Source organism: Streptomyces sp. NBC_00647, assembly GCF_045207245.1.
GTDB lineage: Bacteria > Actinomycetota > Actinomycetes > Streptomycetales > Streptomycetaceae > Streptomyces.
This window is the reverse complement of sequence record NZ_CP109040.1, coordinates 6,073,165-6,130,835: the sequence shown is the minus strand read 5'-3', so window position 1 is coordinate 6,130,835 and position 57,671 is coordinate 6,073,165. Positions and strand designations below refer to the sequence as shown.

General features: G+C 68.8%; 50 protein-coding genes and 4 tRNA genes (2 of these 54 only partly in view). 17 read left to right on the top strand and 37 right to left on the bottom strand.

Annotation, left to right across the window (positions count from 1 at the left end):
• Positions 1–195, bottom strand: partial view of a hypothetical protein gene (locus OG788_RS26995; protein WP_356755675.1) — the 5' portion only. 105 nt of this gene lie to the left of the window's left edge; 195 of the gene's 300 nt are visible here — the first part of the coding sequence; it begins with the start codon at positions 193–195; the stop codon falls past the left edge of the window.
• Positions 188–4,822, bottom strand: coding sequence for a DUF6531 domain-containing protein (locus OG788_RS26990; RefSeq protein WP_406374027.1), 4,635 nt, complete (start codon positions 4,820–4,822; stop codon positions 188–190). Before OG788_RS26990 ends, OG788_RS26995 begins: the two co-directional genes overlap by 8 nt.
• Before the next feature lie 206 nt (positions 4,823–5,028).
• Between OG788_RS26990 and OG788_RS26985 the strand changes: the two genes are divergently transcribed.
• Entirely contained in the window at positions 5,029–6,048 is a 1,020-nt protein-coding gene (locus tag OG788_RS26985) for a hypothetical protein (protein ID WP_406374025.1), read from the top strand.
• A gap of 18 nt (positions 6,049–6,066) precedes the next feature.
• Here the strand turns inward: OG788_RS26985 and OG788_RS26980 are convergent, their stop codons facing one another.
• The 3 genes from OG788_RS26980 to OG788_RS26970 are packed head-to-tail and all read right to left on the bottom strand — an operon-like array spanning position 6,067 to position 7,831.
• A complete protein-coding gene (locus OG788_RS26980; RefSeq protein ID WP_406374023.1) occupies positions 6,067–6,672 on the bottom strand; it encodes a hypothetical protein in 606 nt (201 codons plus the stop codon).
• Positions 6,673–6,713: 41 nt separating this feature from the next.
• Positions 6,714–6,986, bottom strand: coding sequence for a DUF397 domain-containing protein (locus OG788_RS26975; protein ID WP_406374022.1), 273 nt, complete (start codon positions 6,984–6,986; stop codon positions 6,714–6,716).
• Complete coding sequence (locus OG788_RS26970; protein ID WP_406374021.1) at positions 6,983–7,831, bottom strand: helix-turn-helix domain-containing protein; 849 nt, start codon at positions 7,829–7,831, stop codon at positions 6,983–6,985. Before OG788_RS26970 ends, OG788_RS26975 begins: the two co-directional genes overlap by 4 nt.
• A gap of 139 nt (positions 7,832–7,970) precedes the next feature.
• Here OG788_RS26970 and OG788_RS26965 point away from each other — a divergent pair, with 139 nt between their 5' ends.
• The 3 genes from OG788_RS26965 to OG788_RS26955 all read left to right on the top strand — a co-directional run bounded on the left by OG788_RS26965 (position 7,971) and on the right by OG788_RS26955 (position 10,062).
• Positions 7,971–8,447, top strand: a complete 477-nt coding sequence (locus OG788_RS26965; RefSeq protein WP_406374019.1) for an ATP-binding protein — start codon at positions 7,971–7,973, stop codon at positions 8,445–8,447.
• Positions 8,448–8,697: 250 nt separating this feature from the next.
• Positions 8,698–9,618, top strand: coding sequence for a helix-turn-helix domain-containing protein (locus tag OG788_RS26960; protein ID WP_406374017.1), 921 nt, complete (start codon positions 8,698–8,700; stop codon positions 9,616–9,618).
• A 60-nt stretch (positions 9,619–9,678) separates the two neighbouring features.
• Positions 9,679–10,062 (top strand): hypothetical protein, encoded by a 384-nt coding sequence (locus OG788_RS26955; RefSeq protein ID WP_406374016.1) that lies wholly within the window; start codon positions 9,679–9,681, stop codon positions 10,060–10,062.
• Positions 10,063–10,133: 71 nt separating this feature from the next.
• Here the strand turns inward: OG788_RS26955 and gdhA are convergent, their stop codons facing one another.
• The 5 genes from gdhA to rpsL form a co-directional block, all read right to left on the bottom strand.
• Positions 10,134–11,489: an NADP-specific glutamate dehydrogenase gene (gdhA, locus tag OG788_RS26950; protein ID WP_406374014.1), complete on the bottom strand. Its 1,356-nt coding sequence runs from the start codon at positions 11,487–11,489 to the stop codon at positions 10,134–10,136.
• Between the two features lie 350 nt (positions 11,490–11,839).
• Positions 11,840–13,033, bottom strand: a complete 1,194-nt coding sequence (gene tuf, locus OG788_RS26945) for an elongation factor Tu (RefSeq protein WP_351542678.1) — start codon at positions 13,031–13,033, stop codon at positions 11,840–11,842.
• Positions 13,034–13,176: 143 nt separating this feature from the next.
• Positions 13,177–15,306, bottom strand: a complete 2,130-nt coding sequence (gene fusA / locus OG788_RS26940; protein ID WP_406374012.1) for an elongation factor G — start codon at positions 15,304–15,306, stop codon at positions 13,177–13,179.
• A 39-nt stretch (positions 15,307–15,345) separates the two neighbouring features.
• Positions 15,346–15,816, bottom strand: coding sequence for a 30S ribosomal protein S7 (rpsG, locus tag OG788_RS26935; protein ID WP_003992340.1), 471 nt, complete (start codon positions 15,814–15,816; stop codon positions 15,346–15,348).
• 3 nt (positions 15,817–15,819) lie between these two features.
• Entirely contained in the window at positions 15,820–16,191 is a 372-nt protein-coding gene (rpsL, locus tag OG788_RS26930) for a 30S ribosomal protein S12 (RefSeq protein WP_003948652.1), read from the bottom strand.
• Between the two features lie 421 nt (positions 16,192–16,612).
• On the opposite strand from rpsL, the gene OG788_RS26925 reads away from it, so the two are divergent.
• The 6 genes from OG788_RS26925 (at position 16,613) to OG788_RS26900 (ending at position 24,323) form a co-directional block, all read left to right on the top strand.
• Complete coding sequence (locus tag OG788_RS26925; RefSeq protein ID WP_351542674.1) at positions 16,613–17,314, top strand: Crp/Fnr family transcriptional regulator; 702 nt, start codon at positions 16,613–16,615, stop codon at positions 17,312–17,314.
• A 188-nt stretch (positions 17,315–17,502) separates the two neighbouring features.
• Entirely contained in the window at positions 17,503–18,453 is a 951-nt protein-coding gene (locus OG788_RS26920) for a hypothetical protein (RefSeq protein ID WP_406374010.1), read from the top strand.
• Complete coding sequence (locus OG788_RS26915) at positions 18,450–20,633, top strand: hypothetical protein (RefSeq protein WP_406374008.1); 2,184 nt, start codon at positions 18,450–18,452, stop codon at positions 20,631–20,633. The genes OG788_RS26920 and OG788_RS26915 overlap by 4 nt, the downstream gene beginning before the upstream one ends.
• 3 nt (positions 20,634–20,636) lie before the next feature.
• Positions 20,637–22,130 carry a PE-PGRS family protein gene (locus OG788_RS26910; RefSeq protein WP_406374006.1) on the top strand — a complete coding sequence of 498 codons (1,494 nt, stop codon included), beginning with the start codon at positions 20,637–20,639 and terminating at the stop codon, positions 22,128–22,130.
• On the top strand, positions 22,127–22,765 hold the full coding sequence (locus tag OG788_RS26905; RefSeq protein ID WP_406374004.1) for a Pycsar system effector family protein: 639 nt from the start codon (positions 22,127–22,129) through the stop codon (positions 22,763–22,765). The genes OG788_RS26910 and OG788_RS26905 overlap by 4 nt, the downstream gene beginning before the upstream one ends.
• 508 nt (positions 22,766–23,273) lie before the next feature.
• Positions 23,274–24,323: a M48 family metalloprotease gene (locus OG788_RS26900; protein WP_406374002.1), complete on the top strand. Its 1,050-nt coding sequence runs from the start codon at positions 23,274–23,276 to the stop codon at positions 24,321–24,323.
• Between the two features lie 111 nt (positions 24,324–24,434).
• Here the strand turns inward: OG788_RS26900 and OG788_RS26895 are convergent, their stop codons facing one another.
• The 11 genes from OG788_RS26895 to OG788_RS26845 form a co-directional block, all read right to left on the bottom strand.
• Positions 24,435–28,334 carry a DNA-directed RNA polymerase subunit beta' gene (locus OG788_RS26895; RefSeq protein WP_351542664.1) on the bottom strand — a complete coding sequence of 1,300 codons (3,900 nt, stop codon included), beginning with the start codon at positions 28,332–28,334 and terminating at the stop codon, positions 24,435–24,437.
• Between the two features lie 114 nt (positions 28,335–28,448).
• A complete protein-coding gene (gene rpoB / locus OG788_RS26890; protein ID WP_351542662.1) occupies positions 28,449–31,934 on the bottom strand; it encodes a DNA-directed RNA polymerase subunit beta in 3,486 nt (1,161 codons plus the stop codon).
• A gap of 639 nt (positions 31,935–32,573) precedes the next feature.
• Positions 32,574–32,957 carry a 50S ribosomal protein L7/L12 gene (gene rplL, locus OG788_RS26885; protein WP_351542660.1) on the bottom strand — a complete coding sequence of 128 codons (384 nt, stop codon included), beginning with the start codon at positions 32,955–32,957 and terminating at the stop codon, positions 32,574–32,576.
• Between the two features lie 110 nt (positions 32,958–33,067).
• Complete coding sequence (rplJ, locus tag OG788_RS26880; RefSeq protein WP_081218869.1) at positions 33,068–33,598, bottom strand: 50S ribosomal protein L10; 531 nt, start codon at positions 33,596–33,598, stop codon at positions 33,068–33,070.
• A 324-nt stretch (positions 33,599–33,922) separates the two neighbouring features.
• The gene (locus tag OG788_RS26875) at positions 33,923–34,783 is read right to left on the bottom strand and encodes an LppX_LprAFG lipoprotein (protein WP_351542658.1); all 861 of its coding nucleotides are present in this window, start codon (positions 34,781–34,783) and stop codon (positions 33,923–33,925) included.
• Positions 34,784–34,966: 183 nt separating this feature from the next.
• Positions 34,967–35,872, bottom strand: coding sequence for a hypothetical protein (locus OG788_RS26870; RefSeq protein WP_406373998.1), 906 nt, complete (start codon positions 35,870–35,872; stop codon positions 34,967–34,969).
• A gap of 190 nt (positions 35,873–36,062) precedes the next feature.
• Positions 36,063–36,788 (bottom strand): 50S ribosomal protein L1, encoded by a 726-nt coding sequence (gene rplA / locus OG788_RS26865; protein WP_266761709.1) that lies wholly within the window; start codon positions 36,786–36,788, stop codon positions 36,063–36,065.
• Between the two features lie 94 nt (positions 36,789–36,882).
• On the bottom strand, positions 36,883–37,317 hold the full coding sequence (rplK, locus tag OG788_RS26860) for a 50S ribosomal protein L11 (protein ID WP_266761707.1): 435 nt from the start codon (positions 37,315–37,317) through the stop codon (positions 36,883–36,885).
• Between the two features lie 193 nt (positions 37,318–37,510).
• Positions 37,511–38,386: a transcription termination/antitermination protein NusG gene (gene nusG, locus OG788_RS26855; RefSeq protein ID WP_266848364.1), complete on the bottom strand. Its 876-nt coding sequence runs from the start codon at positions 38,384–38,386 to the stop codon at positions 37,511–37,513.
• A 77-nt stretch (positions 38,387–38,463) separates the two neighbouring features.
• Positions 38,464–38,745 carry a preprotein translocase subunit SecE gene (gene secE, locus OG788_RS26850; protein WP_103549158.1) on the bottom strand — a complete coding sequence of 94 codons (282 nt, stop codon included), beginning with the start codon at positions 38,743–38,745 and terminating at the stop codon, positions 38,464–38,466.
• A gap of 110 nt (positions 38,746–38,855) precedes the next feature.
• Positions 38,856–38,928 (bottom strand) — tRNA-Trp (locus OG788_RS26845).
• Positions 38,929–39,176: 248 nt separating this feature from the next.
• Here OG788_RS26845 and OG788_RS26840 point away from each other — a divergent pair.
• A complete protein-coding gene (locus tag OG788_RS26840; protein ID WP_266761701.1) occupies positions 39,177–40,403 on the top strand; it encodes a pyridoxal phosphate-dependent aminotransferase in 1,227 nt (408 codons plus the stop codon).
• 171 nt (positions 40,404–40,574) lie between these two features.
• Complete coding sequence (locus OG788_RS26835; RefSeq protein WP_351542651.1) at positions 40,575–41,594, top strand: adenosine deaminase; 1,020 nt, start codon at positions 40,575–40,577, stop codon at positions 41,592–41,594.
• Between the two features lie 10 nt (positions 41,595–41,604).
• Here the strand turns inward: OG788_RS26835 and OG788_RS26830 are convergent, their stop codons facing one another.
• Positions 41,605–42,237, bottom strand: a complete 633-nt coding sequence (locus OG788_RS26830; protein ID WP_406373996.1) for a TetR/AcrR family transcriptional regulator — start codon at positions 42,235–42,237, stop codon at positions 41,605–41,607.
• A 124-nt stretch (positions 42,238–42,361) separates the two neighbouring features.
• On the opposite strand from OG788_RS26830, the gene OG788_RS26825 reads away from it, so the two are divergent.
• The gene (locus tag OG788_RS26825; protein ID WP_406373994.1) at positions 42,362–42,994 is read left to right on the top strand and encodes an NAD(P)-dependent oxidoreductase; all 633 of its coding nucleotides are present in this window, start codon (positions 42,362–42,364) and stop codon (positions 42,992–42,994) included.
• 48 nt (positions 42,995–43,042) lie between these two features.
• Here the strand turns inward: OG788_RS26825 and OG788_RS26820 are convergent, their stop codons facing one another.
• From OG788_RS26820 to OG788_RS26785, 8 genes are all read right to left on the bottom strand, one after another.
• A complete protein-coding gene (locus tag OG788_RS26820) occupies positions 43,043–44,098 on the bottom strand; it encodes a UDP-N-acetylmuramate dehydrogenase (protein WP_356753322.1) in 1,056 nt (351 codons plus the stop codon).
• Positions 44,099–44,253: 155 nt separating this feature from the next.
• Complete coding sequence (locus tag OG788_RS26815; protein ID WP_406376854.1) at positions 44,254–45,696, bottom strand: DHA2 family efflux MFS transporter permease subunit; 1,443 nt, start codon at positions 45,694–45,696, stop codon at positions 44,254–44,256.
• Positions 45,697–45,962: 266 nt separating this feature from the next.
• Complete coding sequence (locus tag OG788_RS26810) at positions 45,963–46,532, bottom strand: helix-turn-helix domain-containing protein (protein ID WP_351542641.1); 570 nt, start codon at positions 46,530–46,532, stop codon at positions 45,963–45,965.
• A 319-nt stretch (positions 46,533–46,851) separates the two neighbouring features.
• Positions 46,852–47,280, bottom strand: a complete 429-nt coding sequence (locus OG788_RS26805; protein ID WP_406373991.1) for a MaoC family dehydratase — start codon at positions 47,278–47,280, stop codon at positions 46,852–46,854.
• A 1-nt stretch (position 47,281) separates the two neighbouring features.
• Positions 47,282–47,734 (bottom strand): MaoC family dehydratase N-terminal domain-containing protein, encoded by a 453-nt coding sequence (locus OG788_RS26800; protein WP_351542637.1) that lies wholly within the window; start codon positions 47,732–47,734, stop codon positions 47,282–47,284.
• A 188-nt stretch (positions 47,735–47,922) separates the two neighbouring features.
• The gene (gene rpmG, locus OG788_RS26795; RefSeq protein ID WP_003948671.1) at positions 47,923–48,087 is read right to left on the bottom strand and encodes a 50S ribosomal protein L33; all 165 of its coding nucleotides are present in this window, start codon (positions 48,085–48,087) and stop codon (positions 47,923–47,925) included.
• Between the two features lie 87 nt (positions 48,088–48,174).
• Positions 48,175–48,247: transfer RNA gene (locus OG788_RS26790), tRNA-Met, on the bottom strand.
• A gap of 46 nt (positions 48,248–48,293) precedes the next feature.
• Positions 48,294–48,366 (bottom strand) — tRNA-Thr (locus OG788_RS26785).
• A 469-nt stretch (positions 48,367–48,835) separates the two neighbouring features.
• Here OG788_RS26785 and OG788_RS26780 point away from each other — a divergent pair.
• Positions 48,836–50,086: an amidohydrolase family protein gene (locus OG788_RS26780; protein WP_406373989.1), complete on the top strand. Its 1,251-nt coding sequence runs from the start codon at positions 48,836–48,838 to the stop codon at positions 50,084–50,086.
• 283 nt (positions 50,087–50,369) lie between these two features.
• Here the strand turns inward: OG788_RS26780 and OG788_RS26775 are convergent, their stop codons facing one another.
• Complete coding sequence (locus tag OG788_RS26775; protein ID WP_406373987.1) at positions 50,370–51,302, bottom strand: hypothetical protein; 933 nt, start codon at positions 51,300–51,302, stop codon at positions 50,370–50,372.
• Positions 51,303–51,577: 275 nt separating this feature from the next.
• Between OG788_RS26775 and OG788_RS26770 the strand changes: the two genes are divergently transcribed.
• Positions 51,578–52,231, top strand: a complete 654-nt coding sequence (locus OG788_RS26770; protein ID WP_406373985.1) for an SDR family oxidoreductase — start codon at positions 51,578–51,580, stop codon at positions 52,229–52,231.
• A gap of 142 nt (positions 52,232–52,373) precedes the next feature.
• On the opposite strand, the gene OG788_RS26765 is transcribed toward OG788_RS26770, so the two are convergent.
• The 4 genes from OG788_RS26765 to OG788_RS26750 form a co-directional block, all read right to left on the bottom strand.
• The gene (locus OG788_RS26765; RefSeq protein WP_266761684.1) at positions 52,374–52,586 is read right to left on the bottom strand and encodes a hypothetical protein; all 213 of its coding nucleotides are present in this window, start codon (positions 52,584–52,586) and stop codon (positions 52,374–52,376) included.
• Positions 52,587–52,992: 406 nt separating this feature from the next.
• The gene (locus OG788_RS26760; protein ID WP_406373983.1) at positions 52,993–53,223 is read right to left on the bottom strand and encodes a hypothetical protein; all 231 of its coding nucleotides are present in this window, start codon (positions 53,221–53,223) and stop codon (positions 52,993–52,995) included.
• Positions 53,224–53,665: 442 nt separating this feature from the next.
• Positions 53,666–54,493, bottom strand: a complete 828-nt coding sequence (locus OG788_RS26755) for a hypothetical protein (RefSeq protein ID WP_406373981.1) — start codon at positions 54,491–54,493, stop codon at positions 53,666–53,668.
• 230 nt (positions 54,494–54,723) lie between these two features.
• A tRNA-Tyr gene (locus OG788_RS26750) sits at positions 54,724–54,805 on the bottom strand.
• Between the two features lie 201 nt (positions 54,806–55,006).
• Here OG788_RS26750 and OG788_RS26745 point away from each other — a divergent pair.
• Positions 55,007–55,495, top strand: a complete 489-nt coding sequence (locus tag OG788_RS26745) for a YajQ family cyclic di-GMP-binding protein (protein WP_351542576.1) — start codon at positions 55,007–55,009, stop codon at positions 55,493–55,495.
• A 325-nt stretch (positions 55,496–55,820) separates the two neighbouring features.
• Here OG788_RS26745 and OG788_RS26740 read toward each other — a convergent pair whose 3' ends face one another.
• Entirely contained in the window at positions 55,821–56,087 is a 267-nt protein-coding gene (locus OG788_RS26740; RefSeq protein WP_351542575.1) for a GlsB/YeaQ/YmgE family stress response membrane protein, read from the bottom strand.
• A 179-nt stretch (positions 56,088–56,266) separates the two neighbouring features.
• On the opposite strand from OG788_RS26740, the gene OG788_RS26735 reads away from it, so the two are divergent.
• Positions 56,267–57,511, top strand: coding sequence for an APC family permease (locus tag OG788_RS26735; protein WP_406373978.1), 1,245 nt, complete (start codon positions 56,267–56,269; stop codon positions 57,509–57,511).
• 4 nt (positions 57,512–57,515) lie between these two features.
• Here the strand turns inward: OG788_RS26735 and OG788_RS26730 are convergent, their stop codons facing one another.
• On the bottom strand, positions 57,516–57,671 hold the 3' portion of the coding sequence (locus OG788_RS26730) for an SMI1/KNR4 family protein (protein WP_406373976.1). The gene runs 411 nt beyond the window's last position; the window shows 156 of its 567 coding nt (coding positions 412–567); its start codon lies off the right edge, out of view — the gene reads right to left on this strand; it ends in the stop codon at positions 57,516–57,518.

Here is a 57,671-nt window from a genome sequence, read left to right as displayed (position 1 = left end):
TCGCCCGTATCGGTCGATCCAGTCGAGAGTGACCACTCCGTGACTCTCGCCCGCTGGAATCACGTCGCGGCCGACATCAAATCGCTGCCCCGTTCGCACGATCCCGCCCACACATCGGACAACACATGTGGCAGCAGCGGACTCCCTTTCTTCGATCGCAAAAATCTGCAGCTTTCCCGCATTCTTCTCATCCATATTTGTGCGCCTCCGATACAAATTGAGCTATCTGTTCTGGCGTGAGTTTCGGTATGTCCCACTGAAGTGCGTCGCTGATGCCTTCGTACGTGTTCACTTTTGGAACATGGATTCCCATGTCGCCAAGGATGTTCCGGGCGACGCTCACCGGAATCTCAGCGCTGACTCTGCCGGCGAGCTCAGAAGCGGGAAGCCCCACCGCGACCTCTGCCTCTGCGGCTATGTAGCCCCTGGCGGTTTCCACCCCGTCAAGCGCACTCCGTGGAATCACCTGGACCACCGCTTCACCGTACTGCTCCGAATGCCGGGCGAAAGCTGTGGCTACACCAGGGTCGGTCGACGTCGGGGTAAAGCCGACACCCTGCGCACCGCTACTCGCATCGAATCCTCTGGTGGTTCCCCGGAAAAGGTATTCCTCCTCCGCACATCCGGCCGCCGCCAACCCCAACGGGTCGGTCCACGTATGCGGATTGTGAACGTAGGTGGCCGGGTTCCACGAAGGCGCCAGCCCCAGGGGATCGGTGGTCAGATAGCGCGCGGTTTCGGGATCATAATGGCGGAAGTAGTTGTAGTGGAGGCCGGTTTCCGGGTCGTAGTACTGGCCGGGGAACCGGAGAGGGGTGTACGCCGTACTGTCGGCAGCCCACGCCGTGGCACCCCACAGGGTGCTGCGTGTGCGCCACGCGATCTCGCCTTCCTCGTCCACCAACTCGCTGGGAGCTCCGACCAGGTTCGTGACGATGGCGAAGAACCGGGCATCGATCTCCTGCTGCGGAGCCCCCTCGGCGGTGATCCGTTCCGTCTGGGTGATCGGACGGCCGCCCCTGTGGCACCAGGTCAACGTGACCGGATCGCGTATCTCCTGGCCCGTCGTGGTCTGTTCGCAGAGAGTGGTGCCGTCCCAGACGAAGTCGACCCGCTCGATGACGGTCTCGGCGTCATCCGCCAGCCGGATTTTCGCTGTCCTACGTCCCAGTGGGTCGTACAGATAACGCCAGCGGACACCGTCCGGCGTGATCACCGAGGTGAGACGGTCCTCCACGTCCCACTCGTAGCGCCAGGTGTCCGGCTTGCGGGACAGTCTGGTCTTCTGGCGGAGAACGATGCGACCGAGAGCGTCATGCTCATAGCGGATGTTGCCGGCGCGGCTGATACGGGTCCCTGCGTACGTGCGAGCCCCGGTCGCCTCCTGACCGGGGTGCTCAGCAGGCCAGGAGGCCGATGTCTGGTTACCCGCGTCGTCGTAGGTGTACCTCTCTGCCCAGTTCGCCGCGTGCACCGCCGTCACGAAGCCGGTCGGGTCCACGTCGAAGGATCTGGAGCCGGACAAACTGTCGTCCATGCCGATCAGGTTGCCGTCGGCACGGTAGGTGTAAGCGCGCTGCTGGACCGAGCGGCCGTCCGCTGCGGTCACCGCCTGAGAGATCACGCGCCCTCGAACGTCGAAGGTCTGGTCCAGCGCGACCATCTCGGGTATCTGGCGGGTGAGTTCACGTCCCATCAAGTCGTACGTGAAGTCGATGGTCCGGCCGTCCACAGCTACCCCGGTGCGGCGCCCAGCGGCGTCGTACGTCCACGTCGCCGTGGAGCCAGTCGGGGTCGTACGACCGGTCCGTCGGCCCAAGTCGTCATAGGTGTAGCGGAGTTCACGACCGTCGACGGACTCGGACCTGAGGCGCCCGAAACGGTCTCGCCCGACGGTCAGCGTGATGTCGGGGCCCGTTCCCTGGGCGAGCTGGTCGGTGAGGTCGTACGCGTACGTCGTGACCCGGCCCGCAGCGTCCTTGCGCACCACCTGGCCCAGTTCGTTGCGCTCGTAGGCGATGGTCTCGCCGAGGCCATTGGTACGCGACGTCAGACGCCCCGCATCGTCGTACGTATAGGCGAGGGCGCGCTCGTCGAAATCCGTCTCCGCGATCAGGCGCCCCGCAAGGTCGTACTCGTAATCCCACGTCAAACCCTGCGGGTTGGTCACCTGCCTGAGGCGCAGCTGGTTGTCGTGCGTGAACTCGTACCGCACGCCGTTCGGGCCGGTACGGGCCGTCATCAGGTCGAAGTGCGTGTACTCGAAGCGGGACACGACACCCATGGCGTCGGTATGGCTGACGCAGTTGCCCTCGCCGTCGTATGTCCACGACTCCGTCGTGCCGTCGGCAGCCGTCCTGCGAGCCAGATGCCCCTCGACTGTCCACTCGAGCCGCGATGAGGCCCCCGTCGCGTCCGTGATCGCGACGGTTCTGCCGAACGCATCACGCTCATAGCGCGTGACCGCGCCAATTGGGTTCGTTGTCCGGACAGGCAACCCGGCCTCGTTGCAGTGGACCGTCGTCACGTGGCCGAGGGGATCGGTGACGACGCTGAGACGTCCTGAGTCGTCGTAGGTGAGATGCGTGGTACAGCCCGTCGGACCGGTCACCGAGGTCCTGTTGCCTCGATCGTCGTAGGTCTGGCGGTGCACCCCGCCGTCGGGACCGGCGAACTTCGTGATGAGCCGGAGTTCGTTGTACTCCGCCCAGGTCTCGCGCCCGTCCGGTCGGATGATCCGGGTGGGCTGGCCGTTGGCGTCATGGACGACGCGGGTCGTATGTCCGACCGCGTCGGACCAGGACAGCAGACGATGGTGCTCGTCGTGTTCCGATCGTTGGATGCCGCCGAGGGGATCTACCTGAGCAACGACCTGACAGCGGTTGTTGATGACGAAGCGGGACACCGCGCCGTCGGATGCGACGTGCATGGTGATGCGGCAGTCCGGCCAGGCGGGGTCGATGCCGTAGGAGAAGGTGCCGCTGACGTGTCCGGCGTCGCCGCCCTGACCGGTGCACCGGTCGTGGTCGTCATACGCGTAGCCGTAGCGACGGTGGTTGGTGTCGGTCCAGGAAGTGATCCGCAACCGCTCGTCGTACACGAACCGGAAGGATTTGCCCGAGGAGTTGACGACTTCGGTGAGATTGCCGTCCGTGTAGCCGTAGCGTTTGACGACGGCATCGGAGCCGTCCTCGTTCCCGCCCTCCAGGCTGAGACCGGTGACGCGGCCGTCCTCCACGGCCAGGGCCAGGCGGTAGCCACCGGAGTGCCGGATGGCCAGAGGAGTGCCGTACTCGTCGTAGTCGAAGGTGATGGTGTTGCCGTTACGATCGACGATGCGATCGAGAGGCGCGATGCCCGCGGCCGGGAGAGCGAAATGGCGAGCGTGGCCGGTCAGCGGGTCATCGACGCGGTAGCCACCGTCGTCATGGCGGGTCAACGGCCAGCGAGGTCCCGTCTCGGGCAGGACCGGTGTCCCCGAACCAGCGGGGTGAGGGTAGGCGAGGAGCATTCCGTCTTCGGTGACGAAGACGATGCCGTCGTGATCGACTTCGAGACGCTGGTCGATGGTGGAGGCCCAGCTTGGACCGAACCACCAACCGGTGCGGTAGCCGGAGGCAACCCGGCGGGTGAAGGCCAGCGGCAAGGCGGCGGGCAGAGCGACATCTGTCTCGGCCAGGAACATCTGACCAGTCGCGACGTCCACCGGGTCGCCGCATCCCTTGATCTTGCTCTTGAGCCGGCTGTACGCGCCCTTCGCACCGTCCGCGATGGCGCCGCGCGCGCTCTTGCCCAGGCCACGCGCAGCAAGCCCCATGCCTTTGAGACCACCCTTGAGGCCCTTCATCGCGGCCATGCCGCCCTTGAGCCCCTTGGCGAGCCCCCCGAGGGTCGTGAGGCCCTTCATGCCGGGTATGCAGTCCAGCGCCGCGAAGGCCACATCCCAAAGAGACGCCTGCCCCTTCGCATACTTATTGAGCGTGTCGGCTAGGACGACGAGGGCGGCGATCAGCACGATCGCGCCGAGGATCGGCCCTCCGATGATCATCGCGATGATGCCCAGCACCGCCACGACGACCTTGCAGACCGCGACGATGGTGTCCCAGTTGTCGGAGAACCAGTCCCCGACCTCCTCCCACCACTTCCGATTGCGAATCCCCGCATCAGAAGCCTCATCGATCTTCGACTTCGCGTCCCGCGCCGCCTCCTCCCGCATCTTGCGGGCATCAGCAGCCATCTTCTTCGCCGCGTCCAGCGCACTGTTCGCGTTCGTCACATCCGACTGAGCCGAGGTCTGCGCCGACTTGGCGTGCTGCGCGTCCCGTGTCGCGGCCCGCACCTTCGCCTCGTCCGGCTTCTCCGCATCCTTGCTGCCCGTCGGATCGTCCTTGTACTTGTCCGCCTCCTTGCCGGCCTTCGTCACCCACGAATCAGCCGACGACAGACGGGACTTGGCCGAGGAAAGATCGGCCTGCGCCTCCCGCCCCTTCGCCAGCGCCTTGTCCGCCAAGGCCTGCGCACGCTCCAGCTTCGGCCAGTAATCGGCGAGCGCGTCCCCCGCCATCTCGTACGACTTCTTCAGCTTCTTCAGCTGCTTCGGCACACCCGAGAACTCGTCCTGGAACGCCTTCGCCGACTTCCCCGCCCACCGCAGAACCGCGTCCTCGTCCGCCATCCCCTTGATGAGGCGGAGCGCGTCCGACACGTCATCCGCGAAGTCGTGCAGATTCTTGGACAGGTGCCGCACCCGGTCCGGGTCCCCGGGAGTGGGGTCCTTGTCCAGGTCCAGGACATGCCAATCCGTCGGCCGATTCCCCGCCATGCCGCAACCCCCGTCACGCCCGCCTCAACAACACCCGTACGCACAAGCGAACTTACAGGGAACGTCGATTCGACACGGCGGCCACCTCACGGCAGGGCACCGTGCGCGACCCCGCTTCCTCGGGAAGTACGCCATCGGCCCCGCTCGACCGGGACGCGCCCCATGCCCCTTGATCACAGGTCCCATCGAGCCCGTAGCCTCACCCCATGTCTCGCACCACTCCCCCGCGGCCCCTGGACGTCACCACCCTGTTCCCCGAACTCGCGCCCTTGGCCCGCACCGCCGTACGGCTGCATCCACGGCCAAGTACCCCTACGGCCAAGGACAGTTCGATCGGTGGCCCCCTGCTGTGGCCGGCCGACGAGCCGTGGCCCACCTGCCCGGATCATGACGCTCCCACGCACAGCGGTCTGGCCCCCGGCGACGTACGGCAGCGGCGGCGCATCCTCGCCGACGCCTGGACCCGGCCTCGCGCCGAGGGCGCCGACCTCCTCACCCCCGAGGAGCACGTGATCGTCGACCGTGCCGTCGCGAAGACGCGGATACCGCAGGACGGCCCGGTCCCGCTCATCCCCGTGGTCCAGCTCTACGCCGCCGACATCCCCACGCTGCCCCGTCCGGCCGGCACCGACCTGCTGCAAGTCCTCTGGTGCCCCTTCGACCACGACGAGGACTACCTCCCGGCCGCCGAGCTGTATTGGCGGGCCTCCGCCGACGTCACCGACCCGCTCCCCGCGCCCCCAGAACCTTCGGTGATCGGCAACGACGACTACCTGCCCGAACCGTGCCTCCTCCACCCCGAGACGGTCACCGAGTACCCGGCCCCGCACGAGCTGCCCGAGGAACTGGCGGACCGGATCGAGGCATGGGAGGACGAACAGAACCCGGACGACGAGGACGACATCGAGGTCGTCGACTACCAGTACGACCTCAGCGTCGCCCCCGGCTGCAAGCTCGGCGGCCACGCGCCCTGGAGCTTCAGCGATCCGTTCCCGATGTCCTGCCCCGAGTGCGGCGCGGACGTCCGCCCGCTGCTCACCGTCGACGGCTCCGAATGGGACGGCGGCAGCGGCAGCTGGCGCCCCCTGGAGGACGCCGGGTACGACGGCCTGCACTTCCTCGGCCCTGCCTGCGCCACCCAGCTCACGATCGGCCGCGGGTACACCATGCAGATCTACGTGTGCATGTCCTCGTACGACCATCCGCACGTCCAGAACATGCAGTGACTGTTCTCCTGGCGGGCCTCAGAACGGCGCGAGCAACCGCTCCAGCTCCACGTCGTACGCCCTGTACCCCGCCTTGCCGTACTCCGGCGCACCGGAGTCCGGGCGCAGGGCGTCCGGCAGCTCGGCCACCCGCCACATCCGGAAGACGCCTTCCGGAGCGTCGCGCCCGGTGTCGCCCACGAGCTCACAGGCGATGCGGATGATCCCGGCGACCAGGCTCCCGCCCTCCTCGGCGTCCACTCCGGCCGCGATGCCGACGGTCACCAAAGCGTCCAGCAAGCGGGTCAGTTGGAGGTCCGCGCCCATACGGCACATCCGGCGCACCACGTGCGGCTCCTCCAGATACGCGACGTTCTCCGCCGACTCCGGAACCCAGGTGACGCCCGCCGACCAGAGGAGCAGGAACGGCGCCTCGACCGGGTGCTCGCGCAGATATCCCATCTCGTCCGAGATGGCCATGACGGGCGCGTCGAACCGGCCGATCGTCCGGACCGCCGCCATGATCCGTGCGATGTCCTCGCCCCTGGGCGCCAGGAAGTCCCCCACCGAGACATCGGCCAGGTCCCATGTGCCGGTGTGGTTCACCGCGCCGATCTCGACGACTCCGCCCAGGGCGGCGAACACGGTACGGGCGTAGCTCTGCGGGTGGATCGCCGCTCTCCCGGTCAGCCCTGGGCGACGAAGCCGATGAACGCCGACCATGCGACGGGGGCCATCGCCAGGCGTGCGCCGCCCGGCTTCTTGGAGTCACGGATGTGGATCGCGGTGGGGGTGGGGGCTATCTCGACGCAATCGTTTCCGTTGCTGCTGTCGCTGTAGCTGCTCTTGAACCATTCCAGCGCGACTTCGACACAGTCACCGGCTTCGCTGCTGCTGCTGTAGCTGCTCTTGAACCACTTCAGCCCGGAAGCTTCCTCGGCCGAGGTCCCGTGGGTCATGTCTCTCCCAAAATTTGCTCGATGAAGGCCAGCGACTCCCTCGGGGTGAGAGCTTGGGCCCGGATCATGCCATACCGCAGTTCGAGGATCCGCAGGTCTTTCGGGTCCGAGACAGGGCGGCCGTTGAACGCGCCGTCGGAACGCCCGACTGCCGTCCCGTCGCCGAACTTCAGTACCTCGATCAACCCCTGCATCCCGGCGTGATCCTCTCGATCGGTCGGCATGACTTGAAGAGAGACGCTCCTCAACTCGCCTACTTCCAGAAGGTGTTCGAGCTGACGGCGCAGCTTCATCTTCCCTCCGATCGGGCGCCGAAGCGTCACCTCTTCCTGAATGAAACTGAGCGCTGGGGCAGGCGACCTCTCGTAGATCACCTTCCGGCTCATGCGCGCGACGGTCTCGCGCTCCACCACTTCCGGCGGGTACGTGGGCTGGCGCGTCTCGAACAGCGCTTGCGCATACTCCGCCGTCTGCAACAACCCATGGATGTTGTGGTTGCTGTACAGCAGCAGCTCGACCGCCCGCTCCTCCAGCATCTTCAGCTCGCGGACCTTCTTCGGGTATCGGGCCTTCTCCATGTCCTCCTTGAAGGCCCGGAGATGCCCGCCGGCATTCAGGACGTCGTCCGCGCGGTCCAGGAAGTCCGCCCGCGGAATCCGCGCGCCCCGCTCCACTTTCCGGACCAGGTCCTCCCCGTACCCGATCGCCCGCCCGAACTCGACCACCCGCATCCCGGCCGCCTCCCGCCAGAGCCTGACCTGGTGGCCGGTCGCCTCGACCACCGGGGCGATCTCGTCCTCGGGGCTCACGTCCCACCCCGGCTCGTCCGCACTCTCGCTGCTCACACCCACCCACCTCCAACGCCCACCGTTCCCGTACGACACCCAGGACAGCCGGGACAGATCGGGACAACGACCGGACAGTCCCTGTACGCACAGGCGTCATCGCAGCTCACCGTAGGCGGAGTCGGACACGCTGAGTGACGTGAATCAGGAAACCGCCGGGCCCGAGGCCCAACGCGTCGAACCCGTCCGCAACTTCAGTGTGCTGCTGTCCCCCACGCCACGCGGTGCCCGCCTGGGGAGACTGCTCGCGACCGAACAACTCCGCTCCTGGGGGCTGCCGTTGAGTCCGGCCGACCAGATCGTCGCCGAGCTCGCGACCAACGCGGCGACGCACGGACGCGTGCCGGGACGCGACTTCCGGCTCACGCTGTACGTCGTCGGCGACACCCTCCGCATCGAGGTGACGGACACCGTGGGTGACCGGCTTCCCCGACTCGGTGCGGCGGAGGCCCCCATCGACTCGGGCCGCGGCCTGCTCCTCGTGGACGCGTTCGCGGACCGCTGGGGCGTGACACCAGGACCCGCCCCGCGCAAGACCGTCTGGGCCGAACTGTCCCTCGCGTCCGGGGGATCCGTCCCGGCACCCACCGGATCGCGGAATGTCACGCCCCGGTGAGCCGCGACGCGGCCGCGCGCGACATCAAAAGGCTCTTCAAAACCCGAGGTGAGAACCACCTACCAACCCACCAGCCTCCCCGAGGCCGGCTCATCACTCGCAAGGGTGACAATCGCCAACCGGGCTGGATTTAGGGGCTATTGCCGGGCATATGCTCGCGGCGGCAACGCAACCGCAGACAGACAACGGCCCCCGGCCGGGACTGGCATCCCGATCGAGGGCCTCACCAACAAGGAAGAGCACCTTCCCGATGGGTACCCAGAACTTTAGCGCGCCCCCGTGCGCCCAGCCCCGGATTCCGCGGGGCGTCACCCACATCAACGTCCGCCACACCGCGCGGTTCACGACGGTCGGCAACCACCTCACCCAGCACCGCGCGCTCTCCCTGACCGCGATCGGACTCGCCGCCCACATCCAGTCGCTGCCCGAAGGGGCCCGCGTCGACATCAAGTCGCTCGCCGCGCGCTTCCGGGAGGGCGAGACGCGCATCGCGGCGAGTCTGCGGGAGCTGGAGGCCCACGGCTATCTGTCCCGCAGGCGGGAACGGCTGCCGAGCGGCCGGGTGGTCACGCACACGGTGTCGTACAACCAGCCGCAGGGGCTCGCCGCTCCCACCGCCCGGCCGACGGCACCCGAGCCGGGCCCGCCACCGGGAACACCCCGGAAGCCCGATCACCAAGACCCGCCCGAGCCCGTACTCGATGACGCCCCCGCTCCGGCTTCCCCTGTCCCCACCGGGACCGGTCCGGCCCCCACCGCCGCACCCGAGCGCCCCCTCCCCACCCCCGACACGCACGACCCTGACCGCCACCACACGGCCCTCGTGCTCCTCGCGAGCCTCCACCGGGAGGACCCGCGTCTCCTGCTCTCGGAGCGCGACGTGAACCGCCTCGCTCCTGCCGTCAGCACCTGGCTGGAACGCGGTGTCGCGCCCGAGGCCGTACGGGCCACGCTGACCTCGGGCCTGCCCCGGGAGCCGCTGCGCCATCCGGCGGGCGTCATGTCGCACCGGCTCACGGAAGCGCTGCCACCCCGGACACCCACCGTCCCGATGACAGCTCGCCCGCACCCGCTCCAGAACTGCGACGGCTGCGACCGCGCCTTCCGCGCATCCGAACCGGGCCGCTGCGCCCGCTGTAGACGCCGGTCCGATCTCCCGGAGGCCGCCTAGCATGAACGGGACGACGACAAGGGCTTGTGAGACCGCCGTGCCGGTTCGATGATCCGGTCCATGTACAGACGAAGACGCTTAGTAGGCACGTACCTCGGCGCGGTCCTCGCTGTCGCCGCACTGCCCGGCATCTCTCTGATCGTCGAGGACCCGCCCTGGGAAGTGGTCCTGAGCGGTGTCGTCTTCCTCCTCGTGAACCAGCTCATCCACACCTACCCCAGCGCCGTCCGCACCGCTCCCCCGGGCGCGGTGCTCGCACTCGCCGCGATCGGGATCGTCCAGGACACGCTGCTCTGGCTGCTCGTCTCCTGGATCGGCTCGCAGATGGACTACGGCGTCCATGTCGACGGCCTCCTCGCGGCGCTGGCCGGCGGCGCCGTCATGCGTCTGACGGTCCTCGCCGTCATGGCGATCGGCCCGCAGCCGGTTCCCGAGGCTGCCTGAGCCCGGACATGACGAAGGGCTCGTACGGCCGAGGCCGGTCGTACGAGCCCTTTCTCCGGAGTCCGGCCCGGTCAGATCACGCCCTGCTCCAGCATCGCGCCCGCGACCCGCTCGAAGCCCGCGATGTTCGCGCCGCTGACGTAGTCGCCCGGGACGCCGTAGCGCTCGGCGGTCTCGTGGCAGATGGCGTGGATGTTGTTCATGATCCGGGTCAGCTCGTCCTCGACCCGCTCCCGCGACCACGAGGTGCGGGCGTGGTTCTGGCTCATCTCCAGCGCGCTGACCGCGACACCGCCCGCGTTGGCCGCCTTGCCGGGGCCGAAGGCGACGCCCGCCTTCTGGAAGAGGTGGACCGCCTCGGGGGTGGTGGGCATGTTGGCGCCCTCGGAGACCGCCTTGACGCCGTTGCCGATCAGGGTGGCCGCCGCGGCCGCGTCCAACTCGTTCTGGGTGGCCGAGGGCAGCGCGACATCGCCCGGCACGTCCCAGACGCTGCCGTTCGCGACGAACCGCGCCGACGCGCCGCGCCGTGCCGCGTAGTCGGAGACCCGGCCGCGCTCGACCTCCTTGACCTGCTTGAGCAGTTCGACGTCGATGCCCTTCTCGTCGACGACGTAGCCGGTCGAGTCCGAGCAGGTCACCGCGTTGGCACCGAGGGCGGCGAGCTTCTCGATGGTGTAGGTCGCGACATTGCCGGAACCGGAGACGACCACGGTCTGGCCCTCCAGGTCCTCGCCGCGCTCCCGCAGCATGGCGGCGGCGAACAGGACGTTGCCGTAACCGGTCGCCTCGGGCCGGATCAGCGAACCGCCCCAGTGCGTGCCCTTGCCGGTGAGGACACCGGCCTCCCAGCGGTTGGTGATGCGCCGGTACTGGCCGAACAGGTAGCCGATCTCCCGGCCGCCCACGCCGATGTCGCCCGCCGGCACGTCCGTGTGCTCACCGATGTGCCGGTACAGCTCCGTCATGAACGACTGGCAGAACCGCATGACCTCGGCGTCCGACCTGCCGCGCGGGTCGAAGTCGCTGCCGCCCTTGCCGCCGCCGATGCCGAGACCGGTCAGCGCGTTCTTGAAGATCTGCTCGAAGCCGAGGAACTTCACGATGCCCAGGTTCACCGACGGGTGGAACCGCAGACCGCCCTTGTACGGGCCGAGCGCGCTGTTGAACTCCACGCGGTAGCCCCGGTTGACGTGGACCTTGCCATGGTCGTCCTGCCACGGGACACGGAAGATGATCTGCCGCTCGGGCTCCACCAGCCGTTCGACGAGGGCCGCGTCCGCGAACTCCGGACGCTGCGAGAGGGCCGGAGCCAGGGTTTCGAGCACCTCGTTCGCGGCCTGGAGGAATTCGGGCTGCGCCGGATTGCGCCGCTCGATGTCGACGAGCAAGGAGGCGATACGGCTCTTCGTGTCAGGGCGGGTCACCTGGGGTCCCTTCAGACGGGGTTGCCGGAACGGCCGACCGGAGTCGGTTCGACCGGTCGGTTCCGGTGGCATCGGTGCGGAGACCGGTCGAGCCCCCGCCCGCGGGCGAGGGACCGTCCCTACAGTCTTCCCCCTGAATTACGGCCGCGTTGCGTGATTATGCCGACACGCGCCAAGGATCGTTTTCACCTGGAGGAATCCCCTTCACGCCGCAACGGCGTTCGGATTTCGTATACGGATGCGACCGCTTCGCGAGGTGGACCGGGCATGCGGAAAGGGCCCGTACGACCGAAGTCGTACGGGCCCTCTCTGGAGCTCTGGAAGGAGCTACCAGGTCATACGGTCAACAATTACTTGTTGATCTTGGTGACCTGGCCGGCGCCCACGGTCCGGCCACCCTCACGGATGGCGAACTTCAGGCCCTCTTCCATGGCGACGGGCTGGATGAGCTCAACCTTCATCTCAGTGTTGTCGCCCGGCATGACCATCTCCGTGCCCTCGGGGAGGGTCACAACACCGGTCACGTCAGTCGTACGGAAGTAGAACTGCGGACGGTAGTTGTTGAAGAACGGCGTGTGGCGGCCACCCTCGTCCTTGGACAGGATGTAGGCCTGGGCCTCGAACTCGGTGTGCGGCGTGACCGAACCGGGCTTGATGATGACCTGGCCGCGCTCGACGTCCTCGCGCTTGATGCCACGGAGGAGCAGACCGACGTTCTCACCGGCCTGGCCCTCGTCGAGCAGCTTGCGGAACATCTCGATGCCGGTGACCGTGGTGGTGGTCTTCTCCTGCTTGATGCCGATGATGTCAACGGTCTCGTTGACCTTCAGGACACCACGCTCGATACGGCCGGTGACGACCGTACCGCGACCGGTGATCGTGAAGACGTCCTCGACGGGCATGAGGAACGGCTTGTCGACGTCACGCTCGGGGGTCGGGATCGCCTCGTCGACGGCGGCCATGAGGTCCAGGACCGACTGGCCCCACTCCTTGTCGCCCTCGAGCGCCTTGAGCGCCGAGACCTTGACGACCGGAAGGTCGTCGCCCGGGAACTCGTACTCGGAGAGGAGCTCACGGACCTCGAGCTCGACGAGCTCCAGGATCTCCTCGTCGTCCACCATGTCGGCCTTGTTCAGGGCGACGACGATGTACGGAACGCCGACCTGGCGGGCCAGGAGCACGTGCTCCTTGGTCTGCGGCATCGGGCCGTCGGTCGCGGCGACGACGAGGATGGCGCCGTCCATCTGCGCCGCACCCGTGATCATGTTCTTGATGTAGTCCGCGTGACCGGGGCAGTCGACGTGGGCGTAGTGGCGGCCCTCCGTCTGGTACTCGACGTGCGCGATCGAGATCGTGATACCGCGCTGGCGCTCCTCGGGAGCCTTGTCGATCTGGTCGAAGGCCGAAGCCTCGTTCAGGTCCGGAAACGCGTCGTGCAGCACCTTGGTAATGGCGGCCGTGAGGGTCGTCTTACCGTGGTCGATGTGACCGATGGTGCCGATGTTGACGTGCGGCTTAGTCCGCTCGAACTTTGCCTTCGCCACTGGGGTCCTCCTGCGGAGTGGTTCTGGTACGCCTTACTCATCGGCGCCAGGTGATCTTTGCTGGGATGCCGCCCGCCGGGGTTTTCCCTCCCGGGTGAGCCCCGGCGGTCGGTGTCAAGCCTAAAGCGTGTAAACGGGGTGTGTTACTCGCCCTTGGCCTTCGCGATGATCTCCTCGGCGACGTTCCTGGGAACCTCGGCGTAGGAGTCGAACTGCATCGAGTAGCTTGCGCGACCCGAGGTCTTGCTGCGGAGGTCTCCGACGTAGCCGAACATCTCCGAGAGGGGCACGAGGCCCTTCACGACGCGAGCGCCGCTGCGCTCCTCCATGGCCTGGATCTGGCCACGGCGGGAGTTGAGGTCGCCGATGACATCACCCATCGACTCCTCGGGCGTGGTGACCTCGACGGCCATCATCGGCTCGAGCAGCACGGGGCTGGCCTTGCGCGCGGCCTCCTTGAAGGCCTGCGAACCGGCGATCTTGAACGCGAGCTCGGAGGAGTCCACCTCGTGGTAGCCACCGTCGAGAAGAATGACGCGGACGCCCGTCATCTCGTAGCCGGCCAGGATGCCGAACTGCATGGCCTCCTGCGCACCGGCGTCCACCGACGGGATGTACTCCCGCGGGATACGGCCACCGGTGACCTTGTTCACGAACTCGTACGCCGGACCGTCGGTCTCGGTGATGGGCTCGATCGCGATCTGCACCTTGGCGAACTGACCGGTACCACCGGTCTGCTTCTTGTGGGTGTAGTCGTGACGCTCGACGGTCTTGCGGATCGTCTCACGGTAGGCGACCTGCGGCTTGCCGACGTTGGCTTCGACCCTGAACTCGCGCTTCATACGGTCGACCAGCACCTCGAGGTGCAGCTCGCCCATACCGCCGAGGATGGTCTGGCCCGTCTCCTCGTCCGAGTGAACGTGGAAGGAGGGGTCCTCCTCCGCGAGACGCTGGATGGCTACACCCAGCTTCTCCTGGTCACCCTTGGACTTGGGCTCGATGGCGACCTGGATGACGGGCGCCGGGAAGTCCATGGACTCCAGGATCACCGGGTTCTTCTCATCGCAGAGCGTCTCACCGGTCGTGGTCTGCTTCAGACCCATCACGGCGACGATGTCGCCGGCGCCCACCGCGTCGATCTCCTCACGCTTGTTCGCGTGCATGCGGTAGATCTTGCCGATGCGCTCCTTCTTGCCCTTGACGGAGTTCAGCACCGCAGTGCCGGTCTCCAGGCGGCCCGAGTACACCCGGACGAAGGTGAGCTTGCCCAGGTGCGGGTCGCTCATGATCTTGAACGCGAGCGCGGACAGCGGCTCGTCGATCGACGGCTTGCGCTTGATCACGAGCTCCGGGTCCTTAGCGTCGTGGCCCTCGATGGCCTCGACGTCAAGCGGAGTCGGGAGGTAGCGCACGACCGCGTCGAGCAGGGGCTGAACGCCCTTGTTCTTGAACGCGGTGCCACAGAACACCGGGGTGACCGTGACGCCCTCGGACTTGCCGGACGCGATGGTGACGCGACGGATCGCGGCGTACAGCTGCTCCTCGGTGGGCTCCTGGCCCTCCAGGAACAGCTCCATGATCTCGTCGTCGTGCTCCGCGACGGTCTCGACCAGCTGACCGCGGTACAGCTCAGCGGCCTCGACGTGCGTGGCCGGGATGTCGACGACGTCGTACATCTCGCCCTTGGCCGCCTCGGCGGACCACACGAGCGCCTTCATGCGGACCAGGTCCACAACGCCCTTGAAGTCCATCTCGGCACCGATCGGGAGCTGCATGATGATCGGGACAGCGCCGAGGCGGTCCTTGATCATGTCCACGCAGCGGTGGAACTCGGCGCCGGTACGGTCCAGCTTGTTCACGAAGCAGATGCGCGGCACGCCGTAACGGTCGGCCTGACGCCACACCGTCTCGGACTGCGGCTCGACACCGGCGACACCGTCGAACACCGTGACGGCACCGTCGAGGACGCGGAGCGAACGCTCCACCTCGACCGTGAAGTCGACGTGTCCCGGGGTGTCGATGATGTTGATCGTGTAGTCGTCGTCCTCAAGCGGCCAGTGACAGGTGGTGGCAGCAGAGGTGATCGTGATGCCACGCTCCTGCTCCTGCTCCATCCAGTCCATGGTGGCGGCGCCGTCGTGGACTTCACCGATCTTGTAGCTGACGCCGGTGTAGAAGAGGATCCGCTCAGTGGTGGTCGTCTTGCCCGCGTCGATGTGAGCCATGATCCCGATGTTGCGGACCCTGGCCAGGTCAAGTGAAGTGGTAGCCATAAGGCTTCAGTCTTCTCTCGGTCTCGATGTGGGTAACGACTACCAGCGGTAGTGCGCGAAGGCCTTGTTGGACTCGGCCATCTTGTGGGTGTCCTCACGCTTCTTCACAGCGGCACCGAGGCCGTTGGAGGCGTCGAGAAGCTCGTTGAGCAGACGCTCGGTCATGGTCTTCTCGCGACGGGCGCGGGAGTAACCGACGAGCCAGCGCAGCGCGAGCGTGTTGGCGCGACCGGGCTTGACCTCGATCGGAACCTGGTACGTCGCACCACCGACACGGCGGGACTTGACTTCGAGCGTGGGCTTGATGTTCTCCAGCGCGCGCTTCAGCGTGATGATCGGGTCGTTGCCCGTCTTCTCACGCAGACCCTCCATGGCGCCGTAGACGATGCGCTCGGCGGTGGAGCGCTTGCCGTTCAGCAGCACCTTGTTGATGAGGGAGGTCACCAGAGGGGAACCGTAGACCGGGTCGATGATGACCGGGCGCTTCGGGGCGGGGCCCTTACGAGGCATTTTCTACTTCTCCTTCTTGGCGCCGTAGCGGCTGCGGGCCTGCTTGCGGTTCTTGACACCCTGGGTGTCGAGCGAGCCACGGATGATCTTGTAGCGAACACCCGGCAGGTCCTTCACACGGCCGCCGCGCACGAGCACGATGGAGTGCTCCTGCAGGTTGTGTCCCTCACCCGGAATGTAAGCCGTGACCTCGATCCCGCTGGTCAGACGCACACGCGCGACCTTACGCAGGGCCGAGTTCGGCTTCTTCGGGGTGGTCGTGAACACACGCGTGCAGACGCCACGACGCTGGGGCGAACCCTCGAGTGCGGGCGTCTTGTTCTTCTCGACCTTGTCCTGCCGGCCCTTCCGGACCAGCTGCTGGATCGTAGGCACTACTTCTCCGGTTTCTGTGTGCCGAATGGTGAAGCTAACCTGGAACGCCACCGACCCACGCGGTCGGGTGTGTCGAATACTGCAGACCTTCGCCGCAAGGCGAAAAGGGCGCAGATTGCGGTGGCCGCTTACGGCTCTCCTTGCGGTTCGAAGGCACGCACGAGAGCCAGGGCACACCCCAGGCACAAGGTATGAGCGTACCTACCTCACGGACTTCGGTCAAAACAAATGCCGTGGTGCCCGACACGCCGGACTTCTCCCGATCCATTCTCGGGGCTCTTGACGCCTCTCGCAGCTTCTCACCGGTGAATGTCCCGGATTCGGTGCGCACGGCACACACTGGGTGAGTACGTTGACCGGTTGCTGTGCATCGGTCACTGTGCGTCGGCCACGGTGCCCATCGGGGGACGGGGATGGACTCATGACGGCTGCACCCTTAACCGGGGACGAGAGCCTGGACGACCGGGTGCCGTTCCTGGCACGCCTGGAGAGCGACGACCGCTCCGCGCTGCTGTCCCTCGGGCGCGAGCTGTCCTTCACGCCCCGGATGGTGCTCCTGCACCAGAGCGAGCCGTCCTCGCACGTACTGATCGTGACGCACGGCTGGACGAAGGTGACGGCGTCCGCCGCCAACGGCTACGAGGCGCTGCTCGCGCTGCGGGGGCCCGGCGACATCGTCGGCGAGTCCGCCGCGCTCACCGGCCGGCCCCGCTCGGCGACGGTGACGGCCCTGGAACCGGTCCGCACGGTCGCGGTCGTACGCGAACACTTCACGGACTTCCTCGCCCGCTCCCCCGCCGTCTCCTTCGCCCTGCTCGGCCTCACCTCGGACCGCACCCGCGCCGCCGACCGCCGTCGCCTGGAGTTCGCCTCCATGAGCGTCCGCGAACGCTTCGCGGCGCTCCTGCTCGACCTGGCCCGCACGAACGGCCGCCGCACGGAGGAGGGCGTCGAGCTCTCCGTCCCGCTGAGCAAACAGGAGCTGGCGGGCTCGGTGGGGGCGTCCCGGGAGATGGTTCAGCGCCTGCTGAAGGAACTCCGCGAGCGGGACGCGGTGCTGACAGGCCGGCGGACGATGGTGATCCTGCGGATGGATGTCCTGCGCCGGATCGCCCGGGGATGACCGGGCGCGGCACGGACCACGGACGCCCCGGCCCGGACGGGCGGGACTCCCCGGACGGCTGAGCCGCCCGTGACTCCGGAACCCTTCTGTGCACACGGTCACACTTCGAGTGGGACATCCGCCCTCACACCCGGCCCACCGGTGACGCCAGCCTGCATGCCAGGCGAGGCTCCCACCGAAAGGCGACCATGACCGACCCCGTGAGCCGGACGATCCTCCTGCTCGACATCGAGAAGTACAGCGACCGGGACGACGTCGAGCAGGCCTACCTGCGCAGGATGCTGTACGACATCACGGACCGCGCGCTGGAGAGCGCCGGCATCGACGAGCGCCTGCGGCTGCGGGCGGACCGCGGTGACTCGGTGATGGAGCTGATCGACGCCAACGCCTCGGTCACCGCGCTGCTGCGCGCTCTGCTCACCGAGGTGCCCGCCCAGCTCCGCGCGGTCAACCGGATGGCGTCCAGCTCCGCCCAGATCCGGCTGCGCGGTGTCGTCGCCACCGGATACGTCGCCGTCGACGCGTACGACGGCTGGGTCGGCTCCGACCTCAACCACGCCTGCCGGCTCCTCGACGCCGGGCTGCTGCGCGCCGCCCTGCGGGAGCGGCCGAACGACTTCGCCCTGTGCGTCTCGGAGAGCGTGCACGCGGGGATCGTGCGGCACAACCACCCCGGCATCCCGGCGGACGGCTTCCACCCGGTGACGGTGGACAGCAAGAACGGACCCCTGCGGGCCTGGCTGCACGGCCCGGTCCCGCACGGGGCGGACGACCACGACGGCCACAGTGAAAAGGGGGGAGCCCCGGCGCCGGGCGGCTCGGGGGAGAGCCCGGCGCCGGGGCCGGGGGCCGGGGCCACGGGCTCGGGGCACACGGGGGCCGGGGCCACGGGGCCCGGGGCGTCGCAGGTCACGACGGCGGAAGCACCTGGGCCGGAAGCGGCCGGGCCTCGGGCGGAGCCCGCCCAGGCCGCCGCGCCTCCCGGGAACGTCGTCTTCAACTTCAACGGCGGCTCCCTCAGCTTCGGCGGCAGCCTCGTCGGAGGTGACCAGCACGGCGTGTCCGGCGGCCAGGTCACCGGCGACGTCCACCTCGGCGGAAACAGCAGCGGCAGCGGCAGCGGGGGTGAGTCCGCGTGACGGCGGCCCCGCCCGTGACGCCGGACGCCTCCGACGACGTACCGCCACCGGACCCGAAGGCGCCGAGAGGGCTGAGAGACCCGCGCCCGGCACCCGAGGCGCGTACCGACTCCGGCGAGCCCGAGGAGCGGACCCAGGAGGCCAGGGCCGCGCAACGCGAGCTGGTCGCGCACACCCCGGGATTCATCTTCAGCGAGGCCGCGTCCTTCGGCGGCAGCCTGGTCGGCGGGGCCCAGCACGGGGTCTCGGCGGGCGGCTCGGCCCGTGACGTGTTCATGGGCGGCAAGACGGAGATCCACCACCACGGGACGGGGTCCGCGCCGGAGGCGTACGCCTCGGGGGAGATCCCCCGGCAGCGGCTCGACGCACTCGCCGGAGTGTTCGTCGAGGGCCCCTCCTTCGCCGCCGCCCTGGCCCGGCTGCGCGACGAGCGCGTCCTCGTCCTCGCCGGCGCCCACTCCACCGGCCGCTACGCCGCCGCGCTGATGCTCCTGCACCACCTGGGCGTTCCCGCCGTACACGCCCTGTCGTCCGAGACCGGCCCCGCGAACCTGGGCGCCCAGGTCTCCGCGCCCGGCGGACACGTCCTGCGCGATCTGCCGCTGAGCCGCAACCGCCCGCTGCGGGACACCCACCTGTACGCGGCCCGCGACCGGCTCGCGAAGACCGACGGCTATCTGGTGGTGACCGTCGAGAACTCCCCGTTCCTGCTGGGGGTGGTCCCGTCCGCCTGGGAACCGCCGGAGGCGGCCGAGGTGCTGGGCGCCCACCTGGCCGACCTGCGGAAAGAACCGGGAGACAGCGCCGGCCTGCTCGCCCTCGGCCCCGTGCGCGACTTCCTCTCGCGGGGCGCCCACCGCCCCGCCGAGGTCGCCCGGTTCGCCGCGGAGGTCGCCCGTTTCGACGGCGGCGAGGAAGCGGCGGCCCGCCTCGCCGACTTCGGGCACGCGGCGGTCGAGCAGCAGTGCCGGGAGTGGCTCAGCGACCCCGAGGCCACCCTGCGCGACAAGGCGTTCCTCATCTCGCTCGCCGTCTTCGACCAGGCGCCGTACGTGCTGGCCGCCGAACTCGCCGACAAGCTGTACGTGCACTTCCAACGGCTCCAGCATCCCGAACAGCCGCCCGAGATCCCGGTGTTCGGACTCGCCGCCGGGACCCGGCTGGAGCGGGCGCGGGCCGAGGGCGAAGTGCGGGACGAGGCCACCGAGTGGGGCTCGGTGCCGCAGTTCACCGCGTACTTCAAGAAGGAGAACACGCCGGGTCTCCTGCTCGGCGAGGTCTGGACGGGCCATCCCTCGGCACGGCCCGCGCTGGTCTCCTGGCTGAAGGAGCTGGCCCGCGACAGCCGTCCGGTCGTCCGGACCCGGGCCGCCGCTGCCACCGCGCTGCTCGCCCGCGCCGACCTGCCCTCGGCGGTGGCACTGCTGATCGACGGCTGGGCGGTGTCGAAGGCCTTCGGCCCCCGCGTCACCGCCGCGAACACGCTCACGCTCGCCCAGCTCCTCGACGCGCCCGTCGTGCTGCGCCTGCTCACCCAGTGGTGCACGGACACCCACTGGGCCCGCCGCTGGACCGCGATCCGCGCCTTCGGCCTGCTCACCCCGCTGCGCCCGGACCTCGCGGGCCCGGCCCTGAGCGCGCTCGCCGCCCGCGCCCGTGCCGGGGACAGCGGCGAGACCGAGGCGAACAACCTGATCGACTCGACGGCCCTGCTGCTCTCCGTGGGCGCCCGGCGCGGCGAGATGCTCTCCGAGCTGGTGCGCCTGCTCCACCACGACACGGCCTCGGTCCGCGCGCTCGCGCTGGGAGCGTTCGTGCGCGCCTGCGACAACGCCGAGGAGGGCGCGCTCGTCGAGTGGTACGCCGACACCGGCATGTACGAGGAGGACTCGGCCCGTGACCTGGCCACCCTCTGGCGGACCGCGCTCGGCGACCGCGGGCACACCCGTGGCGCCCTGGACGCCCTGCACACCTGGGTGCACCTGGCCGAGCGCCGGGCGGACGTCGCCCAGGCCCTGGAGCTGCTGCTCCCCGCGCTGGTCGTCACGGCGGACGACCGCAAACGCCTGAGCCACGAACTGCTCAACCTGCGTGCCCCGGACGGCGGCCCGCGCCCACCGGCGGCCGACCGCCTGCTCGGCCTCCTGATCCCCTCCACCCCAGATCCATCGAGGAGTTGAACCATGGCGGAGTTCCGCCGTCAGCCGGAGTGGCAGCAGGACGCCAACCGGCACACCACGCTCATCGACCCGGTGCTCACCGTGCGGCCGATCGCGCGCTTCGACTACACCGTCCGCCGCGCGGTCACCGCGATCGACCACGCGCTGGTCTTCGTCACCGCGAAGGGCTCGTACGACGTCTACATGCCGCCGCACCGGCCGAGCCGCGCGGACGCGGCCACCCGCCGCTACACCTCCGTCTACGAGGTGGACATGGGCAGCCATCCCGTGCAGCTCGCCCTGGAGGTGCCGAGCGACGACGACGCGTTCTCCTTCGGTGCCACCGCCGATCTGACCTGGCGGGTCGCGGACCCGATCGCGTACGTGGCGAGCGGCGAGCGCGATGTGCCGACGCGGCTCACCCGTGAACTGCACCAGCTCGCGCGGCCCGTGAGCCGGGCCTTCTCCATCGAGGACAGCCCGGCCGCCGAGCGCGCGGTCCAGCATGCCGTGGAGACCGGCGGTTTCGCCGCGGGCATCGGACTCGCCGTCACCTGTGTCGTACGCCTGCGGCTGGACGACGAGGCGATCGCGCACCGGCGACGGCAGCGGAGCCTGCGCTACGAGTCCGACATGCTCGACCCCGAGCACGAGTTCCGGCTCCGGCTGGCCCGGCAGCAGCACGAGCTGGAGGTGCTGCGCCAGCAGCAGGACCACCATCTGATCACCGAGAAGATCAACTTCTACCAGTACCACCTCCAGCACGGGGGCGTCGCCGCCTGGGCCCTGCATCTCGCCCAGCACCCCGAGGACACGAAGATGGTGGTCGGCTCCATCCAGAAGGATCAGCTGTCCATCATCAGAGGCCAGTTGGAAGTCATCGCCGGCGACACCCTGGAGGACTTCCAGAAGGCGGAGTCGGCGCGCTCGACCCTGCGTGCCGTCGACGAGCTGATCCAGCAGCAGACGCCTCCGGCGCCGCGGGACGGGCTGGGGGCACTCCCGGCCGGTGCGGCGCCCGGACAGCCGCAGACGCCGCCCCAGCCGCCGTATCCGGGCCAGTCGCCCCACCCCGGCCAGACCCCGCAGCCGCCGTACGCCGGACAGCCCCCGTACGGCGGCCCGGCCCCGTACGCGGGTGGCCGGCCCCCGTACGCGGGCGGGGAGCCTCCGTCCGCCGGGCAGCCTCCCTACGCGGGCGCCCAGCCGCCATACGCGGGACAGGCGCCGTACGCGGGCGGTCACGCGCCGTACGCCGACGACCGGACCCTGTACGGCGGACAGCCGCCCTACGCGGGCACCCAGCCGCCGTACGCCGGCGGTCCGGACACCGCGGCCCCCGTGGCGCCGGGGCAGGCCGGCGGCCCCGCCCTCTACGGACAGCCCTCCACGACGCCGTACGCCGCCGCCGGACCGGCTCCGGCCGTGCCCCCGGTGCCCGGGGGCCCCGAGAGCGCCCGGACCGCCGTGCCGCCCGCCGCGGCGCAGCAGGACGCTCGGGGGGACGAGCCCGCGTGACCACACCCGACACGGCGCGGCCCCCCGCGCCCACGGCTCCGCCGACACCCGGCACCCCGCCGGCACCCGTCGGCCCCCCAGCACCCGTCGGGCCGCCACCGTCCCCGGCGCTCCCGGACCCGTCCTCGCCCCCGTCCGGGGCCGGGGCCGGTGGCCGCACCGCGGAGCGGCTCCTGACCGAGCTGCGGGGCGAGATAGCCCGGGCCGACAGCAAGGCCTCCGTGCTCGTGGCGGCGCTCGGCATGACGGCGGGGGTGTTCAGCGCACTGCTCGCCGGACGCGGCTGGACACCGACCGAGCTGTCCCGGGCCGGGACGGGCCTGTGGTGGACCGGGGCGGCGGCGCTGGGGCTGTCCCTGTTCGCGCTGCTGCTCGCCGTGCTCCCCCGCTACCGCCGCGGCACCTGGGCCCCGGGCCGGCCTCTCTGCTACTTCGGCGACATCCAGCAGGCCGTACGCGAGGGCCGACTGGCCACCGCGCTGGCCGACACCGACCGCGACCCCGCCGCCGGACTCACGGCGGCGCTCATCGAGACCAGCCGCATCGCCGCCCGCAAGCACCAGTGGATCCGCACCGGCCTGATCGCCTTCTGCGCCGGCACCGCCCTGCTGCCGACCGCGCTGCTCATCGGCTGACCTCCGCTCATCGAAGGAGCCCTCCATGTCCCAGCCCCCAGGGCCGGCGCCCGCGTCCCCCGAGCCCCCGTACCCGGGCGCCACCACCCCTCCGCCCCCGTACCCGGGAGCCGCCGCTCCCCCACCGCAGTACCCCGGAAGCCCGGGGACGGACGGGCCGGGGCCGCAGTACCCGGGCGCCGGGGGCCCCGCTCCCCAGTACCCGGGCGCCGCCGACCCCGCGCCCTCGTACCCGGGTGCCGGAGGCCCGGCGCCGCAGTACCCCGGAGCGGGCGGCGGCCCGGCGCCGCAGTACCCGGGAGGAGGCGCAGGCCCCGCACCGCAGTACCCCGGAGCCGGAGGCGGCCCCGCTCCCCAGTACCCGGGGGGAGGCGCAGGCCCCGCACCGCAGCACCCCGGAGCCGGAGGCGGCCCCGCACCGCAGCACCCCGGCACCGGGGCAGGCGCACCGCAATACCCCGGTGCCGCAGGCGCACCCCAGTACCCGGCCTCCGGTCACCAGCAGACGGTGACCCCGTCTCCCCAGTACCCGGGGCCGGACCGGGGGTACGCGGGGCAACAGCCGCACCCGGCGCCCTTCGTCCCGCAGCAGGCCACCGCGCCCGACGACCTCGACTACCGCCACCAGGGCTCACGCGTCCACCTGGCAAGCCATCAGCGAGGTGCCGACGCCACCGCCATCGGACAGCTGGCGACGCAGATCCCGGGGTTCCTGGTGAGTCTCGCCGTGGTCTCGGCGCTCGCGCTGGGCATGTTCGGCACGGCCGTGGGCTGGCTGGTCGTGGTGGCCTGGCTCGCCTCGGGCGCGCTCGTCTTCCACCGGCCCACCGAGCTGCGCTTCGCCCGGCACGTGCTCAAGCTGCGGGCGCCGCTGGCCGAGGAGCGGGCCCGGCTGGAGCCGATCTGGCGGGAGGTCACCGCCCGGGCGGGCATCGAGGCCGGCACCTACGAGCTGATGGTGGAGAACAGTGACGACCTGAACGCGGTCGCGGCCGCCGGCCATGTCGTCGGCGTCACCACGTACTCCCTCAACCGGATTCCCAGCAGCAACCTCGCCGCCGTACTCGCCCATGAGCTCGGCCACCACACCGGCGGTCACGCCTGGGCCGGTCTCCTCGGCTACTGGTACTCGCTGCCCGGACGGCTCGCGTGGGCGTTCACCCGCGTGCTGGCCAGGATCGCGCTCGCCGTCGCCGGAGTCTTCTCGGCGGCCGCGACCGGGCTCCTGATCCTCTTCATGGGGATGTTCGTGCTCGCCGGGTTCCTCGTCGCCTGGTACATCACCGTGCCCCTCGTCGTCGCGCCCTACCTCCTCGCCTACGCGGGACGCCTCGGCGAGCTGCGCGCCGACCAGCAGGCCGCGGCCCTCGGCTTCGCCCCCGAGATGGCCCAGGTCCTGCACCACTTCCAGGCCGAGGAGGACGCCGCGAAGGCGTACGCCGTCACCCAGGGCAAGAAGCTCAAGGAGCCCGGCGGCCTCGCCAAGCTGCTGTCCACCCACCCCGACAACTACACCCGGCTGCGCGCCCTGGAGCCGTATCTCCAGCTCCCGCGCTAGGGCACACCGGAACAGGTCCGCCAGGACGGGTCCTCGGCGGGCCGGGAAACGCCGAAGGGCGGTCACCCCCATCGGGGATGACCGCCCTTCGTACTACCTACTGCCTACCGCTCACTGGTTGTACGGACCGTAGTCGTAGTCCTCCAGCGGGACGGCCTGGCCGGAGCCCGTGCCGAACGGCGAGTAGTCGATGTCGTCGTAGCCGACGGCCGAGTACATCGCGGCCTTGGCTTCCTCGGTCGGCTCGACCCGGATGTTGCGGTAGCGGGACAGACCCGTACCGGCCGGGATGAGCTTACCGATGATGACGTTCTCCTTGAGGCCGATCAGGGAGTCGGACTTGGCGTTGATCGCCGCGTCCGTCAGAACCCTGGTCGTCTCCTGGAAGGACGCCGCCGACAGCCACGACTCGGTCGCCAGCGAGGCCTTGGTGATACCCATCAGCTGCGGACGGCCGGAGGCCGGGTGGCCGCCTTCCTGGACCACACGACGGTTCTCGGTCTCGAACTTCGACCGCTCGACCAGCTCGCCGGGCAGCAGCTCCGCGTCGCCCGACTCGATGATCGTCACACGGCGCAGCATCTGCCGGATGATGATCTCGATGTGCTTGTCGTGGATCGACACACCCTGCGAGTTGTAGACCTTCTGGACCTCGCCGACCAGGTGGACCTGGACGGCACGCTGACCCAGGATGCGCAGCACGTCGTGCGGGTTGGTGGCACCCACGGTGAGCTTCTGGCCCACCTCGACGTGCTCGCCCTCGGACACCAGGAGACGGGCACGCTTCGAGATCGGGAACGCCGTCTCGTCGCTGCCGTCGTCCGGGGTGACGACGAGCTTCTTGGTCTTCTCGGTCTCCTCGATCCGCACGCGGCCGGAGGCCTCGGAGATCGGGGCGACACCCTTCGGCGTACGAGCCTCGAAGAGCTCGACGACACGGGGCAGACCCTGGGTGATGTCGTCACCGGCCACACCACCGGTGTGGAAGGTACGCATCGTCAGCTGGGTACCGGGCTCACCGATGGACTGGGCGGCGATGATGCCGACCGCCTCACCGATGTCGACCAGCTTGCCGGTGGCCAGCGAGCGGCCGTAGCACATGGCGCAGGTGCCGACGGCGGACTCACAGGTCAGGACCGAGCGGGTCTTGACCTCCTCGATGCCGTGCTTGACGAGCTCGTCGATGAGGACGTCGCCGAGGTCGGTGTTGGCCGGGGCCAGCACCTTGCCGTCGACGGTGATGTCCTCGGCCAGCGCACGTGCGTACACGCTGGTCTCGACGTTCTCCGCCTTGCGCAGGATGCCGTCCGCGCCGCGCTCCGCGATGTGCAGCTTGAGGCCACGGTCGGTGCCGCAGTCCTCCTCGCGGATGATGACGTCCTGGGAGACGTCGACCAGACGACGGGTGAGGTAACCCGAGTCGGCGGTACGCAGAGCGGTGTCCGCCAGACCCTTACGGGCACCGTGGGTCGAGATGAAGTACTCGAGCACCGACAGGCCTTCACGGAAGGAGGCCTTGATGGGGCGCGGGATCGTCTCGTTCTTGGCGTTCGACACCAGACCACGCATACCGGCGATCTGACGCATCTGCATCATGTTGCCTCGTGCGCCCGAGTTCACCATCATCGAAACCGGGTTGGTCTTCGGGAAGTTCGCGTTCATCGCCTCGGCGACCTCGTTGGTCGCCTTGGTCCAGATCGCGATGAGCTCCTGCGTGCGCTCTTCCTTGGTGATCAGACCGCGCTCGTACTGCTTCTGGACCTTCTCGTCCAGGTCCTCGTAGCCCTTGACGATCGCGCGCTTCGCATCCGGAACGACGATGTCGGAAATGGCCACGGTGACGCCGGAACGGGTCGCCCAGAAGAAGCCCGCCGCCTTCAGGTTGTCGAGCGTCGCCGCCACGATGACCTTGGGGTAGCGCTCGGCGAGGTCGTTGACGATCTCGGAGAGCTGCTTCTTGCCGACCTCGTAGTCGACGAACGGGTAGTCCTCGGGCAGCAGCTCGTTGAAGAGCGCGCGGCCCAGGGTCGTCCGCAGGCGGAAGGTGTCACCCTGCTGCCACTCCGGGTCGCCCTCCTCCTGCGCCGGCGGGGTCCAGCCGCGCGGCGGGATGGTGCCCACCGGGAAGCGGATGTCCACGCGCGACTGCAGCGAGAGCTCGCCGGCGTCGAACGCCATGATCGCCTCGGCCACGGAAGCGAAGGAGCGGTCCTCGCCCTTCACGTTCCGCAGGTCGCCGTCGGTGGTCAGGAAGAACAGACCGAGGACCATGTCCTGGGTCGGCATCGTGACCGGGCGGCCGTCGGCCGGCTTGAGGATGTTGTTCGAGGACAGCATCAGGATGCGGGCCTCGGCCTGCGCCTCCGCGGAGAGCGGCAGGTGGACGGCCATCTGGTCACCGTCGAAGTCCGCGTTGAACGCGGTGCAGACGAGCGGGTGGATCTGAATGGCCTTGCCCTCGACCAGCTGCGGCTCGAAGGCCTGGATGCCGAGGCGGTGCAGCGTGGGCGCACGGTTCAGCAGAACCGGGTGCTCCGCGATGACCTCTTCCAGGACGTCGTACACGACCGTGCGGCCGCGCTCGACCATCCGCTTGGCGCTCTTGATGTTCTGCGCGTGGTTCAGGTCGACCAGGCGCTTCATCACGAACGGCTTGAAGAGCTCCAGCGCCATGGCCTTGGGCAGACCACACTGGTGCAGCTTCAGCTGCGGACCGACGACGATCACGGAACGCGCGGAGTAGTCCACACGCTTGCCGAGCAGGTTCTGACGGAATCGACCCTGCTTGCCCTTGAGCATGTCGGACAGCGACTTCAGCGGACGGTTGCCGGGGCCCGTCACCGGGCGACCACGACGGCCGTTGTCGAAGAGCGCGTCGACGGCCTCCTGGAGCATGCGCTTCTCGTTGTTCACGATGATCTCGGGCGCGCCGAGGTCGAGAAGCCGCTTCAGACGGTTGTTGCGGTTGATCACACGGCGGTACAGGTCGTTCAGGTCGGAGGTCGCGAAGCGGCCACCGTCCAGCTGCACCATCGGGCGAAGGTCCGGCGGGATGACCGGCACGCAGTCGAGCACCATGCCCTTGGGGCTGTTGCTGGTCTGCAGGAACGCGGAGACGACCTTGAGGCGCTTGAGCGCACGGGTCTTCTTCTGGCCCTTGCCGGTGCGGATGATCTCGCGGAGGCGCTCGGCCTCCTCGTCCAGGTCGAAGGACTCCAGGCGCTTCTGCAGCGCCGCGGCACCCATCGATCCGTCGAAGTACGTGCCGAAGCGGTCACGCAGCTCGCGGTAGAGGAGCTCGTCGCCCTCCAGGTCCTGGACCTTGAGGTTCTTGAAGCGGGTCCACACCTCGTCGAGACGGTCGATCTCGCGCTGCGCGCGGTCACGCAGCTGCTTCATCTCACGCTCGGCGCCCTCGCGCACCTTGCGGCGCACGTCGGCCTTGGCACCCTCGGCCTCGAGCTCGGCCAGGTCGGTCTCGAGCTTCTTGGCGCGGGCCTCGAGGTCGGCGTCGCGACGGTTCTCGACCTGCTGACGCTCGACGGAGACGTGGGCCTCCAGCGAGGGCAGGTCGCGGGTGCGGCGCTCCTCGTCGACGTACGTGATCATGTACGCGGCGAAGTAGATGACCTTCTCGAGGTCCTTCGGGGCGAGGTCGAGCAGGTAGCCCAGCCGCGACGGAACGCCCTTGAAGTACCAGATGTGGGTGACGGGAGCGGCCAGCTCGATGTGGCCCATCCGCTCACGACGCACCTTGGCGCGAGTGACCTCGACGCCGCAGCGCTCGCAGATGATGCCCTTGAAGCGGACACGCTTGTACTTACCGCAGTAGCACTCCCAGTCCCGGGTCGGACCGAAGATCTTCTCGCAGAAGAGTCCGTCCTTCTCGGGCTTGAGGGTGCGGTAGTTGATGGTCTCGGGCTTCTTGACCTCGCCGTGGCTCCACTGACGGATGTCGTCAGCGGTGGCCAGACCGATCCGGAGCTCATCGAAGAAGTTGACGTCGAGCACTATGCGTCAATCCCTCTCAGGGTTGTAAGTCTTAGGGGTCTGATACGGGGGTCCTGGGGCCGGCGGGCCTTGATCACCCTTTCCACAGGTGGCCAAGGCCCGGCCGGACTCCCGTCAGACCTCTTCGACGCTGCTCGGCTCGCGCCGCGACAGGTCGATGCCGAGCTCCTCCGCCGCGCGGAAGACGTCCTCGTCGGTGTCACGCATTTCGATGGACATACCGTCGCTGGACAGCACCTCCACGTTGAGGCAGAGAGACTGCATCTCCTTGATGAGCACCTTGAAGGACTCGGGGATGCCGGGCTCGGGGATGTTCTCGCCCTTGACGATGGCCTCGTAGACCTTCACGCGGCCGGTGACGTCGTCGGACTTGATGGTCAGCAGCTCCTGGAGGGCGTAAGCGGCGCCATAAGCCTCCAGCGCCCACACCTCCATCTCACCGAAGCGCTGGCCACCGAACTGAGCCTTACCACCCAGCGGCTGCTGGGTGATCATCGAGTACGGACCGGTCGAGCGGGCGTGGAGCTTGTCGTCGACCAGGTGGTGCAGCTTGAGGATGTACATGTACCCGATCGAGATCGGGTCCGGGAACGGCTCACCGGAGCGGCCGTCGAACAGCCTCGCCTTGCCGGACGGGAGGACCAGACGGTCACCGTCGCGGTTGGGCAGGGTGTGCTCGAAGAGACCCGCGAGCTCGTCCTCACGCGCACCGTCGAAGACGGGGGTGGCGACGTTGGTGCCCGGGGCGACCTGGTCGGCACCGATGGCCTGCAGGCGCTGGGCCCAGTCGTCCGCGAGACCGGAGACGTCCCAGCCGCGGCTGGCGAGCCAGCCGAGGTGGATCTCCAGGACCTGTCCCGGGTTCATTCGGGACGGCACACCCAGCGGGTTGAGGATGATGTCGACCGGGGTGCCGTCCTCCAGGAACGGCATGTCCTCGATCGGCAGGATCTTCGAGATGACGCCCTTGTTGCCGTGACGGCCGGCGAGCTTGTCACCGTCCGTGATCTTGCGCTTCTGCGCCACGTAGACACGAACCAGCTGGTTCACGCCCGGCGGCAGCTCGTCGCCCTCTTCACGGTCGAAGACGCGGACGCCGATGACCTTGCCGATCTCGCCGTGCGGGACCTTCAGCGAGGTGTCACGGACCTCACGGGCCTTCTCACCGAAGATCGCGCGCAGCAGGCGCTCCTCCGGCGTCAGCTCGGTCTCACCCTTGGGCGTGACCTTGCCGACGAGGATGTCGCCGGCGACGACCTCGGCACCGATACGGATGATGCCGCGCTCGTCGAGGTCGGCGAGGACCTCCTCGGAGACGTTCGGGATGTCCCGGGTGATCTCCTCGGGGCCGAGCTTGGTGTCACGGGCGTCGACCTCGTGCTCCTCGATGTGGATCGAGGAGAGGACGTCGTCCTGCACGAGGCGCTGCGACAGGATGATCGCGTCCTCGTAGTTGTGACCCTCCCACGGCATGAACGCCACGAGCAGGTTCTTGCCGAGCGCCATCTCGCCGTCCTCGGTCGCGGGACCGTCGGCCAGGACCTGGCCTTCGATCACGCGGGCGCCCTCGTCCACGACAACCTTCTGGTTGACGGAGGTGCCCTGGTTCGACCGGGAGAACTTGTGCAGGCGGTACGTGGTGTACGTGCCGTCGTCGTTGGCGGTGGTGATGTAGTCCGCGGAGACCTCCTGGACCACACCGTCCTTCTCCGACTTCAGGACGTCACCGGCGTCGACCGCACAGCGGTACTCCATGCCGGTGCCGACCAGCGGCGCCTCGGACTTGATGAGCGGAACGGCCTGACGCATCATGTTCGCGCCCATGAGGGCACGGTTGGCGTCGTCGTGCTCCAGGAACGGGATCATCGCGGTCGCGACCGACACCATCTGGCGCGGGGAGACGTCCATGTAGTCGACGTCGTCACCGGGGACGTAGTCGACCTCTCCGCCACGACGGCGGACCAGGACGCGGGTCTCCTCGAACCGGAAGTCGTCGCCGAGCGGCGCGTTGGCCTGCGCGATGACGAATCGGTCCTCTTCGTCGGCCGTCAGGTAGTCGACCTCGTCGGTGACGACACCGTCGGTGACCCGGCGGTACGGCGTCTCGACGAAACCGAACGCGTTGACGCGGCCGTAGGAGGCGAGCGAGCCGATCAGACCGATGTTCGGGCCTTCAGGCGTCTCGATCGGGCACATGCGGCCGTAGTGCGACGGGTGCACGTCACGGACCTCGAAGCCGGCCCGCTCACGGGAGAGACCACCCGGGCCGAGCGCCGACAGACGGCGCTTGTGGGTGAGACCCGACAGCGGGTTGTTCTGGTCCATGAACTGCGACAGCTGGCTGGTGCCGAAGAACTCCTTGATGGAGGCGACGACCGGCCGGATGTTGATCAGGGTCTGCGGCGTGATCGCCTCGACGTCCTGAGTCGTCATGCGCTCGCGGACGACGCGCTCCATACGAGCCAGACCCGTGCGGACCTGGTTCTGGATGAGCTCGCCGACGTTGCGCAGACGACGGTTGCCGAAGTGGTCGATGTCGTCGGTCTCAACGACGATCGAGGTGCCGTTGTCACCAACGGTCTCGGTCTCACCGGCGTGCAGCTTCACCAGGTACTTGATCGACGAGATGATGTCCTCGACGGTCAGGATCCCGGCGTCGAGCGGGGCGTCGCCGCCCAGCTTCTTGTTGACCTTGTACCGGCCGACCTTGGCGAGGTCGTAACGCTTCGGGTTGAAGTAGAGGTTCTCCAGAAGCGTCTGCGCGGCCTCACGGGTCGGCGGTTCGCCCGGACGCAGCTTGCGGTAGATGTCCAGCAGCGCGTCGTCCTGGCCCTGGGTGTGGTCCTTCTCCAGGGTGGCGCGCATGGACTCGTACTCGCCGAACTCCTCGAGGATCTGCTCGGTGGTCCAGCCGAGAGCCTTCAGGAGAACGGTGACGGACTGCTTGCGCTTGCGGTCGATGCGGACACCGACCATGTCGCGCTTGTCGATCTCCATCTCGAGCCAGGCACCCCGGGACGGGATGACCTTGGCCGAGAAGATGTCCTTGTCGGACGTCTTGTCGATGGAGGAGTCGAAGTAGACACCCGGCGAGCGGACCAGCTGCGACACGACGACACGCTCGGTGCCGTTGATGACGAAGGTGCCCTTGTTGGTCATGAGCGGGAAGTCGCCCATGAAGACCGTCTGGGACTTGATCTCGCCGGTCTCGTTGTTGGTGAACTCGGCGGTGACGAAGAGCGGGGCCGCGTACGTGAAGTCGCGGTCCTTGCACTCGTCGATGGAGTTCTTCGGGGGCTCGAAGCGGTGGTCGCGGAACGTCAGGGACATCGACCCGCTGAAGTCCTCGATCGGAGAGATCTCCTCGAAGATCTCTTCGAGACCGGACTTGGTGGGGACGTCCTGTCCGCTGTCCAGAGCCGCCTCGACACGAGCCTTCCACGCGTCGTTGCCGAGCAGCCAGTCGAAGCTCTCGGTTTGCAGCGCAAGAAGGTTCGGAACCTCGAGGGGCTCCTTGATCTTTGCAAAGGAGATGCGCAGCGGGGCGGTGCTGGCGCCGTTGTTCGTATTCGCGGTCGAGGCAGTGCGCGAGGCGGCCAAGAGGGGGTCCTTCCGAGGGCTCGGACTCACTACGCGCGTACCGGTCCCATGTCGGACAAAGCGTCGGGCCGTTCCCGATCCGGCCGGATAAGGCCAGGTCAGGGATAGTCCAACCGTCGATGCTCAAACACGGGCATGCCCCTGGTGACGGGCAGGAGGCAGCTAACAGGCAGCGCAAAGGGTCAGTGTAGCCAGTAGGCCCACTGATGTCCAGTCCCGGTTTCTTGAGACCCTCGTTGTTCTCAACACCTGCGGCAAGCCACGCCCTCAATGCACATCGATACTGCCCTCTTCGTCAGCGATCCATGCCTCGGATACGGATCGTTGTGACGACGCGTCCTGAGAATTGCGCGCTGCGTGCGGTTCGTCAAGGCCCCCCAAGCCCAAAGCAAGTGCCGCGATCGTCACGTGCGGCCCGTCTTGCAACCCGTCTCTCTGCCTGTCACAGGGTGGCCGGAGGCACTACGAAGATCACCATACTCGTCGCGACCTGCAGCGCAAGGCTGCCGCTTCGGGGACCCCCTGGAACGCCGAAGAGCGACCACCCAGTTGGGTGATCGCTCTTCAGTGCGTCAGCGTTACAGCGCTACTTGAGCGGCTGTAGACAGCTTCACAGGAGTCCTCGGGGGACTCGTCGAGTTACTTGACCTCGACGGAGGCGCCGGCGCCCTTGAGGGACTCGGCAGCCTTCTCGGCGGCCTCCTTGGCGACCTTCTCGAGGACGGGCTTCGGAGCGCCGTCGACGAGGTCCTTGGCCTCCTTCAGGCCCAGCGAGGTGAGCTCACGCACGACCTTGATGACCTGGATCTTCTTCTCGCCGGCACCCGTGAGGATGACGTCGAACTCGTCCTGCTCCTCAGCGGCCTCGGCGGGCGCACCGCCGACGGCGGGACCGGCAACGGCGACCGCGGCGGCGGCGGTGACGTCGAACTTCTCCTCGAAGGCCTTCACGAACTCGGCGAGCTCGATGAGGGTGAGGTTCTCGAACTGCTCGAGCAGCTCTTCCTGGGACAGCTTCGCCATGATGGCGTCCTTCCACTAAATCGGCAGGTGCCGGGATGTACTGGTGAGGCGGGCGTACGTTCGGCCCGCTGCGACCGTCGCCTCAGGCGGCGGTCAATGCGCGAGCCGAATTACTCGGCACCGCCCTGCTCGGCCTGCTTGACACGAAGCGCCTCCGCGGTGCGGACGAACTTCGAGGGGAGCGCCTGGAAGAGCTGAGCAGTCTGCGTCTGCTTGCCCTTGAAGGCACCCGCCAGCTTGGCGAGCAGAACCTCGCGGGACTCGAGGTCCGCAAGCTTCTTGATCTCGTCGGCGGACAGCGCCTTGCCGTCAAGGACACCGCCCTTGATGACGAGGTTCGGGTTGTCCTTGGCGAAGTCACGAAGACCCTTCGCCGACGTCACCGGGTCACCGGTGATGAAGGCGACCGCCGTCGGACCGTTGAACAGGTCGTCGAGCGTAGAGATCCCGGCCTCGTTGGCCGCAATCTTGGTCAGCGTGTTCTTCACCACGGCGTACTGGGCGTCTTCACCGAGCGAACGACGCAGCGTCTTGAGCTGCGCCACGGTGAGACCCCGGTACTCGGTCAGCACGGCGGCGTTCGAGCTGCGGAACTGGTCCGCGAGCTCGGCTACCGCGGCAGCCTTGTCGGGCCTTGCCATAGAGCGTCGGCCTCCTTCCGGGTGATGAGGACCGCTCAGAAGGGACTGACAAAACGAAACGCCCCGGCGCAGGCGCACGGGGCGTAGCTCAACCGGATTCTTCCGCACGCTGGGCGTGCGAACTCCGGGAACACATCCACGGTCACCTACGCGGGTCGTCCGCAGTTTCAGCGGATCCTTCGGTCACCACGTCCTCTTGCGAGCACGAGGCAACGACCAGCGGTCTTTGGCTTCTCGAGGAGAGTACGTGAAGGGGACTCCGTCAAGCAAATCCGGCCGAACGGCCCACCTGCCGGGCCGTTCTTCCGGTTCCGGTCGCGCGGATCACTGCTGCTGGACGCCCTTCATCATCTCGGCGAGGTCGACGGTGTCCTTGGCGGGCGGGGCCTTCACCGTCACCGGCTTGTTGTAGTCGAGGAAGGTGATGGTCATGTCGAGCGGACCCTTGTCGGCGGTCCCCCGCATACGGAACTGCTTGGTGTGGTCGTCGCCGTCGACCCACATGTCCATCGTGAACGTGTCGACGCCCATCTTCGTGTACTGCTCGAGGCTCTTCTCCCGCGCCGCGCGCGTGGCCTTGTCCTCGCCCTTGAGGGACTTGCGGAAGTCGTCGAGGGTGACCGTCCCCTTGTAGTGCGTGGTCTTCACGCCCTCGACCGTCTCGGTCCCGACCTTCTTCACGTTCTTCGAGCCGGTGAGGAAGGTGGACTCGGTGGCGGGGTTCTTGTCGGCCTGTCCGCCGCCCAGCTGGTTCGCGTCCAGCTCCTTGTCCCCGGCCATGGCGGACATGTCGAACTTGATCCAGCTCTTGCCGTCCATGTCCTTGGCGGCTTGGGCGCCGCCACCGATGTACATCGCCTTGCCCACGATCCGCATCTCGACCGGGCCGTCGGCGGCCTGGTCCTCGGAGGTCATCTTCATGCTCATGGCCAGGGGCTTCATGCTCATCGCCGCCTCACCGCTCACCCGGCCCTGCTCCGGGACCTTGCCGGTCATCCGGTAGTGGAGGGAGGTGATGTCCTCGGTGTTCTTCGCCGCTTTCGCCACGGCCGCGGCGGGCGTGAGCGCGGGCGACGACTCCGCTTTGTCCTTCGTACAGGCCACCGCGCCCCCGCCGAGGACCAGCGCCGCGAGTGCCACGCCGGTCGCCCCGCGCCCTGCCGAGTTGCGTACAGACAGTCTCAAGATTCCCCCCAGGGAACAGATGGACGATACACAGATTCGCCGCGAGCGTATCGGAAGCGATTCGAGCGATCATCCGAGTTTCCGCGGGGCTTCTGAGGCGCGACGGACGGCGGGGCGCGGGTGCGACGACGAAAGCCGGGTGCGGGCAGGACGACGTCGGCTCAGGCAAGGTCCGGCCAGGACTCAGGACGTGGTGCCGCCCGTGGCGCCCTGCGCCTTCAGCAGGTCCTTGAAGTCGGCGGTGTCGGCCGTCGGGGGCTCCTCGGCGGAGACCTTCGTCCCGTAGTCGCTGTAGTACGCCGTCGACGTCATCGTGCCGCTCGTCAGCTCGCCCTTCTCGACCTTCTTGACCAGCAGGTCGTCGCCGTCGACCCAGATGTCGACCTTCTCTGTGGTGACGCCGGCCGCCGTGAGCTGCTTCTTGAGGTCGGCGAGCTGGCTCGCGCTGAGGTTGGAGGACTTGCTCGCCAGGTCCGCGACGTCCACCATGCCGGAGTAGTGCGTGGTCGAGCGGCCGCGCACGGTCTCCGCGCCGACCTTCTCGACGTCACCCGAGGCCAGCAGGAGCTTCACGGACTGGTTCGGTGTGGTGTTCTGCATCTGGTCCTTGAGATACGCGCCCGAGCTGCCGCCGAACTTGGCGAGGTCGTCGTACCCGTACCGGATCCAGTGCTTGCCGCCGGACTGCGCGGCGAACTTGTCGCTCATCCTCGCGTAGTAGGCGTCGGGCAGATAGCGGGCCTGCATGGAGGTGCTGCCCGTCTGGCGCATCGTCTCGGCGAGCGTGCCGCCCGTGTACGTGATCGTCATGGTGCCGGTGAGACCGTCCGCCCAGCCCATGACGCCGTCGGCCTTCATGGACATCAGCGTGCCCATGGTGGTCGTGGACTCGACCTTGGCGGAGTCGGCGCCGTCGGTGGACCTCTCCGCGGAGCGCAGGGCCGCTATCGGGCTGACGCGCGTGGTGCCCTTCTGCCCGGCCTTGCCCGAACCCCCGGAGGAGTCGGAGGAGTTGCAGGCCGTCGCCCCCGCCAGCGCGGCCGTCAGCGCGATCGAGAGGGCCACGCGGCGCACCATGGTGCTCTTCATTCGTCCCACCCCTATGCGAATTATGTGAACTGCACGCTAGCGCAGCCCACTGACACACGTTCAGGATTCCGCCCCGGGGCACACGCCCCGGAAAGGCCTCCGGAGACGAGGACGGGCCCCGCACCTCGAAAGGTTGCGGGGCCCGTTCAAAAACGCGTGCGCGACGCGGTCACCGGGGTGAGCGGGAGGCTCAGACGGCGGCCGGGTCCTCCTCGACGAGGAGGTTGCGGGTGCGGTTGGGGTCGACCAGGATGCCGGGGCCGATCGTCGAGCTGATCGCGGCCTTCTTGATGTAGCGACCCTTGGCGGCCGACGGCTTCAGACGAAGGATCTCGTCGAGGGCCGCACCGTAGTTCTCCACCAGCTTGGTGTCGTCGAAGGACACCTTGCCGATGATGAAGTGCAGGTTCGAGTGCTTGTCGACGCGGAACTCGATCTTGCCACCCTTGATCTCGGTGACAGCCTTGGCGACGTCCGGGGTCACGGTGCCGGTCTTGGGGTTCGGCATGAGACCACGGGGACCGAGCACGCGGCCGAGGCGGCCGACCTTGCCCATGAGGTCCGGGGTGGCGACGACGGCGTCGAAGTCCAGACGGCCCTTCGCGACCTCGTCGATCAGTTCGTCGGAGCCGACGATGTCGGCGCCCGCGGCCTCCGCGGCCGCAGCACGGTCACCGGTCGCGAAGACCAGGACCCGGGCGGTCTTGCCGGTGCCGTGCGGCAGGTTCACGGTGCCACGGACCATCTGGTCGGCCTTGCGCGGGTCGACACCCAGGCGGAAGGCGACCTCGACGGTGCCGTCGAACTTGCTCGTGGAGGTCTCCTTGGCGAGACGGACGGCCTCGAGCGGGGCGTAGAGCTTCTCCCGGTCGATCTTGGCGTCCGCAGCGCGGAGAGACTTGCTGCGCTTGCTCACTACTGCTCCTGATGTGTTCTGAGGAGTCGTGGTACGGGCCGAGCAGGCCCTGCCACGTGCGGCCGAGGCCGCATGGTTCCTACGAAGGTGGGTGTCAGCCCTCGACCGTGATGCCCATGGAACGGGCGGTGCCGGCGATGATCTTCGACGCGGCGTCCAGGTCGTTGGCGTTGAGGTCGGGCATCTTGGTCGTGGCGATCTCACGGACCTGCGCCTGGGTGATCTTGGCGACCTTGGTCTTGTGCGGCTCGCCGGAGCCCTTCTCGACACCCGCGGCCTTGAGGATCATCTTCGCGGCCGGCGGAGTCTTGGTCACGAAGGTGAAGGAACGGTCCTCGTAGACCGTGATCTCCACCGGGATGACCCAGCCACGCTGCGACTCGGTCGCGGCGTTGTAGGCCTTGCAGAACTCCATGATGTTGACGCCGTGCTGACCGAGCGCGGGGCCGACCGGCGGGGCCGGGTTCGCCGCACCGGCGTTGATCTGGAGCTTGATAAGCCCCGTGACCTTCTTCTTCTTGGGAGGCATTCCGGGTCCTCTTTCGTTTTCGCCTTCCTACGTCCGAGTCGCCCCGGACGGCTGCCTTCAACCGAGGTGATGATCCGGATGGAGGCATACCGCACAACGATAACGGGTATCTGTGCGCGGCTAAAAACCGAGCAGGTCAGACAGGCTGCGAGAGCCCGTCTGACCTGTTCGGAAGACGTACGTCCAGAAGGTGCTAGTTCTTCTGGATCTGGTCGAAGGAAAGCTCGACCGGGGTCTCGCGGCCGAAGATCTCGACGAGGCCCTTGACCTTCTTCGAGTCGGCGTTGATCTCGTTGATCGTGGCCTGCAGCGTGGCGAAGGGGCCGTCGGTGACGGTGACCGAGTCGCCGACCTCGAAGTCCAGCACCTGGACCTCGACCTTGCGCTGCGGAGCGGGCTTGCCCTCGGCCTCGGCGGCCTCGCGGGCGGCCTTCTCCTCGGCCTCCGGGGCGAGCATCTTGACGATCTCGTCCAGGGTCAGCGGGTACGGGTCGTAGGCGTTGCCCACGAAGCCGGTGACGCCGGGGGTGTTGCGGACGACGCCCCAGGACTCGTTCGTCAGGTCCATGCGGACCAGGACGTAGCCCGGGAGCTTGTTCTGCTTGATCGTCTTGCGCTCGCCGTTCTTGATCTGCGCGACCTCTTCCTGCGGCACTTCGGCCTGGAAGATGAAGTCCTCGACGTTCAGCGAGACGGCACGCTGCTCGAGGTTGGTCTTCACGCGGTTCTCGTAACCGGCGTACGTGTGGATGACGTACCACTCGCCGGGGAGCAGACGGAGTTCCTCGCGCAGGGCGGTGACGGGGTCGACGGGCTCGACGGGCTCAGCCTCTTCTTCGGCCTCTGCCTCGTCGGTGTCGGCGGCGAGCGCCTCGTCGGGCACGTCCTCGTCCTCGACGTCCTCACCGGACTCGTCCTCGACGTGGAGGGCCGCGTCCTCGGCGGGCTCGCCGGCGGCGGCATCTGCAGCCTCGAACTCGTCCACGACGTCCGCTCCCTCGACGATCTCGAGCTCGTCGTCAACGGACTCGACCGACTCGCTGGCGTCGTTCAGGTTCGGGTCAGACACGGTGGCTGCTTCTTCCTGGATACATGGGGGTGGAACACGCGAAAGGGGCGCCGGTGACGGCGCCCTTCGCTCTCGGCTCAGCCGAAGACGTACTTGGCGGCGTGGTTGAGCCCATAGTCAATCACGGTCACCAGGCCGATCATGATGACGACGAACACAATCACCACTGTGGTGTACGTCGTCAGCTGATTGCGAGTCGGCCAGACAACCTTGCGGAGTTCCGCGATGATCTGGCGGTAGAAGGTGGCAAGGCGCTTCAGCGGGCCCTTCTTGGCGCGCTTACCGCCCTTGCGGGCCTTCTTCTTGGACTCCGGCGCCTCGGCATCAGGCATGTCGATGGAGCCCACGGCGTCCGTCACTCGTCCTCACCTGATTCCCGGGTCGTGACCGTGCCGCGCCCGGTTGAGCCGCACGGCGGTGCATTTGCAGTACGTACATGCGCACACATCCTGGCGAAAGGTGTGTGTAGCAGGGCCGGAGGGACTTGAACCCCCAACCGCTGGTTTTGGAGACCAGTGCTCTACCAATTGAGCTACGACCCTTTGATTTCCCCCAACGTACCGCATCCGACCGGGTGCTCGGTGTGCACCGGTTGAGCGCGGCCGGTGAAGGCCAACGAGGTGAGAGTGTACGTGGTCCGGAGCCGGGCGTCGAACAGAAAGTGTCCGTACGGACTGCCTCCGCCGAAGATCCACTGGTGGGGCGCGCGGATCCGGACGGATGTTCTGCCGTTGTTCAGTCTGTGAAACCCGCGTGCCGGGGGAGTTTCCGGTCTGAAACGATGGGTCCCATGAGCCCTGCAACCCCTCCCACCGAGCGCCGGGTCTCCGCCCGCGTCGGCGCGATCTCCGAGTCCGCCACCCTCGCCGTGGACGCGAAGGCCAAGGCCCTCAAGGCCGCCGGACGTCCGGTGATCGGCTTCGGCGCCGGTGAACCCGACTTCCCCACCCCGGACTACATCGTCCAGGCCGCCATCGAGGCCTGCTCGAACCCCAAGTACCACCGCTACACGCCGGCCGGCGGGCTCCCCGAGCTGAAGGCCGCGATCGCCGCGAAGACGCTGCGCGACTCCGGCTACGAGGTGGAGGCCGCCCAGGTCCTCGTCACCAACGGCGGCAAGCAGGCCATCTACGAGGCCTTCGCCGCGATCCTCGACCCGGGGGACGAGGTCATCGTCCCGGCGCCGTACTGGACGACCTACCCGGAGTCCATCCGTCTGGCCGGCGGTGTCCCGGTGGACGTCGTCGCGGACGAGACCACCGGCTACCGCGTCTCGGTCGAGCAGCTGGAGGCCGCCCGCACCGAGAACACCAAGGTGCTGCTCTTCGTCTCCCCGTCCAACCCGACGGGCGCGGTCTACACCCGCGAGCAGATCGAGGAGATCGGCCGCTGGGCCGCCGAGAAGGGCCTGTGGGTCCTGACCGACGAGATCTACGAGCACCTGGTCTACGGCGACGCGGAGTTCCACTCCCTGCCCGTGGTGGTGCCCGAGCTGCGCGACAAGTGCATCGTCGTCAACGGCGTCGCCAAGACGTACGCGATGACCGGCTGGCGCGTGGGCTGGGTCATCGGCCCGAAGGACGTCGTCAAGGCCGCGACCAACCTTCAGTCCCACGCCACGTCGAACGTCTCGAACGTGGCCCAGGTCGCCGCGCTCGCCGCCGTCTCCGGGGACCTCACGGCCGTCGCGAAGATGCGCGAGGCCTTCGACCGCCGCCGCAAGACCATCGTGCGCATGCTGAACGAGATCGACGGCGTGCTCTGCCCCGAGCCCGAGGGCGCCTTCTACGCGTACCCCTCGGTGAAGGGACTCCTCGGCAAGGAGATCCGCGGCAAGCGCCCCGCGGACACCGTCGAGCTGGCCGCGCTGATCCTGGAGGAGGCCGAGGTCGCGGTCGTCCCGGGCGAGGCCTTCGGCACGCCGGGCTATCTGCGTCTGTCGTACGCCCTCGGCGACGAGGACCTCGTCGAGGGCGTCAGCCGGATCCAGAAGCTGCTGGCCGAGGCGACGGACTGACCTCCCCTCGTCCACCCGTGCCCTCGGGGCGCCGGTGACGTCTTCGCGCTCCACGCGCGCGTGCGGGGCCGGCCACTCAGCGGAGTGGCCGGCCCCGTTAGTTCGTTCGAGCAGGCCTCCGATCAGCGAAAGCGCTACCGGCACGACATCCGCGTACGGCAGGATCTTTGGATGGAGCGCGTACGTGATGTGAGTGAACTGCCGAAGGCCCATCTGCACCTGCACTTCACCGGTTCGATGCGGCACACCACCCTGCTGGAACTGGCCGACAAGCACGGGATCCATCTGCCCGACGCGCTGACCAGCGGGGAGCCACCGAAGCTGCGGGCGACCGACGAGCGCGGCTGGTTCCGCTTCCAGCGCCTGTACGACGCCGCGCGGTCGTGCCTGAGAGAGCCCGAGGACATCCAGCGCCTGGTGCGCGAGGCCGCCGAGGAGGACCTGAAGGACGGCTCCGGGTGGCTGGAGATCCAGGTCGACCCGACGTCGTACGCACCACGCCTGGGCGGGCTCATCCCGGCCCTGGAGATCATTCTGGACGCGGTGGACACGGCGATGCGGGAGACCGGACTCGGGATGCGCGTCCTGGTGGCCGCGAACCGCATGAAGCACCCGCTGGACGCCCGCACGCTGGCCAGGCTCGCGGTGCGGTACGCCGACCGGGGCATCGTCGGCTTCGGACTCTCCAACGACGAGCGACGGGGCATGGCGCGGGACTTCGACCGGGCCTTCGCCATCGCGCGGGAGGGCGGGCTGCTGTCCGCGCCGCACGGCGGCGAGCTGACCGGGCCCGCCTCGGTCCGCGACTGCCTGGACGATCTGCACGCCTCACGGATCGGCCACGGGGTGCGGGCCGCCGAGGACCCGAGGCTGCTGAAGCGCCTCGCGGACCGCGGGGTGACCTGCGAGGTGTGCCCCGCCTCGAACGTCGCCCTGGGCGTCTACGAGAAGCACGCCGACGTCCCCCTGCGAACTCTGTTCGAAGCCGGTGTGCCGATGGCCCTCGGCGCCGACGACCCGCTGCTCTTCGGGTCCCGGCTCGCCGCCCAGTACGAGATCGCCCGCCGTCACCACGGCTTCACGGACCCGGAGCTCGCCGAGCTGGCGCGGCAGTCCGTCCGCGCGTCGGCCGCGCCGGAGGACGTCCGGGCGAAGCTGCTGGCCGGCGTGGACGACTGGCTGACCTCCTAGGGCGTGTCCGTCACGGGCTGACGGGCGCGATCCCGGCGAGCAGGGTGCGGGCGAGCGCCGGGGCGAAGGTGTCCAGGGGCGGGGGCGTGCCCTCCGGGGTGGCGTCGTAGGCGAACGCGCGCTGCGCGCAGGCGCCGAGCAGGAGGGACGCGGCCGCGTAGGTGTCGGAGTCCGGCTGGATACGCCCGGCCCGCTGCTCCGCCCGCAGATACGCGGCGACGCCCCGGATGGGCATGTGGGGGCCCGCGTCCATGGCCCGCATGGCGTCGTCGTGGCGGCGCTTGAGCTGCGTCTCCGCGTACAAGGAGGCGGCGATCGGGAAACTCTGCTCATAGAAGAGGGCCGCCTGGCGGGCGATCTCGGTGAGGTTCTCCTCCAGGGAGTGCTCCCCCGGCTCGGCCGTCAGCCGCTCCAGGAGGGGGCCCAGCTTGGGCAGCCGCTCCTGAAGGACCCGGATGAACAGCTCTTGCTTGCTCGCGAAGTACTTGTAGAGCGCGGCCTCGGAGCAGCCGGCCTCCCTGGCGATCTCCTTGGTCGTGGCGCGGGAGAGGCCGCGGGTGAGCATGAGCTCGTGCGCCGCGTCGAGGATGCGGATCCTGGCCGGTTTCGACGGCGTGGGCTCCGTGGTGGATCTCTGCTGCATGGGGCCCAAGGATTCCATGGCACACCCTCTCGGGGTTGACGGGTGGGTGAGTACTTACTCACTCTAGAAGAAGCACAGGTGAGTGAACACTCACCCACCCCATCTCCATCCAGCGGAGCAGGTCATGAAACTCACCGTTCTCGGTGCCACCGGAGGCATCGGCCAGGAGATCGTCCGCCAGGCCCTGGACGCGGGCCACCAGGTCACGGCCGTCGTACGGGACCCCGCGCGGCTGACCGTCACGGGCGCGGGTCTGGAAGTGTTCCGCGCAGATCTCACCGACCCGCGGGCACTGCGCCCCGCCGTCGCCGCCCGGGACGCGGTCCTGTCCGGCCTGGGCGCGCGCAGCCGCAGGGACGCCGGGGTCGCGGCCCGGCTCACCCGTACGGTGCTGGACGCCATGGAGGCGGAGCAGGTCCGGCGGCTGCTGGTGGTCAGCGCGAGTCCGGTCGGCCCCGCCGCCGAGGGCGACGCGTTCGCGGACCGCGCCATGCGGAGGCTGATCTCCAGCGTCCTGAAGGACGTCTACGCCGACTTGAGGGAGATGGAGGACGAGCTGGCGGCCAGCGCCACGGACTGGACCGCCGTCCGTCCGCCCCGGCTCCAGAACAAGCCGCTGACCGGCTCGTATCGCACGGTCGTGGGAGGCACCCCGCGCAAGGGCCGCTTCATCGCGCGCGCCGACGTGGCCCACGCGATGCTGGCGATGATCGACGACCCGGCGACGGTGAAGCAGGGCGTGGGCGTCGCCTACTGAGCTCTGCCGGCATCCGCAGGGCGGACCCCGCGGAACACGTCGGAGCCCCTAGAGGCCGGCGTTCACCGTCACCGGCTCGTTGACCAGGGTGATCCCGAAGGCGTCGTGGACACCCGCGACGACTTCCCGGGCCAGCGCGAGGAGATCCTCGGTGGTGGCCCCGCCCCGGTTGGTCAGCGCCAGCGTGTGCTTGGTGGAGATGCGGGCGGGTCCGCTTCCGTAGCCCTTGGTGAAGCCCGACTTGTCGATCAGCCAGGCCGCGGAGGTCTTGGTGTGGCCCTCGCCGGCCGGGTACGCGGGCGGTACGGCGTCGACGCCGAGCCGCTCCTTCACGCGCGCGTGGAACGCGGCGAACGCCTCGTCCGTGAGGATCGGGTTGGTGAAGAACGACCCGGCGGACCATGTGTCGTGATCCTCGGGGTCGAGCACCATGCCCTTGCCGGCCCGCAGCTTCAGGACGGTCTCGCGGGCGTCGCCGAGGGCCACGCGGTCGCCGGGCTCCACACCGAGCGCGCGAGCCGTCTCGGCGTACTTGACCGGCGCCGACAGCCCCCGCGCGTCCTCCAGCTCGAAGCGCACGCGCAGCACCACATGGCGGTCGGGATCGGCCTTGAAGCGGCTGTGACGGTACGAGAAGGCGCACTCGGCGTTGGTCAGCGTGACCGTTTCCCGGGTCGTCCGGTCATAGGCGATCACCTCGGTGATCGTCGACGACACCTCCTGCCCGTACGCGCCCACGTTCTGGATCGGTGTCGCGCCCGCGGAGCCGGGGATACCGGCGAGGCACTCGATCCCGGCGAGCCCGGCCTCGACGGTGCGGGCGACCGCGTCGGTCCACACCTCGCCCGCGGCCAGCTCCAGCCTCGTTCCGTCGAGCGAGAAGCCCTTCGTGGCGATGCGCAGGGCGGTACCGGCGAAGCCCTTGTCGCCGATGACCAGGTTCGATCCACCGCCGATGAGCAGCAGCGGCGTACCGGCGTCGTCGGCCTCGCGCACGGCGGCGACCACCTCGGCGTCGGTCGTGGCGGTGATCAGCCGGGCGGCCGGGCCGCCGAGACGGAAGGTGGTCAGCGGGGCGAGCGGGGCATCGTGGAGTTCCTGCACGCGCCCAAGACTACGAGAAGGGGCGGGGGCGCCCGGCCACCGGTGCTCCGCGGACATGCGAACGGCCCCGCCGGTGGGGCGGGGCCGTTCTGATGCCGAGGGCCTGACCGAGGTCACTTTCCTGAGGGTTCGGCCGGGCGACCTCGTTCCGGGCGTCAGCGGGAGGCGGTCTCGAGGGCGGGAGTCGTGAGCGGGTCGCCTTCGTGCCGGTCCGCCTCGAGCGAGCCGGCCTTGAGCGAGCCGGCCTCGATGTCCTGCGCCGGGTCCTCGGCCGTCCCGGTCCGCGCCGCGCGCCGGGCGGCCGGGATGAACAGGGCCGCGACGCCCGCGAGGGCGACGACCGAGGCGCCGACCACGAGCGCGGGCCGCAGCCCGTCGATGAAGCTGTGCGCGGTCGCGTAGCTGCCCTGCGCCGAGAAGATCGAGGACATCACCGCGATACCGAGCGCGCCGCCCACCTCGCGCAGCGCGTTGTTGGCGCCGGAGGCGATGCCCTGCTCCTGCGGCCGCACGCTGGACATGACCAGGCTGGAGGCCGGGGCGAAGTAGAGGGACATCCCGATGCCGCTGATGATCAGCGCGGGCAGCTGGGAGGCGTACGAGGCGTCGGCGGCGACCACGGTGGCGTAGTACGCGAGCCCGATGGCCTGGAGGAAGAGCCCGGTGGCGACGACAGGACGGCCGCCGACGCGGTCGGACAGGTAGCCGGCGATGGGCGCGACGAGCATCGGCATGCCGGTCCAGGGGAGCATCCGCAGCCCCGCCTCGGTCGGCGAGTAGCCGAGCACGCCCTGCATGTACTGGCTGAGCAGGAAGATCGAGCCGAACATCCCGAGGAACATCAGCAGGCTGGCCGCGTTGATCCCGGCGAAGGCGCGGGAGCGGAAGAGCCGCATCGGGAGCATCGGGTTCTTGGCCCGGATGCCGTGGACGACGAAGCCGGTGAGCAGCGCGGCACCCGCGAGGAGGCCGGTCAGGACGACCGGGCTGGTCCACCCGTCGGCGGGCCCGCGGACCAGGCCGTACACGATCCCGAAGAGGCCGCCGCTGGCGAGCAGGGTGCCGGGGATGTCGAGCCGGGCGCCGGCGCCGAACGACTCGGACAGCCGCAGCCGGGCGAGCGGGAGCACGGCGAGACCCAGCGGGACGTTCAGCCAGAAGATCCAGTGCCAGGAGACGTGCTCGGTGAGGCTGCCGCCGATGAGGGGCCCCGAGGCGACCGCGAGCCCGTTGACGGCACCCCAGATCCCGTACGCCATCCCGCGCTTGGCGGCCGGAACCGCGGCTGTCAGCAGGGTCAGGGTCAGCGGCATCATGATCGCAGCGCCGACGCCCTGGACCGCGCGTGCGGCGATCAGGGAGTCGATGCCGGGCGCCATGGCCGCGGCGGCGGAGGCACCGGTGAAGACGCTCAGGCCGACGAGGAAGAGCCTGCGGCGGCCGAACCGGTCGCCGAGCGCCGCGCCGAACATCAGCAGGACGGCGAAGGTGAGCGTGTAGGCGCTCACGGTCCATTCCAGGTCGTCCAGCCCTCCCCCGAGGTCCTCGCGGATGGAGGGCAGGGCGGTGGTGACGACGAGATTGTCGAGAGCCGCCATGAAGCCGGCGACGCCGGTGATGACGAGGGCCCACCCGGCTCCGCCGCGCCGCCCGGCCGGTGCCGTGGCCGAATCCGCCGCCGGGGCCGGTCCCCCGGGCGATTCCACGGCCCCTGTCGGGGCCGGTGCCGCCGATCCGTTCTTCGCTGTCCGTGCCGTCCGCTGAGACATCGCTCCCCCAGAAGGTGATGTGATTCGATGGTTAGTTATTGATGACTAACTTTTACGGCCATGGAAAGGCGCCGAACTCCACCCACGCCGTCGTGCTACTTCTCCAGCCGGCCCGTGACGCGCGCCGACGGGTAGAGCCCTTCCCAGACCCGGTGCTCGGGCGGAAACCCCATCGACACCAGGCAGTTGACGAGCATTCCGTACGCCATGAAGGTCGTGGTCCCGTCCGCGTCGGCCCCGAGCGGCACGTGAACCGTGTCCCAGAGCCGCATCCAGCCGGCCCGGACCGCCTCGCCGAGCTCGTGATCGCCGGCCTCCTCGGCGGCCCCCACCGCGACATACATCTGCATCTGCATCAGCAGCCGCTCAGGATGCTCCGCGATCACCTTGACGTAGGACCTCGCCATGGCATGCAGGGCCTCTTCACCCTCCAGCCCCTCGGCAGCCTCCTCGAAGCTGCGCCGGGCGAGCTCCATGCAGTGCTCGGCGGCCGCCAGGAAGATCGCCCTCTTGCCCGGGAAGAGCCGGAAGAGATACGGCTGCGAGACACCCACGCGCTTGGCGATCGCCTCGGTGGACGTGCCGTAGTAGCCGCCGCGGGCGAACTCGATCATCGCCGCGCGGATGACGCTCTCGCGCCTCTCTTCTGCGCTCATCCTGACCATGCGGCTAAGTTAGTACTCAATCACTAACTAAGTCAAGGGGTGCCGAATCCTGGGCGCGCGACTCGTGGGCCACAGGCTGGCGGGCCACCGGCTCGTGGGGCCACCGGCCCTTGAACGTGGAGTTCCTGAGGCGAGGCCCTGGGCGGCCAGGCAGGGGAACGCGTAAGGGGCGCCCGCATTGGCGGGCGCCCCTTACGCAATCCGGCATGTGGAGCACTTCGAGAGGCCTCGGGCGCTTCGGCGCTTCGGCGCTTCGGGCCCTCGGACACCTCAGGCACCTCAGGCACTCAAGGACCTCGGGTCACTCCAGGCTTCGGGATCAGGCGAGTCGTACGACCGCTCGCGACATCCCCAGCACCTTCTGTCCGGCGCTGGTCGCCGTGAGGTCGACACGGACGGTGTTGTCGTCGAGCTTGACCGCGACCTTGCCGCTGACCTCGATCGTGGCGCCCTTGTCGTCGTTCGGGACGACGACGGGCTTGGTGAAGCGGACGCCGTACTCGAGGACCGAGCCCGGGTCGCCGACCCAGTCGGTGACCACGCGGATCGCCTCGGCCATGGTGAACATGCCGTGCGCGATGACGTCGGGAAGGCCCACCTCGACCGCGAACTTCTCGTTCCAGTGGATCGGGTTGAAGTCCCCGGAGGCCCCCGCGTACTGCACGAGCGTGGCACGCGTCACGGAAAACGTCTGGGCCGGCAGCTCGGTGCCGACCTCGACGTCCGCGTAAGAGATCTTCGCCGCCATGTCAGCCCACCTCCGCCGCACGGGACACGAGCTTCGTGACGGCCGTCACGACGTGCTCGCCCGCCTCGTCGTGGACCTCGCCACGGATGTCCAGGATGTCGTTGCCCGCGAGGGACTTGATCGCCTCGATGGTCGAGGTGACCGTGAGCCGGTCACCCGCGCGCACCGGGCGGGTGTAGGCGAACTTCTGGTCGCCGTGCACCACCCGGCTGTAGTCGAGGCCCAGTTGCGGGTCCTGGACGACCTGGCCCGCGGCCTTGAACGTGATGGCGAACACAAAAGTCGGCGGGGCGATCACATCGGGATGCCCGAGCGCGCGTGCGGCCTCGGGGTCCGTGTACGCAGGGTTGCTGTCCCCCACGGCCTCCGCGAACTCGCGGATCTTCTCCCGGCCGACCTCATAGGGGTCGGTGGGCGGGTAGGACCGCCCTACGAAGGACTGGTCGAGCGCCATGGGCTCGGCACCTCCTGATTGTCGTCGCCGCACTGGTTGTCACAGCTGGAGCGACCTTCTTAGCCGCACGGCCTATCTTCGCTCTGGATCACGGGGTCCACGCATGAGGCCTGGCCCGCGCCGGACATCGGTTCCACAACGACGCGAGGCCGCCCCCCGAAGGGGACGGCCTCGTGTACGAGCCTGAATTATCGCGTTTCGCGGTGCGCGGTGTGCGCATTGCAACGCGGGCAGTGCTTCTTCATCTCCAGTCGGTCCGGGTTGTTACGCCGGTTCTTCTTGGTGATGTAGTTCCGCTCCTTGCACTCCACGCAGGCCAGCGTGATCTTCGGGCGGACGTCGGTGGCAGCCACAGGAGTGCTCCTTGACGAACGGATGGGACATTAACGCATAGAAGAGTAGCCGATCGAAGGACCGACCCCACAATCGGCTACTGTCAGTAGCGGTGACCGGACTTGAACCGGTGACACAGCGATTATGAGCCGCTTGCTCTACCGACTGAGCTACACCGCTGAGATGCGATCGGGTCCCGCCTCACGACGGGAACCTTTCGCACCAGAGCCCCAATACGGAATCGAACCGTAGACCTTCTCCTTACCATGGAGACGCTCTACCGACTGAGCTATTGGGGCGAGCGATGAAGACATTACACGGTCCTCCGCCGATCGCCCAAATCCGTTTCGCGGCACCCGCCCCGGCCTGTTCCCACGCGCTTCCCCAGGCGTTCCCAGAACCCCTCACGGGCCCCTCGGACCCCCTGCGTCACACGGGGTGACGGCCCTCCGGCCGCCCCCGGACACCGGGCTGAACAGGCAGCCGAGGGAGAGGGCCGACAGCCGGAGCGCACGGGCAGCGGACTGAGAGCGGCGGGGTAGGGCGGACCGGGGCGCGGGGCGGGCCGGGGCGCGCGACGGGTCGGGGACCGGCCCGGCCCCGAGATGGCCGGTCCCCGACCCGTCGACGGGCCACACCGGTACGACTATTGCGCTCCTCCCCGACGTTGACGGGTCGCCGCCCTAGGCTCGACTCACGCTGCGTGATCTTGTCTCCCCACGCTCCGTAGTCGTCCCTCCCGCAGCCGCCCCGAGCCCCAGGAGTGCGATGCCCGACAGCCAGCAGCAGCCGCCCCACTCCTCGGCGGGACAGACCGACACGGCCGCACTCCTGCTGTGCGGGGCGCGGCTCACCGACGGCCGGGCCGTGGACGTACGGCTGGGCGGTGGGCGTATCGAGGCGGTCGGTACCGCCGGGAGCCTCGCGGCGGGTGCCTCGGGGGCTCTCGCCGCGAAGGTGGACCTCGACGGCTACCTCCTGCTGCCCGCCCCCGCAGAGGCCCACGCGCACAGCGACACGGCCCTGGCGGCCGACGGCGACGGCCCTCTGGCCTACGACGACCAGGAGATCCAGCGCCGGGCCACCGAGGCCGCGCTGCTGCAACTCGGCCACGGCGCCACGGCGTTGCGGTCCCATGTGCGCGTCGGAGACGTACAGGGGCTGGACGCGCTGGGGGCGGTGCTTCAGGTGCGGCGGTCGCTGCGGGGGCTCGCGGAGCTGACGACGGTGGCGATGCCGCGGCTGCTGACGGGCGCGGCCGGCGCCGACGGGCTCGCGATGCTGCGGGACGCGCTGAAGATGGGCGCTTCCGTGGTGGGCGGCTGCCCTGACGCCGACCCCGATCCGACGGGGTACGTGGAGGCGGTCCTGGAACTCGCCTCCGAGCACGGCTGCCCGGTCGATCTGCACACGGACGCCGCCGATCCCGCCCGGCTCGCCCGACTCGTCGCGATGGCGGGCGGCTTGCGGCCCGGGGTGACGCTCGGCCCGTGCGGCGGGCTCGGCCGGCTGCCCGTCGAGGTGGCCTCCCGCGCCGCGGACCAACTGGCCGCGGCCGGAGTGACGGTGGTGTGCCTGCCGCAGGGCGGCTGCGGATCGGCGGACCGGCGCGGCACCGCTCCCGTACGGCTGTTGCGGGCGGCCGGAGTACGGGTCGCGGCCGGCAGCGGCGCCCTGCGCGACCTGTCCAACCCGGTGGGACGCGGGGACCCGCTGGAGGCCGCCTACTTGCTGGCCTCGCGGTACGGGCTGCGCCCCGAGGACGCGTACGACACGGTGAGTTGTGCCGCCCGGGCCGCCCTCGGGCTGCCCGAGGTCCGCGTGGAGGCCGGATTCCCGGCCGAGTTGCTCGCCGTACGCGGGGACCGCCTCTCGGGGGCGCTGTCGCTCGCGTACAGCCGGATCGTGGTGCACCGGGGGCGCGTGGTGACGCGGACGAGCGCGGTGCGGGAGTACTGCAACTCGGCCGCCGACCCGGGGATGGAACTGCCTCGGCAGGGACGTGGAGAGCCGTCGTAGCCGGTGCGCGTCCGAGGGGGCGCGGCCCCGCACGTCGAAGAAGACGGCCCCGCGCGCGTGGTGGTCGTTGTACGCCTCCACGCGCGCGGGACTTCGCCGGACAGGCCTGCCCGCGGCCACGCGTCCGGCCGGGACGCTCCATCAGCTCCCGGGGCCTCCGCGGCCCGACCGGGCGCCTGCCCGGACTCTCCGTTCCCGGACTCTCCGTTCCCGGACTCTCCGTTCCGGGGACCTGCCGCTCCCCCGGGACTTCAGCGAGCCCTACGCGGGTCGCGTTCGTGCTCTAGAACCCGCCGCCGCCCAGGAGGGCACCGCCCAGCGAGCCGCCCCCGGGGACCTTGCCCACGGGCATCTCCGTGGCCCCCGACGGCGCGCTGACGTCACCCGCCTTTGAGAACTTCAGGACGAGCGGCAGCTTGGTGCCCTTCTGACCGTCGGCCAGGACGGCCAGGTCGACCTTGATCTGCCGGAGGTCACCGTTCTTCAGCGTGAAGTCGACGGCGACCTTCTTGTTCGGAGCGTCCTTGAGGTCCTTCGCCGTGGGGAGTTCCGCGCCTTCGGGAAGGTCGTCCTGCAACGGCCGGAGCTTGTCGAAGACGCCGGTGAGCAGGTCACGGAAGTTGCCCTTGGCGACGACGTGCTCGACGGCGTCGGCGCCGCTCTTGGTCCGGAAGGTGACCTCGTGGGCGATGACACGGCTCACGGCGTCGAGGATCTTCTTCTGGGTCTTGGCGTCGATGTCGTCGGCGCCGGCCCCCTTCGAGGCGCCACCGGCGGCCTTCCGGGAACTCTCCAGCTTCTTGGTGTCGACCTTCACCCAGTCGCCTTCGAGGACCTTCTTCATCTCCTTCTCGCTCGGGGGAAGGTCGTCGGCCGACGGCATGGGAAAGCCCATCGCCTTGCCGACGGCCTTCATGTCCGCGCGGTAGTACGTGAAGTCGCCGACGACCCGGTACTCGGCCAGGACGCCGTCGGCCCCCGCGATCTTCATGCTCGTCCCGATGAGGTCCTTCTCGCCCGAATCCGCCAGCGGCTTCTTGGACTTGACGGAGACATCGACGCGCAGCCCGCTGAGGAACTTCGCGAACTCCGGCGGAAGTGCCTCGTCGGGACCGGACTCGCCCGCCAGCGTGTTGATCGCGGCGGCATCGGCGTCGAGGTCCAACTGGAAGGCGAGGGACTTCTGTTCGCCGAGCCGGTCGACGGCGTGGTCCACCTTCTGCCCGGCCGTGAGGTTCTCGACCGTGCCGCAGGCGGCCGCCGTGGCGAGGAGGACAGCGGTGCAGCCGGTCGCGATGACGGTCTTGCGTATGACGGTGATGATGGTCTCCTCTTACGACGCCGTACGAGCCCGCACGGCGTTCTTTTGTTCGCGTGTTCACTCGCTCTCGCGGCGATCACCCGTACTTCCACAGTGATCACCCATGTGACTCACGAGTCGCCCACAGGGTTGTGCGGCGAACGCGCTCATCCGGGCGTACGGTCGGAAACATGCGCATTGTCATCGCTGGTGGTCATGGTCAGATCGCGCTGCGGCTCGAGCGGCTGCTCTCCGCGCGCGGGGACGAGGTCGCGGGGATCATCCGCCGTGCCGAACAGGGCGACGATCTGCGGGCGGCCGGCGCCGAGCCCGTCCTGTGCGATCTGGAGTCGGCGTCGGTGGAGGAGGTCGCCGCGCACCTGCAGGGCGCGGACGCGGCCGTCTTCGCGGCGGGCGCGGGCCCCGGCAGCGGAGTGGACCGCAAGGAGACGGTGGACAAGGGCGCCGCGATCCTGTTCGCGGACGCCGCGGAACGGGCGGGCGTACGCCGGCACGTGGTCGTCTCCTCGATGGGCGCGGACCCGTCCCACCCTGGCGACGAGATCTTCGACGCGTATCTGCGTGCCAAGGGCGAGGCCGACGAGTACGTACGTCGTACGGGCCTGGACTGGACGATTCTGCGTCCCGGCAGCCTGATCGACGACGCCGGGACCGGCCTCGTACGCCTGGAGGCCTCCACCGGCCGCGGCATGATCCCCCGCGACGACGTCGCCGCGGTCCTCGCTGAACTGGTCGACACTCCGGCGACGACCGGTCTGACCCTGGAAGCGGTCAGCGGCTCGACACCGATCTCGGTCGCGGTGAAGTCGGTGGCGGGCAACTAGCCCACGCCCCGTCCCGGTGCCCGCGCTGACGCCGGCGCTGGTCTCGATGCATGTGCCGGCTCCCGGTGCCCGCGCCGGCGCTGGTATCGGTGCCGGTGCCGGTGACCGGTGCCGGTGACCGGTGCCGGTGACCGGTGCCGGTTCAGAACAGCGGGAGCTGGCCGGGGAATTCGGGGACGGTGTACCCGTCCAGCGCGGGCTGTGCCGCCCCGATGAGGGCCTGTCGGCGCGAACCGGGGCACGAGACCAGCTCCCCGCTCCCCCGCGCGCCGGGCGGATCGTGCCGGGCGAACCGCCCCGCGACGACGGCGATCTCCCGACGGCACTCGGGGCAGTTCCTGCGACGCGATGACATGGGATCAGTGTGCCCCGAGGGCCCCGGCTCCTGTCGCCGCGCCCGAAACACATACGGCGGTGACCGGCCGGGCCCCCGACACATCGCGTGTCCGACGAACTGAATTCGGCGGACGGCTTGCGCCATCGAGGAATTCTCTCCACGGTTTCCCGTAGCCATTCTGGCCGAGGAGTCAGCATTCAGCATTCACAAACCTGACGGCGGGCTGAACGGCACACTTTTCCGTCGACGGGATCACGGCCGCCTGCGGGCGAAAGGGCATCGACTCAGCCTTCACTCCGTGAAAATTCCACCTGTAAAAGAATCCGTTGCACGGAAACAGACCGCGGCCGTCCGGAAATCCAGGACGGCCGCACGAAGAGGTATCGCCCCCGGAGCGGTCCCGGACGGCCGCCGCGCACCGGCGTCAGGCAGCTGCCAGTTCATCCACGTAGCGCTTCGCCATCACCAGCGAGACGTTGGGGTACTCCTTGCGGAGCACCTTGATGGCGACGACGTCGCCGCTCGCCCTGCGGACCTCCTCAATGCGCTCCGTGTCGACCTGCCCGCGGAATCCTTCGAAGGATCCGTACCGGTCCCAGAAGGCCTTCTTGCGCTTCTTCGCGGCCCGGTCCCCGGCGACGCCGATCGCAATCAAGATACAGACTGCGATGACACCTGATATTCCCTCGAACACGACTCTCCCTCGTTATACGTACGCATGAAGCCGCGTGCGCTTCTCAATTTACCCGTTCACCGACCGAGACATGCCGGGGCTGATTGCGGTGAGGGTCGCTGATGCCACCCGCCGCACGGTTCGACGATTTTCAGCCCCTTTATTTCGGCCGGCAGATCGAGCTCGAGCGGAAGCGTCGAGGACGGCCGTGCGGTGACGGTTGAGCTTCGTGCAGCCTCCGACAGCCACCGACGGCGGTCTCTTGAGGGGCCATCAGCGGGTGCGCTCGTCCGCAGAAGGGGACGGCACGCGAAAGATCGGCCCCGGATGCCCGCAAACGAAGAAACCCCCTCCGATCTACGTTTCCGCAGATCGGAGGGGGCTTACCTTCATGTGGCAGCGCCAGGATTCGAACCCGAAGGCGTCAGAGCACGTCGACGTAGTCGACCGCGCTGGTGGCGACGCCGGTCGTCGAGTTGCCGTAGTACACCCAGCGGTAGTAGCCGTCGACGGAGGCGGTGACCGTGGTCTTCAAGCCCCCGGTGCTACTGGTCGTGGCCTTCTTGACCGTCTTGAAAGTGTCGGCACCCTTGGCGCGGAACTGAAGGCTGACCGTACGGCCGCTGTAGGCGTCGTACTTCTTCGTGCTCCAGTTCGCCCGGGTCACCTTGCCCGTGACAGTGATCGACTTGCCCTTGGCGACCGGCTCCGGCGAGGCGTTGGTGGTTGCCTTGGCCGCGCGCTTGAGCTGAACCGTCGTGGACCGCGTCTCCCGTTCCCCAGCCTTGAGGCCGCCGTCGGCCTTGAACAGCTTCAGCGAGACGCCGACCTTCCAAGTCGTGGCATCGCTGTTGGAGTCGACGTGATCCTGGCTCGGGTGCGGGTCGATATAGAGGTTGCCCTCGCAGCGAGCGTGCTTGGCGTCCCTCTCGTAGCAGGTGTAGCCGCCCGGTCCGATGAAGTTCTCCCCGGTGTCGGCCGCCGTCTGCATGCCGCCGCGGTAGAGGAAGGGGAACGCGTCATAGCGGAAAGGGTCTGCGGTGCTGTACCCGGAAGGGAGCGCGATGTCGAAACTGACGGGCGGCTCCACCTCCTTCGTCGTGCCGACGACGATCGGCTTGCCGTTGTTGATGACGATGTCCGACACGGTGATACCGGTGTCCGCCGCCTGAGCCGTCGGCGCGTTCAGCACCGAGAGCCCCAACGCCCCCACGAACGTGGCCACCGCCACGGTTCGTCTGCCTGTCTTCATTCACACCTCTTCAGGAGGATGCCGTTACAAGAAGCGGCAGCCTATCTGGCAGGTTCATGGCCTCTGCCCCCCGACCGCCCAGCACCCATGTCGTGCTGAGCGACGCAAGCAGAGTGCCCATCACTCCCACCAAGGCGACCAGAAAGCGTTGCCGCACCCGCGTTCCTGAGGGCATGACTAAGGGCCCGTGACCTGCTGTTTAGGCAGGTCACGGGCCCTTGGTTCCCGGGTGGCGGCGCGTGGATTCGAACCACGGAAGGCTAAGCCGGCAGATTTACAGTCTGCTCCCTTTGGCCGCTCGGGCACACCGCCGGGGATGCTGCCCCTGAGCCCCGCTTCTGCGGTGCTCCCTGGCAACGACGTAAACGATACCTGATGCCCGGGGATGCTTCGCCACCCAATTGATCGACACTTGGGGGGAGGGGGGTGGCTAGGCTTATGCGGATGCGGCCGGAGGCCTACGCCGGGCTCGACGGCCGCCCCTACGCACCCCGATACAAGGAGCCACAGGACATGGCCGACTCCAGTTTCGACATCGTCTCGAAGGTCGAGCGGCAGGAGGTCGACAACGCCCTCAACCAGACCGCCAAGGAGATCTCGCAGCGCTACGACTTCAAGAACGTCGGCGCCTCCATCTCCTGGTCCGGCGAGAAGATCCTCATGGAGGCGAACTCCGAGGAGCGGGTGAAGGCCATCCTCGACGTGTTCGAGACCAAGCTGATCAAGCGCGGCATCTCGCTGAAGTCGCTGGACGCCGGTGAGCCCCAGCTCTCCGGCAAGGAGTACAAGATCTTCGCGACGATCGAGGAGGGCATCTCCCAGGACAACGCGAAGAAGGTGGCGAAGATCATTCGCGACGAGGGCCCCAAGGGCGTGAAGGCCCAGGTGCAGGGCGAGGAGCTGCGCGTCAGCTCGAAGAGCCGTGACGACCTGCAGGCCGTTCAGGCTCTCCTCAAGGGCAAGGACTTCGACTTCGCCCTGCAGTTCGTGAACTACCGCTAGAACGCCCGGTAGAACGTCTGGGAGAAATCCCGACAGAGCGCCTGGCGGCACGTCCTGCACGCTGAGCGCCGACCCGCATCGCCGGTCCATCGCCGACCCGCCTCAGGGCCCGGGTCGCTGCGGAGCGGTTCCTGTCGTGGCGGTTCCCGTCGGGTCGGTTCCTGTCGGGTCGGTTCCTGTCGGGGCGGATCATTGCCGGGAACGCTTCGTCTCGCTGTACGAGGAAGCAGGAAGTGGCCGCGGGAGTGGCCGCGGTACGAGGAAGGGTGGGCACCCGGGGTGTCCACCCTTCTCGTCTGCCGGCCGTGGTCTCGGCGGTGCGCGCTCAGCGGCGCGAGTCGCCGAACAGGACGCGGTAGACGATCAGCAGCACGAGCGCACCGCCGATGGCGGCGGCCCAGGTGGCACCGTCGTAGAACTGCTTGCTGATGGGGTGGTCCAGCCAGCGGGCCGATATCCAGCCGCCTATGAACGCGCCCGCGACGCCGATGACGGTCGTTCCGATGAAGCCTCCCGGGTCGCGCCCCGGGAGCAGGAACTTGGCGATGGCGCCGGCCAGCAGCCCCAGAATGATCCAGCTGATGATGCCCATGTCCTGAACCTGCCCTTCCGCGCTGTGCTCACGCTGTCCCGGCCCTGTGATTTCGGTCCTGCCGGGCCATGCCCGGGCTGTCCTTGTCCGGTGCGGGTCGAGCGCGTGCCGGTGCTGTGTTGATGAACAGGACGTAGCCACGGCTCCCGCCGGTTGCAGTGATCAGTAGGGTGCGGCACATGACGCCGTCCAGACCCGAGTTGCGCCGCACGCTGGGACTCGGTGACGCCGTGGTCGTCGGGCTCGGCTCGATGATCGGTGCCGGGATCTTCGCCGCGCTCGGCCCCGCCGCGCGGGCGGCGGGATCCGGGTTGCTGCTCGGACTCGCGCTCGCCGCGGTCGTCGCCTACTGCAACGCGATGTCCTCGGCACGGCTGGCCGCCCTGTACCCCGCTTCCGGCGGCACGTACATCTACGGGCGTGAGCGGCTGGGCGCCTTCTGGGGATATCTGGCGGGCTGGTCGTTCATCGTCGGCAAGACGGCCTCGTGCGCGGCGATGGCGCTCACCGTGGGCGCGTACGTCTGGCCGTCACACGCGCACGCGGTGGCGGTCGCGGCCGTGGTCGCGCTGACCGCCGTGAACTACGGCGGCATGCAGAAGTCGGCCTGGCTGACGCGGGTGATCGTGGCGGTGGTCCTGGCGGTCCTCGCTTCCGTGGTGGTCGGGTGCCTCGGTTCCGACGTCGCCGATGCAGGACGGCTGGACATCGGACTGTCGTCCGGCGCGGACGGGGTGCTTCAGGCGGCGGGTCTGCTGTTCTTCGCGTTCGCCGGGTACGCGCGCGTCGCGACGCTCGGCGAGGAGGTACGCGATCCGGCGCGCACCATTCCCCGCGCGATCCCGTTGGCCCTGGGTATCGCCCTCGCGGTGTACGCGGCGGTCGCTGTGGCCGTCCTTTCGGTGCTCGGGCCGGCCGGGCTGGGGCTTGCCCAGGCGCCGCTGGCGGACGCCGTGCGGACAGCCGGGCTGCCGGGGCTCGTGCCGGTGGTGCGGGTGGGGGCCGCCGTGGCCGCGCTCGGCTCTCTTCTCGCCCTGATCCTGGGTGTCTCGCGGACCACGCTGGCCATGGCCCGCGACCGTCATCTGCCGGGCGCCCTGGCCGCCGTGCATCCACGCTTCCAGGTCCCGCACCGGGCGGAACTGGCCGTGGGCGTGGTGGTCGCCGCGCTGGCCGCGAGCGTGGATGTGCGCGGCGCGATCGGTTTCTCCTCCTTCGGTGTGCTGGCGTACTACGCGATCGCCAACGCCTCCGCCTGGACGCTGAGTCCGGCTCCGGCGTCGCGGGTCGTTCCGGTGCTGGGTCTCCTCGGGTGCGTGACGCTGGCCTGTGCCCTGCCGGGTGCTTCGGTGGTCGTGGGCGCGGCGGTCCTGGCGGTGGGGGCGGCGGCCTACGGCGTCCGGCTGTGGGCGGCTTCGCGCTAATGGGTCAGGAGGCCCGCGTCGCCGTCGTCCGTATGTGGAAGTCGGGCCAAGGGGGAAGGTCCGCGCCGTCGTGGGACTCCTCGTACCAGCCGGTTCCGTCGAGCCAGGCGCGCAGCCAGGTAGCGAGGTCGGGTGCGTCCACGTACCAGGCGTGGTCGGC

What these genes read in the sequence shown, in the direction of transcription:
- OG788_RS26990 (WP_406374027.1), bottom strand. Translation starts at nt 4,822, where the DNA reads ATGGCGGGGAATCGGCCGACGGATTGGCATGTCCTGGACCTGGACAAG.
- OG788_RS26985 (WP_406374025.1), top strand. Translation starts at nt 5,029, where the DNA reads ATGTCTCGCACCACTCCCCCGCGGCCCCTGGACGTCACCACCCTGTTC.
- OG788_RS26975 (WP_406374022.1), bottom strand. Translation starts at nt 6,986, where the DNA reads ATGACCCACGGGACCTCGGCCGAGGAAGCTTCCGGGCTGAAGTGGTTC.
- OG788_RS26960 (WP_406374017.1), top strand. Translation starts at nt 8,698, where the DNA reads ATGGGTACCCAGAACTTTAGCGCGCCCCCGTGCGCCCAGCCCCGGATT.
- OG788_RS26955 (WP_406374016.1), top strand. Translation starts at nt 9,679, where the DNA reads ATGTACAGACGAAGACGCTTAGTAGGCACGTACCTCGGCGCGGTCCTC.
- fusA (WP_406374012.1), bottom strand. Translation starts at nt 15,306, where the DNA reads ATGGCTACCACTTCACTTGACCTGGCCAGGGTCCGCAACATCGGGATC.
- rpsG (WP_003992340.1), bottom strand. Translation starts at nt 15,816, where the DNA reads ATGCCTCGTAAGGGCCCCGCCCCGAAGCGCCCGGTCATCATCGACCCG.
- OG788_RS26925 (WP_351542674.1), top strand. Translation starts at nt 16,613, where the DNA reads ATGACGGCTGCACCCTTAACCGGGGACGAGAGCCTGGACGACCGGGTG.
- OG788_RS26920 (WP_406374010.1), top strand. Translation starts at nt 17,503, where the DNA reads ATGACCGACCCCGTGAGCCGGACGATCCTCCTGCTCGACATCGAGAAG.
- OG788_RS26910 (WP_406374006.1), top strand. Translation starts at nt 20,637, where the DNA reads ATGGCGGAGTTCCGCCGTCAGCCGGAGTGGCAGCAGGACGCCAACCGG.
- rplL (WP_351542660.1), bottom strand. Translation starts at nt 32,957, where the DNA reads ATGGCGAAGCTGTCCCAGGAAGAGCTGCTCGAGCAGTTCGAGAACCTC.
- rplJ (WP_081218869.1), bottom strand. Translation starts at nt 33,598, where the DNA reads ATGGCAAGGCCCGACAAGGCTGCCGCGGTAGCCGAGCTCGCGGACCAG.
- OG788_RS26870 (WP_406373998.1), bottom strand. Translation starts at nt 35,872, where the DNA reads ATGAAGAGCACCATGGTGCGCCGCGTGGCCCTCTCGATCGCGCTGACG.
- rplK (WP_266761707.1), bottom strand. Translation starts at nt 37,317, where the DNA reads ATGCCTCCCAAGAAGAAGAAGGTCACGGGGCTTATCAAGCTCCAGATC.
- OG788_RS26840 (WP_266761701.1), top strand. Translation starts at nt 39,177, where the DNA reads ATGAGCCCTGCAACCCCTCCCACCGAGCGCCGGGTCTCCGCCCGCGTC.
- OG788_RS26835 (WP_351542651.1), top strand. Translation starts at nt 40,575, where the DNA reads ATGGAGCGCGTACGTGATGTGAGTGAACTGCCGAAGGCCCATCTGCAC.
- OG788_RS26830 (WP_406373996.1), bottom strand. Translation starts at nt 42,237, where the DNA reads ATGCAGCAGAGATCCACCACGGAGCCCACGCCGTCGAAACCGGCCAGG.
- OG788_RS26825 (WP_406373994.1), top strand. Translation starts at nt 42,362, where the DNA reads ATGAAACTCACCGTTCTCGGTGCCACCGGAGGCATCGGCCAGGAGATC.
- OG788_RS26815 (WP_406376854.1), bottom strand. Translation starts at nt 45,696, where the DNA reads ATGGCGGCTCTCGACAATCTCGTCGTCACCACCGCCCTGCCCTCCATC.
- OG788_RS26810 (WP_351542641.1), bottom strand. Translation starts at nt 46,532, where the DNA reads ATGGTCAGGATGAGCGCAGAAGAGAGGCGCGAGAGCGTCATCCGCGCG.
- OG788_RS26805 (WP_406373991.1), bottom strand. Translation starts at nt 47,280, where the DNA reads ATGGCGGCGAAGATCTCTTACGCGGACGTCGAGGTCGGCACCGAGCTG.
- OG788_RS26800 (WP_351542637.1), bottom strand. Translation starts at nt 47,734, where the DNA reads ATGGCGCTCGACCAGTCCTTCGTAGGGCGGTCCTACCCGCCCACCGAC.
- OG788_RS26780 (WP_406373989.1), top strand. Translation starts at nt 48,836, where the DNA reads ATGCCCGACAGCCAGCAGCAGCCGCCCCACTCCTCGGCGGGACAGACC.
- OG788_RS26770 (WP_406373985.1), top strand. Translation starts at nt 51,578, where the DNA reads ATGCGCATTGTCATCGCTGGTGGTCATGGTCAGATCGCGCTGCGGCTC.
- OG788_RS26765 (WP_266761684.1), bottom strand. Translation starts at nt 52,586, where the DNA reads ATGTCATCGCGTCGCAGGAACTGCCCCGAGTGCCGTCGGGAGATCGCC.
- OG788_RS26755 (WP_406373981.1), bottom strand. Translation starts at nt 54,493, where the DNA reads ATGAAGACAGGCAGACGAACCGTGGCGGTGGCCACGTTCGTGGGGGCG.
- OG788_RS26745 (WP_351542576.1), top strand. Translation starts at nt 55,007, where the DNA reads ATGGCCGACTCCAGTTTCGACATCGTCTCGAAGGTCGAGCGGCAGGAG.
- OG788_RS26740 (WP_351542575.1), bottom strand. Translation starts at nt 56,087, where the DNA reads ATGGGCATCATCAGCTGGATCATTCTGGGGCTGCTGGCCGGCGCCATC.
- OG788_RS26735 (WP_406373978.1), top strand. Translation starts at nt 56,267, where the DNA reads ATGACGCCGTCCAGACCCGAGTTGCGCCGCACGCTGGGACTCGGTGAC.